This is a genomic window from Microcoleus sp. K5-D4, assembly GCF_036704575.1.
Taxonomy (GTDB): Bacteria; Cyanobacteriota; Cyanobacteriia; order Cyanobacteriales; family Microcoleaceae; genus Microcoleus.
Genome location: NZ_JAUBSD010000031.1, coordinates 1 through 57671, shown reverse-complemented (window position 1 = coordinate 57671; position 57671 = coordinate 1). Strand labels below are relative to the sequence as shown.

The following is a 57671-nucleotide window of genomic DNA, read 5'->3' as shown; positions in this document are numbered from 1 at the left end:
CTGCCGGTACTGCCAGCATCGCCGAAGGCAACAGTGGCAAAACTCCCGTTACTTTTACCGTGACTCGCAGCGGCGGGATTGATGCTGCCAGCAGTGTAAATTATGCAATTGGAGGAACTGCTACAAACAGCAGCGATTACAACAATATCGGCGGCACTTCCGGGGGAACTGGCGTTACTGGTACGGTGAATTTTGCTGCGGCCGAGACATCGAAAACAATTACTTTAGATGTATTGGGCGATGCGATAATTGAACCGGATGAAACTATTACTGTTACTCTGTCAAATCCGGTTGCACCAGGCCCGACTCCGACTATTACTACTGCTGCCGCTACAACTACTATTAGTAATGATGACACTGCCGGAATCACCGTCAATCCGATCGGCGGATTAGTGACAACAGAAGCAGGCGACAGCGCTACATTGACCGTTAAACTTAACAGTCAACCCAGTGCTAATGTTAGCATTGATTTGAGCAGTTCCAATCCCGCCGAAGCAACAGTTTCCAGCAACAGTTTAACTTTCACTCCCGCTAACTGGAATCAACCGCAAACGGTAACGGTGACAGGTGTTGACGACAGCGTTGCTGATGGCAGTCAAACTTACAATATTGTCACTGCTGCGACTGTCAGTACCGATACTAATTACAGCAATCTCAATCCCGATGATGTCAGCGCCAGCAACAGCGATAATGAAACTCCTGGCATTACGATTAATCCTGCGAGTACGACTGCAACTGAAGGCGGTGCAACAGGAAGTTACAGCGTTCAGTTAAATACTCAGCCGATCGCACCTGTTACGATTAACTTAGCTACAGGCAGTCAAATTCAACCAATTACCGCACTTACTTTTACCGCTACTAATTGGAATGTTGCTCAAACTGTTGCAGTTGCGGCGGTTGATGACAATTTAGTTGAAGGAAATCATGCAGGGGCGATCGACCATACTGCTACCAGTAGCGATGTTAATTATAACGGCATCACAATTTCACCTGTTAGCGTCGCCATTACTGATAACGACTCCCCAGGCGTTTCTATTAACCCTCCCAGTGCGAGTGCAACCGAAGGCGGTGCAACTGGAAGTTACAGCGTTCAGTTAAATACTCAACCGACAGCGCCTGTTACGATTAACTTGGCTACGGGCAGTGAAATTCAACCAATTACCGCACTTACTTTTAGCGCTACTAATTGGAATACCCCTCAAACTGTTGCAGTTGCTGCGGTTGATGACAATGTAGTGGAAGGAAATCATACCGGTGCGATCGCACATACTGCTACCAGTAGTGATGTTAATTATAACAGCATCACAATTTCACCTGTGAGTGTCGCCATTACTGATAACGACAATACGCCGACACCAACGCCAACCCCAACACCGATAACCCCAACACCAACCCCAACACCAATAACTCCCACCCCAACCCCAACACCAATAACTCCCACCCCAACCCCAACACCAATAACTCCCACCCCAACCCCAACCCCAACACCAATAACTCCCACCCCAACCCCAACACCAATAACTCCCACCCCAACCCCAACACCAATACCTCCCACGCCAACACCGATACCTCCAACCCCAACACCAATAACTCCCACCCCAACAGCGATACCTCCCACCCCAACACCGATATCTCCCACCCCAATACCGATACCTCCAACAGTCACACCTGCTGGAATTACGGTTAATCCTGCAAGTGGATTAACCACGACAGAAGCAGGCCAAACAGCCACATTTAATGTCACACTCAACAGCCAACCTAATGCTGATGTCAAAATAGATTTAGAAAGTTCCAATACAGCAGAAGGAACAGTTTCACCGGTATCGCTGACATTCAATTCTGGTAACTGGAACTCACCGCAGACTGTAACGGTGACAGGTGTTAACGACAGTGTTGTTGACGGGGATAAAACTTACACTATTGTTACAGCCCCTGCTGTCAGTACGGATAACACATACTCTGGGTTAAATGCACCCGATGTTGCAGTTAGCAATGCCGATGATGATACTAGCAATAGCACGTTTTCCATTGACCCTGTAACTGGCGCAAAATACAAATCAGGCGAGCTTTTAGTTAAGTTAAGAACTGACGCAACCGCAGCTACAATCCAGAGCGATTTATTTGCATCTAACGGGGTAATCGAAGTCGAAAACCTTCTACCTCCAAATCCTCCATCTAACGCAATTAGTTCGGCATTTCAAAGTGCTGTATCTTTCCCAAGCAGTGCGTTCGACTTCGTAAACTTGACGTTGTTGAACCAACAGTTGGAGTCAGCACAAGAGCAGTTGCCAAAATGGCGAGTGGTGAAAATAGCTGCCAATACAGACCTGCAACAGGTTAAAGCGAACTTAGCTCAAGATCCGCGAGTGGAAGCGGTTGAACTTAATTACGCAGTATCGCTCAACCAGTTTTCAAATATCTTTGATTTGAACCAGTTATTCAACGATGCCTCGATTCAGGAAACGCCAAGCGATCCGCGAATTAATGAACTTTGGGGTTTGAATAATATCGGACAAAGTGGTGGAACTTCTGATGCTGATATTGATGCACCAGAAGCCTGGGATCTGCAAAAAGGCAGCAAAAATGTGATAGTAGCAGTCATTGATACCGGTGTGGACTACAACCACCAAGACCTTGCTGCTAATATGTGGAGTAATACAGGGGAAATAGCAGGCGATGGAATTGACAACGACGGCAACGATTATAAAGATGACCTGCGCGGCTACGACTTCCAAAATAATGATAACGATCCAATGGATGACCACAGTCACGGAAGTCATGTTGCGGGTACTATTGGGGCAGTTGGCAATAACAACATTGGCGTTGTAGGTGTAAGTCAAAATGTTAGCCTCATGCCTTTAAAAGTTTTGGGATCGGATGGGTATGGTGTTGGATCTAGCCTCGCCAAAGCTATTAACTATGCTGTCAAAAAAGGTGCAAAAGTTATCAACGCTAGTCTGGGGAATTATCCCTTTTCCCAAGTTAGTAAAGATGCGATCGACGATGCTAATAAAAAGGGCGTTTTGTTCGTGGCAGCAGCAGGTAATGAGGGTAAATTGAACAATGATACTGACCCAAACTACCCCTCCAGCTACGATCTACCTAATATCATTGCGGTAGCAAACACAACTCGCAATGACGGGTTAAATTCGGACTCCCACTATGGAAAAACTTCAGTAGACTTAGGGGCTCCAGGAACCAGTATTCTTAGCACGATTCCAGGGAATCAGTACAGTTTCAAAAGTGGAACTTCTATGGCGGCTCCCCACGTGGCGGCAGCGGCAGCCCTACTTTTAGCTCAAAACCCCAACTTGAGTGTTACGCAGCTAAAAGATATCTTAATGAACACTACAGACCCGCTTACTTCTCTGAATGGAAAAACGGTTAGTGGAGGGCGTTTAAATATTCGCCGAGCTCTCAATCATCCACCAGTGCTAAACAGGGGTCAGACTACAACCCCCTGGCACTATAAATATCTAAATGTCAGCGATTCATCGACATTCAACTACACTTTTCCTTGGAACACTTTTAGTGACTCCGATCCGGGGGACACCCTTACCTATTCAGCAACCCTCAACAACGGTCAACCTTTACCTTATTGGTTGAGATTCAACCCCAATACCCGCACCTTTAATGGCACAATTCCTGGGCGGCAAGATTTGGAAATTAAATTAACAGCGACGGACACAGCAGGTGCAAGTGCGAGCGATGTGATTAAGCTGACACTTAGCGAGAAAGGTGTCGTGGTTGACGGATACATTGCGGATGCGACTTTGTTCTTCGATGCTAACAAGAACGGGGTACTGGATGGCAACGAACCATCAACTACTACGGACTCCAACGGTGAATATAAGCTCGATATCCCCTTCGAGACTTTCGACACCAATACAAACGGAGAACTCGACCCAGAAGAAGGGCATTTAGTTGCCACTGGAGGCACTGATACCGCTACTGGATTGCCTTTAGAAACACCCGTTACCGCACCTGCGGATGCTACTGTTGTCACGCTGTTAACCAGTTTGGTAGCAGATTTAATGGATGGGGGAATTGAACTCGATCGCGCGCAATCTCTGGTTAAATCTTCTCTTGCCATTCCCACTGAAGTTGACCTGATTAACTTAGACCCCATCAAGGCTACCAACAACAACCAACCGGGCGGAGTACAAGTCTTATCAGAAATGGTGAAAGTCCAAAACTTCATCACCCAAGCTGCCGCTTTGATTGATGGTGCTTCTAGTGCAGCTACGAAGGATCTTGTCAAAGCTGTTGTCAGTGCAATTACGACTCCAATTCAATCCGGCACTGTTTTAAACCTCAGCAATGCAGCCACTTTAGAACCGATAATTCAGCAAGCAGCCGCGAAAATCCAGCAAATAGACCCCAGTTTTGACAGTCAAAAATTCACCCAAATTATCTCGCAAGCTGGGACAGTAATGGCAACAGCAAATCAACGCATTGATGCCGCTGTCTCCAGCACAACAACGTCAATTCCTGAAGCGGTCGCCCGCGTCCAAACAGTAACTTTGGGCGCAACTACTCAAGACTTCAAAGCTATTGGTGCGGGAACTAAGACAATTTCTCAGGTAGTTGCTGAAAATACTGGTGCTGCTTTAGATGCCAAAATTCAAGCTGTGACATTACCTGCTGGGATTGCAACTCCTGTTATCAGCGGCGACGCAGATTTGGGCAGCAATTCCCCAGAGCGAATTCTCGGTACAAGCGGCGACGATATCCTCACGGGCGACAGCGGGAATAATGTTTTGATGGGCATGAGGGGCAATGATTCGGTTGACGGAACCGGAGGTAATGACACTCTTTTCGGAGGCAAAAATAGCGATAATTTGCTAGGAAGTAGCGGTGATGATGTTTTGTTTGGTAATCGCGGTGATGATTTGTTGGATGGCGGTTTGGGAAATGATAGTTTGACGGGAGGGAATGGAGTCGATCGCTTCTTGCTCTCTAGCAATTCGGGTATCGATATTATCTTGGATTTTGAAGACGGAAAAGATTTGCTTTATTTAGGCAACAATCTTACTTTCTCCCAACTTTCTTTTACTCAAGAAAACAGTGCAACTTTCATCCGTTTGTCAGCAACCGGAGAAATTTTAGCCACTCTGAATGGGGTGTCGTCCAGTCTAATTAATGCCGCCGATTTTGGCTAAATTTAATAGCAAGTAGTCGCACATAACTACGGTTTATGTGCGACTCTCAAAGATTGCGGCTAATACTTGAGATGCAGAAAGTATATCTACTTACGAGGAATCGTTATAAATTACACTCACTCTCCGGAAAAAGGCTAGACTTAGACGCAGACATATTCAGTAAAACTATCTCTATATTGCCACTGCGTGCACAAAGAAAAATGGCTATAGTTATACTTACTGATTTTGGCAATGAAGCGGGTATTCAATCCCGCTCTATTACTGTTCAATACCCTCTTGCTGCTAAAAGCGAAGCGCGTTATGGCGAAGGAGTCTCGGAGGAATTATGATGAACCTAAATTTAGATACTATTTTCTCATCGCTGATGAACCCGGCCCTGAACGAGTTTCAGGTTTGGGCTTTGCAAAACCCAGAAGAAAGTCTCAGCAAAACGATGCTGCCGCCGATCGCCCTGATTGAGGGTTTGATTGCCAACGAACCCACCTATTTGCAGATAAAACGGTTGGCTTTCGGAGCCAACTTTTGCTGCGCGGGGCAAGTCGTGATGGGAGAGTTTGACACCTTAGAAAAAGCACTCACATCGCCCCAGGCGCGCGGATGGCGGCTTGGTACTTCTGTACTCGAACCCGATAGCGCCCCCAACCAAGATGTCGGCGGCAGAAACCTTTTCCTGCTGTCTTTGTCTGATCGCGAAACTGATGGTAGCAGCAACCACGCAGCATTCCGAAGCTGTATGCAGAAATATCTCTTCAACAGTGCGACAGCGGATCGCCAGGGAGACGAAATCAGCAGGCGGTTGCTCGATCGGCTAGCTGCAGATTATGCCCAAATGCCACACGCTGCGGGGGGAGCGTTTTTTACCGATGTCAAGCGGGGTTGGATGGGATTTTTAGTCCGATACCTGCACTACGTCATCTTTGGGATTAATCCAGACGATTCAGAGTCGATCGAACTTCTCACCGAATTGCATTACACTCGCCAAAGCCCGCTGCACTACTTCGCCGTCATCGGCAACCTGCTGCAAAGCCTGAACCTCTTTGGACACGGGGATTTGTCAACTCTAATCGAGCGTGCAGCGACTATCTATGAGAATTCCCCAGCTTTAGCCGACTTCGAGGAGAGCTCGGAAAACAACGGCATGACTAAGCGGGAATTGGCAAAGCTGATGACATCAATTATGGGCATAGCAGGACTGCAAGGCCCCCTGCACCTAGGCTACACGGCAATGGGATACCGCCCTCTCCCCGCCTATAAAGGACAGCAGACGGCCGAAATTAACCCGACTGATTTTTGGGATCAGCTCGATTTGGACGATCGCCAGTCGATCGAGCTGTTCCTCCTGGAATGCGCCCGCCTCTGGGCCCCCGTCAGCGCCACGCACCGAGTCGCCACAGAGCCTTTCACCGCAACGGTAGCGGGCAAAGAGCGCACCTTCCCCGCAGGAACCAAGGTACTGATACCGATCAGCCTGGGGCTGCTAGACGGGAGTTTCTGGGGCTCTACGGTATACGAATTCAACCCTAAGCGGGAGAATCTGTGCCCTTTTCATATGGGATTTCATTCTGTGGGCGATCGTAGTGCGGGACGGATTTGCCCCGGTAAAGACATCGCACTCAAGATGCTGGTGGATGTCGTGAGTACGGTAGGCAAAGTGCGACGACCCTCTGAGCCTAATTTGCGGCGGTAATTAATCCAAAAGCTCGATCGGACAGCGGTTGAAACTGAGATATTGCACCATTCTCGCTTAACAGGCCCGACGGCCCACCCCACAAGACATCGAGTTTATTGTGGGGTGTCCCCCCCGCCCTTGAATAACTGATTGGCTATGATTCAAGATGTGAGTTGAAACCGCACGTCACATAAACTATCGAGCGAGCGATCAACTAAGAAATCAAGGGGGTATCTAATAGGAAACCAAAACACAACTATTTTGAGGGTAAATAATACCATGTTAATCGAAGAAAAGCAACTAAAAGACATCGCGAATTGGATGAAAGTAGAACATCCAGCCGAGTTACCCGAAGTCCTGCAAGGTATCTTTTTTATGGACGGGAATGTTTTACCAGACGATTGTCTGACGATGTACAGTTCAGACTGGAATGCTGCCGAACGGACGTTATTGCTGCGCGTTTTTGACCCTGTTATCTGGACATTTCATTCATCAATGGCAGGACGGATGTTAATTTATTTAGTCAAATTTTCTCGCTTCAGCTACTTGTTCCGATTCTCGGATGCAACTTTGCAGCACGGGCACATCACGCCGATAGTGTTTGGATGGTCTGTGCCGCAGTGGCTGGTAGATTTTTTGATCGATCGAGATCCGAACAGTCCGAATGGAGATATCTGGTATCGCACAAACTCGTTTTTCGGCAGACCTCCTGACAACGGATATATACTTCGCAGGATTGTAGACAAAGATGGGAACTACACATCAGCTTTTCCAGATATGCTGTCTAAAGTTGAGAGTGATTGTTTAATTATTGCCAAAAAGTGAAAATATTTAGGAAAACTACAAAACCCGCTTAATTAGGCGGGTTTTGTCGATCGAAGTGGCGGGAATAGTCGCCTTCATGGCATCATAGAAACTTGTCCCTCACATCATTGAAATCGATGACCCCTCAAAACTCCCCCGTTTCCCCCGTCACCTGGATGGAAGACCGAGTTCTGCTAATTGACCAAAACCGACTCCCGAAAGAATACGGTGTAGTCGAAATTAGCCGTTGCGAAGATATGGCTGAGGCGATTAAAACTATGATAGTCCGAGGTGCTCCGGCGATCGGGGTAGCAGCAGCTTACGGGATGTATTTGGGGGCGCGAGAAATCGAAACGGGCGATCGTACCGAGTTTTTTACTAAATTAGAACAAGTTGGTGAGTTATTGCGATCGACTCGTCCCACCGCAGTTAATTTGTTTTGGGCAATATCGCGAATGCTCAAAACAGCCGAGAAAACTAGCGGTTCTGTCGAACAAGTGCAAAAAACTTTGTTAGAAATGGCTAAAACCATTCAAGCAGAAGACTTGCAAACTTGTAAAGATATCGGCGACAAAGGTTTAGAAGTTCTGCCAGCTACACCCGAAAAATTGAACTTACTAACTCACTGCAATGCCGGTGCATTAGCAACTGCAGGCTACGGTACTGCTTTAGGTGTATTTCGTTCTGCTTGGCGAGAAGGAAGACTCGGAAGAGTTTTTGCAGACGAAACTCGGCCCCGTCTCCAAGGTGCAAAACTAACCACTTGGGAATGCGTGCAAGAAGGAATTCCCGTAACATTAATAGCCGACAATATGGCCGCTCACTGCATGAAACTCGGCATGATTCACGCAGTAGTTGTCGGTGCAGACAGAATCGCTGCTAACGGCGACGCCGCCAATAAAATTGGCACTTACAGTTTAGCAATTGTTGCCAAAGCTCACAACGTCCCGTTTTTTGTCGCCGCTCCTCTGTCAACAATTGATTTTGAACTTTCCGACGGCAGCCAAATTCCCATTGAAGAACGCGATCCAGTTGAAATGTATCAAGTTGGAACTACGCGAATTTGTCCTGTGGGAGTAGAATTTTACAATCCCGCTTTTGACGTAACTCCGGCGGAATTAATATCGGGAATAATCACAGAACACGGCACGGTTGCTCCTGGGGCGTTGAAACAGTTTCAGGCAAAACAATTAGTTTAATTATATGTTTATCAACTGCTCATTCCACATGGCTTATGTGAAATTAAGCAGGATTTATAGCAGCAACTGGCAGATTAAAGTTGCGATCGCAGTTCTAACTCTGCCAGTTGTTTTCAGTCCTGTCTCGGAAGCTCAAGTGTCACAAACGCTTAAAGCTAAGGAATCACAAGCGAAAAAATTTGTGGGTTCGATGAATAAAGCTCAGCAAGTTTACTATGCTGAAAAAGCAGGTTTTACAAGTTCTGTTTCCAATCTATTGGTTTATATGGGTCTCCAAATTAAACCTGCCGCAGCCAATTACAGCTACTCGATCGCCATGGTGAAAAAAGGTGCTGTATTTAACTACGGAGTATCGAAGCAAGCTAATCTCAAAAGTTTTGTGGGGGGAGTCTTTTTGGTGGGAAACAAGACTCAAACAATCTTGTGTCTAAATGTTGCTCCTGGCAAGACTAAACCAGCTCCTCCAACTAATACCAAAGGGATTTTAGCCTGCGGTGCTAATACAGCCAAAGTTACTCAATAAATCATGTCTAATTTACTGGGTAATCTAGCAAATAACTGGATAGTAAATGCAGATTTAGCTAAGCAATTGCTGGAACAAGAAGCTACTTTACTAGATGCTCGCGCACCTATTTTCAAGTGGTTTTGCCGTTTCTCACCAGCTATTCCCGTAACTTGGCAGGAATTTTCCCGTTCCGACTTTCCCCACAAGGGAAAAATTATGGAAAATAACACAGTTTTAACTCAAAAACTGCAAGCAATTGGTATTTGTCAAGACAAACCTGTGATAGTGGTTGCCGATTCGGTAAAAGGGTGGGGCGAAGACGGAAGGATTGTTTGGATGTTGCGGACTTTGGGACACGAAAAAGCTGTTTTTGTAGATGGAGGATATCGGGCTTTAATCAAAGCTGGAATTAATCGAGTAAAAGCTGCAAACAATCCATCGAAAACAGGAGATTTTGTAATATCTCGCCGCTCGAATTGGGAAATTCAGCGGGATGAATTTAAAGCTATTTTAGGAGATGCTAATTTAGCAGTTATTGACGCCAGAGAGCCGCGAGAATATGCAAGTAAAACGCCTTACGGAGAAAAGCGCGGCGGCCACATTCCCGGTGCGGTTCACCTCTATTACAAACAGTTAATGGACAAACAGGGAAAACTGCTGGATCGCGGGGAAATAGTTGCTATTTTGCAGCAAAAAGGAGTTTCGCAGTCAACTCAAATTGTGAGTTATTGCTCCGGGGGAATTCGTTCTGCATGGTTGACTTGTGTCTTGACAAATGTGGGATTTAATGCTAATAATTATGCAGGTTCAATGTGGGAATGGTCGGCGTCGCCTGCAGATAGTTATCCTGTTTCAATAAGCCTTTCAGGGGCGGGCTAGAAGCCCACCCCACAAGAACATTTAATGTTTGTGGAACAGGCCGGAAACCCTGTTAAGCGAGAATGGTATCTGAACTCAGATTCAACCTATTAACTACAAACGATCGAGGTTGAGATTCTCAACCGACTTGTTCGATATACTGAGCGAGATCGTCGCGCAGGCGGCTGAGTTCGGCTTCGGTGGTCACGCGCACGCGATCGTCCCTAACCGTAATCAGCACTTTCGCAGCAAAAGGAGTCGGCCAGATATTCGGGTTGCAGAAAACTTCCAAAAATATATCCCCGGCATACCGATATTCCATCGGTTTTTGGGGAGAAGCTTTAGCGCCAGCGGTTTTGGCTGCTACAGCTTTCAAGCTTTCCATCAAAGCTGCAATATCGCTTTGCAAATCCCGGGCGGCTTGCGCGGAAAAGCTAAAGGAGACAGAACCTTCGACTAAATTCAGAGTCAGCGGAGAAAGAGACATGGGCAATGAAATTTAACATACGATTGTTAATGATAAAAAATATAGTAACCCAAAAGAAGTACATTCCAGCTCAATTGGAAGGCAAAACTGGTATTAATTAAAAATTGTCTCAAGAAGCTAGGCTAAATTAATGAATATAAATCTACTCGCCACCGAGATTCTGCAAGAGTTTTAACCTGTTAAGCTGTTTAGCATTTAAACTGGGTGTTTCAGAGGCTGAAACCCTTTACTGCCTTAGATAGCCTCTAAAATTTAAATGATGAACAGCTTATGACTTGATAAGCTTTAAACTAGAAGCCAGAAAACTTGACGGCAGATCGAGGAGATTTTATGGTTGCCGATAACCGTTCCGAAGTCCGCAAGGTTTTAATAATTACTTTATTGCTAAATTTGCTGGTGATGGCAATTAAAGCAGCCGTGGGATGGCTGACTGGTTCCCTCAGTTTGCTGGCAGATGCTTTGCACAGCGTCACGGACAGCGCTAATAATATTTTAGGATTGGTAACTAATCATTATGCCAATCCGCAGCCCGATCGCGATCATCCCTACGGACACCAAAAATTTGATGCTCTCGGAGCTCTGGGAATTGCTGCTTTTCTGGGAATTGCCTGTTTTGAAATTCTCAGCGGTGCTGTCGAAAGGCTGATTAACGGGGGTAAAGTTGTCAAAATATCCCCAAATGAACTGTGGATTTTGCTGATTGTACTGGGGATTAATATTTTTGTCACTTTTTACGAGCGCAGGGTTGGGAAACGCCTTGGAAGCGCGATTTTGGTGGCTGATGCTCAGCACACGATGAGCGATGTTTGGGTGACAATTATGGTCATCGCCGGGTTGATTGGTGTTTGGCAAGGGCAGGTTTGGAATATACCTCAATTACAATCCCTGGATGTGTTTTTGTCTTTTCCTGTGGCTGTTTTGGTATTTAGCAGCGGTTGGAAGGTTTTAAGGGAAAATCTGCCTTGGTTGGTGGATGAAATGGCGATCGCACCGGAAGTTATTCACGCGATCGCGATCGATGTACCGGGGGTGGTCAACTGTCACTCGATCGCCTCCCGTGGCGTTGTAGGGCGTCAAGTATTTATTGATATGCACATGATTGTGGATGCTGTCGATGTAGAAACAGCTCACCGGATTACAGAAGAAGTAGAAGCCCGTTTGGAACAACGTTTCAGCCCTGTACGCATCTTAATTCACGTTGAGCCGCCGGCTTACCATTCCGACCAAATTAGCTACGATTCTGAAAAATGAAGGCACAACCAGTGATTTTGACACGGATACACGGATTAATTGAAGAATCGGGAAAGTATTTTTACTTACCGCAATTCCTCCAATTTTTTAAATCCTATCAATCGGGTTAGAGTGATCGCACTTAATTTAGTAGCAGTTTTCCACAGGAAAAAGGGGTTTTTCCACAGAAAAGGGCAAGTTTTCCACAATAGATCGATCGGCTGTCGTCGATTTCTGTCTTTCTATTTGTATAAATTCCAAGTATTTTGAATTTCTGTAGCCATTTCCCCCCGCAAATGCCAAGGTAGCAAAATCTCCACTTTTGAACCGAGAGCTCGCAGCCATCTCAACGGGTAGTGCGGATGGAATTTTTACTTTATTTTATCTGGTGCTAGCCTATCTACTCTCGATCGTAGCGGAAATTCTCCTACTCTGTTTTAGCGGACGATTCTCTTAATTCAGAGAAAGATGAAGAAATGTTTCGATCGAGTTGGATTTGGGGGAGTGAGTGCGATCGCACTCTTACCACCGAACCAGATAACGCAGATATATCTCAACCTTCAATCTTAATCATTTTCAGTTTAAAAACTGAAACTTTAGTTTATAGGGGCATCATATAGTGATGACAAGTGTTCGATCCAGGATTTTCTAATGGATCTACAATCAGCACAATAAAGTAATCTTTTGGATTATACATTTCCAAAAACATTAGAATTGAATCCCACATTTCACTTGGAGCATTTTGGGACAAGTTTATACAATTATTTTGTGTTACATAAGCCCTAGTCAGTTCCTCATACGATTTTTGTACTTCAATTAAGACAATTCCTTTCCCCAATTGCTGATAACCGCTAATAGCTTGCTGTTTAATTAACTCACTAAAGTGCGAGAATATTTTTTGAGCTACTGGAACTAAATTGTACAACTCGGGAGTTTGAAAAATATCCTTACTACTAATACCCTCAATGATTGAAGTATGAGGTTGTCTGTTTTTTCCAAATCCTTGAGCTTTACGCTTTTCCTTTGAAATTTTTTTCAGCTTTGATTCTAGATCTACTAACGCAAATCTTCCGGGAAAAGCATTCATTAGCTTTTGTTGAGATTCATCAGGGATTGTGCGAAGATAAGGCATATGAGCCAGTGATATTTGATACATAATAGTATCAGGGTGATCCGGCCCGAAAGTCTTAAAAGCAATTTTGAAAGCTTTCTTCCATAACTCCTCTCCTTCGTCAAATTTCCCTTGTCGGCAGTACAAGTCTGCTAAATTATGAAAACTAGAAGCAACATCAGGATGCTCGTTTCCTAAAATTTCTCTTCTTACTTGTAAAGATTCTACATATAATAACTCGGCTTTTTTAAGTCGATTTTTGTAAAAGTATACAATCGCTAAATTATTCAAAGTACCAGCATAATCTAAATGCTTCTTTCCCACCGACTTCTCCTTTATTTCTAAAGATTTTAAAAGCAATTGTTCTGCGTCTGTATAACGGCATAGATCTGTGTAAAGTAGTCCTAAATCGTTGAGACTAACAGCATAGTCAGGATGATTATCGGATAAACAATTTTTCCTAATTTCTAAAGCTTGCTTAAAAAAAGATTCGGCTTGATTGTAATTTTCTTGCGCTCTATAGATATTTCCTAGATTGTTGAGAACAGAAGCTACATCAGGATGATGCTCTCCAAACAAATTTTTAAGAATATCTAGAGATTCCATAAATAGAACTTCAGCTTGTCTATATTTTCCCTGAACGTCGTAAAGAGATGCCAAATTATTTTTGTACGCAGCTATTGCGCGATGGTTATTATCTAATAAATTTCTAGCAATATTTAAGCTGTCTTTAAGTAGAGATTCAGCTTCATTATAACGACCCTGGTCTTTATACAATTTTCCTAAAGTATTTAAAACCGCAATCAGTATATCAATCCCTTTATCTTTGCAAAAGTGTTGACGTAAAATAGGTATAAAAACCTGTTCTTCATCTTCGCTAATCTTTTCGGTAGTTTTAAATTTTTCCTCTCCATCAAGACCATCTAAGTCGTAATTATTTAATAACTCTTTTTCGGAAAGTATTAATAATTTTTCTGCTTCGTTAAACCGATTTTGGAAAATGTAAATTAACGCAAGCTCATATTGGATCGTTATTCGCCATAAATGTTGGTCATCCAGATTTTCTTTGAAAGATGCTAAAACAGTTTTACAAAGTGTTTCTGCTTCTTTGTAAAAACCTTGCAACATATAAAGTTTTGCTAAAGTTCGTTTTACAACACTCACAAAAAGAAGATTTACATGAAAACGAGTTTGTAGCTTTTCTATAAAGAACTGACACGAATCAGCAGCTAAAGCGTACAGACCTTGATTTTCATAGAAAGAGATTAATACAGTAAAAGGATATCCAAAGTCTGAATCGCTAAGATATTGACTCATCTCTTCGACGATTTCTTGTATATGAGGAATAAGAGGAGAAATAAAGTTAATTTCATCGTGGTTTGGTGAATCTGGTATCTGTTTCGCCAAGGCTGCTATATATCCTACCAAGTAAAATTTCAGTTCTTCTGCCTCTGGTAGTGCTTCTAGCTTTTGCCGAAAGAACTCTCTGATAAGTTGATGAAACCGATAAATTCCCTCACCGCAAGGCTGAAGTAAATTCAATCGAACAAGCTTATTTTTAGCTTCTTCTGTCGCTTCTAGGGAGTTTTCCAATTCTTCCAGCATTTCCTGAGTAATTCCCTGAGATTCTAATGCTTTTTTTATGGCTTTTGCATCTTCTTCACTCATTGCAAGCTGTAATTCATTGGGTTTCCAAGGAATGGGCGCTGGAGCAAACAAACTCAGAAGACAGCCTAACCTCTGCTCAGCATCATTTAGGCGTTCCCAACTCAACTCAAAAGCATCGGCAACTCCTAGTTGAGCGGTCATTGTTGGTTCTGGATTCTTCAAGGCTGAATGTCTTAGACGTTTCTGCTTTAATCGTCGCAACATTTCTCCTAAAGATAAATCTTCATCTTGTGCCAAATATTGCCCTACTAATTCCAATCCTAGAGGCAAATAACCCAGCCACTTGCATAAATTTCTAGCAACCCAAGGCTCTCGCTTTAGCCTTTCTCGCTCAACTAAAGACTTCAGCAGAGCTAGAGCTGCTTTCGGTTTCAGCACATCTAAATCTAGACGAGCAATCGGTTTACCAAGCCTTTCCCGCGTTGTAATCAACACTTTGAAGCGAGATTCAGATGGTATATAAGACTTAATTTGCCTGTAATCTGCAACATCATCAATAACAATTAGTACCTGACCTTCATTCCAACGTTGCCAGCAGAATTGTACTTGACCAGCTAATGTCAATCCATTGGGTAAGGTGAAGTTTGGAAAATGCGCGATCGCAAACTCGACAATTTGAACTCCGATGTCTCCAAGTTTGGGATACAGCCAACAAATACCGCCTTTGTAGGTTTCTGCATGACTTTGAGCATACTGGATCGCGAGTTCAGTTTTGCCAACACCGCCCATACCAGCAATCGCCGCAATTACTACCTGATTGTTTTTTTCCAGAAGTTGGTGCAATTCTGAAAGTTGCTCTGTGCGACCGACAAACTCAACAGCACCACTGCGAGGAATATTATTGTGATGTTCCAGACGGCTCTGAGTTGCTAAGACTGTCTTTTCTAATCCTTCTGTATGCCCAAGCTTTGGTAATTTTGACTTTGAACAAACCTGGTTCCACGCCTCGATACCGACAATATCTGTCACTTTTAAGCCAAAACCCTTTTCAGCGATCGCCCACGCAGACTCCGGATCGACTCCACCACCGTATAAGAAGGTCTTGACTGTCTTTTGATCTACACCTGCTTTCTCTGCAATACGCTCAAACGTCAGACGCCGCCCTTCACTGTCACGATTAGCAGCTTTGGATTCTTTAAGTATTCTGATTCCTTCTTCAGTAGCTTGCACACTGCGGGATTTGCGTCTTCGAGTCATTGATGTAGTCAGTTTATTTGTATTGTTACTAGATTAACCGCTTCTAAACGCTGCTGACAGCCAAGATCGGGGAAGTTTGGGGAACTTTACGATCTTCACCAATCTGCTCTGGAGAAATCCAGTTGACTCCAATAGGCTTGAATCATCAACACTCAAAGGTTCAGCTTATGACAGCCTTTCAACTCAGCCTTTTCCCAGACGAGCCACCCACTCCCCTCGACTCCCTTAACAAAAAGAGAAGAGTACAACTCCCATCCCAACCAACTGTAATTGAGCAATCCTGCACAACCCATAGAGCCGCACAACTGTTGGAGGTATCCACCACAACTCTCTACCGCGCTCGGAAAGAAGGCAAACCTTACCAGAAGGGCGCTTGGACTGCTACCGCTCTTGGTGCAAACGCTTGGACAGTCGTCTACAACCCCTTTAATTCCCACTCACCCTAATCTGAAATAAAACTCATGCTATACGCCTTTGACTATGACAATTCTTTGTCTTCATTTCCCCAATTCCAAAGCGGAGAAATTATCAACGAGTTAGAAACGATCGCTATCGATATTCTAGAGATGATTTTAGGCGATCGCTTCCGTTACTGTCCCCAAGTTCCCCTAGAAATCATCTGTTCCCGTCCAGAAACTTTCACCCGTCTTCCCATTGAACTTTGGAAATTTTGGGTGAGTTCCAGAGTCGATATCGCCTTGATGGAACGCGGTTATTGTGCTAGTCGCAAAGCCAAACTGGTGATAGAATGTCAATCTCATTGGCACGATCGCCCAGAGGTGCAGGAGCGCGATCGCAAAAAAGCCCGACTCCTTGCATCAGTTGGCGTTCCCTTAGTATACCTGCGACAAATCGATCGCGATCGACGCTTCTATCGTTTCTACACTCCCAATGGACAAAAAGAAGTCTTCTACAACTCAATTACCCAACAAGGACGGACAGAACTGGAAGCATTTTTGCAACACTATTCAACACAGTTGACAGTTGACAGTTGACTCTTAGACTATAATTTTTCTGTGTAAGTCCTGTAATTAACACAGGACTTACAGACGGCATCTATCCAAATCGAAAATCAATAATCGACAATGGTATTACTCCCACTCGATCGTACCCGGCGGCTTAGAAGTAATATCGTATTTTTTGCTCTGATCTACTGAATACCTTGTACCACATATAGATGGGATATGCTGGATGATTAGAAAGACCGAGCGCAACTAGGACAACGGTACAACATGGGTGGGAATTTAGCAAACAAGCTTTCCTTTCTAAATTGTTAAAAAATGTCCGCAAGTGACTTTTTTAAATATAAGTTACTGGCACAATTATTTATCTTTAGCCATCAGTGCATTAATACCTTTATAACCGGGTTTTTTACCTTGAGTAAAGGCTAATTATGCAGTTTGTTTGTCCCTCAAACCCCGCTTCTGGAAACCCGTGCATCCAGGATTATATTTTCCTTTACAAGGGTGACTTGATTCCGATTTGTGGTATGTTTTGGTGGCGAGGGGATTTTTTAGGACATCGATATGAAATGTTTAAAATTAAAATCAATGCTGGTGGCGGCGATCGCGATCGCCCTTTGTTTAATTGCGATCGCCAGTTACGCCCAAGCCAACAAGACTTTAACACTGGCGACTTCCCCAGACTACCCGCCCTATGAATTTAAAGATACGGCTGTTAGCGGCAACGAAATCATCGGTTTTGACATCGATATTGCCAAATATATTACTAAAAAATTGGGCTACGAACTGAAAGTAGTTGGCATGGATTTTAACGGCTTAATTCCCGCTTTGCAGGCGGGAAGAGCCGATTTTGTGATGGCTGGAATGACTCCCACCGCAGAAAGGAAAAAAAATGTTGATTTTTCTGACCTTTACTACGAAGCTCAAAATACAATTGTCGCCAATAAAGGCAGCAATTTGACCAAAGCTGAAGATTTAGCCGGGAAAAAAGTAGGCGTTCAACTCGGAAGCATTCAGCAGGAAGCTGTGAAAAAAATGGCCGGGGTGCAACTGGCTCCTCTCAATAGGATTCCTGACATTATTCAAGAAATTAAATCGAACCGCCTCGCGGCGGGAGTGATCGAGGATACTGTCGCTACGGGTTATGCTGCAGCGAACCCAGACTTGGAATTTAACACAATCCCGAATACTGAAGAAAGCGGTTCGGCGATCGCCTTTGCGAAAGGTTCGAGATTAGTTCCAGAATTCAACCGAGTCCTCCAGCAAATGAAAGCCAGCGGTCAAATTAAGGAACTAGCTACTAAGTGGTTTTCTCGACCAATTCCGCAAGAACCTGCTCAAGCAAATCAGCCTGCGGTAGCGCCCAAGTTCGGGTTAGATTTTGGGAAAATCGAGCCGAGTTTGCCTTATATTTTGTCCGGGATTGGGGTAACGCTAACTTTTACCTTGCTGTCGGCATTTCTCGGATTTATCTGGGGAATTGTCCTGTCTCTGTTTAAGATTTCTAGCATTAAACCGCTGTTTTGGTTTGGCACTGCTTACACCTCAATTTTTCGCGGAACACCGCTAATTTTGCAGTTGACTTTAGTTTATTTTGCAACGCCGCAGCTTACGGGCTATAATATATCTGCGCTGCAAGCTGGCGTGATTACTTTTTTCCTCAATTCTGGGGCTTATATTTCCGAAACAATCCGCGCGGGAATTCAAGCCGTAGATAAAGGTCAAAAAGAAGCCGCAGAATCCCTTGGTGTTCCCTACAAACTGATGATGGGCGATATTATCTTGCCGCAAGCGTTGAAAAATATTTTGCCTGCATTGGTGAATGAAAGTATTGCTTTACTCAAGGATTCAGCTTTAGTTTCAGTAATTGGCGTAGAAGACTTGCTGCGCCGCGCTACAATTGTCGGAGCAGAAAAGTATATTTACTTTGAACCTTTGATATTTGTCGGCGCAATTTATTATTTGATGGTGCTTAGTTTAACTTGGGGGGCAAATGTACTCGAACGCAGACTCCAAAGTAGCAGTTAAGGTCGATCGCCTGTATAAATCTTTTGGCAATCTTAAGGTTTTGCGCGAGATAACTACTGAGATTCATAAAGGAGAAGTGATTGCCATTATCGGTCCTTCGGGGTGCGGCAAGTCTACTTTTTTGCGGTGTTTGAATTTACTGGAAATTCCCACTTCGGGACACATATACATTGACGGGGTGGATATTACTTTGCCCAAGGCAGATATTATGAAAATCCGCCAGAAAGTAGGGATGGTTTTTCAGCATTTCCACTTGTTCCCGCACATGACTGTGCTGCAAAATGTGATGTATGCGCCTGTAAAGGTGAAGCAGGTTGAATCGGATCAGGCGCGTCTGAAGGGGTTAGAATTGCTGGAAAAAGTGGGTTTGTCAGATAAGGCCCAGGTTTATCCTTCTAAGCTTTCGGGGGGGCAAAAACAGCGGGTGGCGATCGCCCGCTGTTTGGCTATGGAACCGGAAATTTTGTTGATGGACGAACCGACTTCTGCACTCGATCCAGAAATGGTTAAAGAAGTGTTAGATGTGATGAAAGCTTTGACGAAAACGGGAATTACAATGGCAATTGTAACTCACGAAATGGGTTTTGCGCGGGAAGTCGCCCACCGGATTTTGTTTCTCGATGGCGGAAAGGTGGCGGAAGATGTGCCGCCGCAGGAGTTTTTTAGCAACCCAAAGTGCGATCGCGCCAAGCAATTTCTGGAAAAAATGCTTTAATTCATATAATAATTAGAGTTTTTAACCGCAGAGGACACAGAGGACACAGAGAGAGTTAGATGAGAAAGAGAAAGTTGCGGTAGGGTTCGTCAGTTTGAGATGCTCGATCGCCACGGACAGCATAATAATGTTGATTCGATGATTAACTTGGTAATTCTGTTAGAAAAAAGAGAGAATTCTTTGAATCACTTGGGTATTAAAATTTTTCGGAAAGCGGTGTCTTTCCTGAGCGTGATCGAGAAAGAAAGTCTTGGGATAATAAGCAAGACCGGCTTCCATCTCGCTAATCTTTTCTAATAAGGGTTCGATCAGATCGATTTTTTCGGGATGGCGATGTTGGATGAGAGTCGCAGCATTCCTAAAATGCCGCCCCTCATCCTGCGTGACCAAATGTCCTACGCGAGCAAAGCCGTTCCCATAGTGTTGGTAGAATTCCTTAATATCCCGGTGATAAGACCACACGGAACCCATTTCGTCAAACATTAAACCAACTAGAATGGTGAATTCGTTCTCAATCAAAAACGAGATCGGTTCAAGTTCATGCACCCGACTCTGGTTTTTTTGGTCGATCGCCTCTGGGGACAAACCTGATACCATGTGATAGACCTTACGTAGAGCAACGTAGTGCCGTAATTCGTCTTGCAGCCAAAGTTCGATCGCACTCATGAATTCTAACGAGAACTCCGAACTGCGAGATAGCAGATGCTCGTAGAGTGGCTGACTGTCTCCCTCAGAGAACACATCTCGGCTGAGGAGATCCATAAATCCAGCCTGAATTGTAGGCGCGACTTCGGGAATTTTCAACTCATCGGCAATAAATTCATCTACACTCCACTCACTGCTAAGAATCGGAATTCCCCGGACATCATGAGTTTGTAATTTCATAGTTTTTCTGATTAGAAGTTAAGTATTCACCAGACGATCGCTCACAATATGCGGAACGATTAAGCAATGTCGTCCGGTGATCGGATTGGTATCTCCGCGCAATACGATGCCGGAGGGAGTATCGCCGACAATCCAGGAACCTACGACGAAGTGGTAGCCAAAATATTCGGGCAAGGGTTGATAGGACTGAATAATGAATCCTTCGCGATCGTAGCCCATCGCCTCGCGGGCGTGAACGGCTCCGGCAACAAAATCGCCTGTCTCAATAGAAACCCCAATACCTTCTAGACCGACGAGAGGCTTTTTGACGTGCATTTGGGTCAGTAATGCTGTGGATTCGATCGAGATAGTATCTGTGAAGAAAGTGGGTAGCAAGAATTGAGCGTACACTGGGTGGTTGCCAAATAATTCCCACATCCACACCATCGCTCCTTTATTGCTTAAAATCTGTTTCCACAGCGGTTCAATGATTTTCACGTCCCCTGCTATCAGGCGTGATGCTAGGGCTTCATCTGCGTTAAAGGATTGGCTGGCGAGTTGCAAATCCAGCCAATCGACGATTTTCCACAGCCGCAAAATCCGATTATTAAATTGATCGACAAAAAATCCTTCTTCATCCACGCCCAGATGGTTACGCAATCCTACAAGTTGGGTAAAAAAGCGATCGTTTCCCAATTCTTGATTAATAATTTCCACCAGTTGTCCTGCCATCTCGGTATCTTCTGACAGATGCTCGTCAATTAACAAGCTCAGGCCGAATTGCTTTAAATCATAATGACGACTTAGAGTGCGGAATCGACCCGCAACTTCGTCCCAAAAGTTGTTGAACTGATCGGCATCGTTGGGGAGCGATCGCAAATCTCGGCTGTTTTTTTTCATGTCATCTAACCACAGCCATTGATAGACTGTTTCTGCACCCAAGAGAGGAGTTTCGCCGTTGATTTCTAGAAGGCTAATTTTTCCATCTTCAGTGACGGCAAGATCGAAACGGGTATAAAGAGACATATCTTCTGCTTCGTCAACCCGATCCCACGAAACCTGAATTGCTTCCCAGAAAGCAGGGGGAATAGCGAGTTTTTTCATCCGATTTTCTAGGCCATCAGCGGTAAAAAACCAGTCCAAAAACTCCCGGCACATATCCCAAAGAGCCTCAGTAGCATCCCAGATCCTCGCCTCTTCCTGGCGCGAAAACATCACCCCAAAGGGACGGTCTAAGGCTTCTGCCCAGTAGCGTTGGTTGATGTCTGCAAGAGGCTGACATTGGTAGGCGTTCTCTAATACGTGCTGCTGCCAGTTGCGTCGTCGCTGAAACAAAAAGGGATACATGGATGAAGCACCTTGCTAGTGACACTGGAGAATATGGAAAAATAGAGAAAAATCGGTCTTGGTTACTTTCCTCCGGTTCCCAAAGGAGCCGTGGAACGGACTGCGCTACCAAACCTCCCTCGTCCTTTGATGGTTCCCTGAGCTGCGTGGCCTGGGGGACGATTTGGGGTGTCGCTACTGGAGGAAAAGTAGGGAGAATCTAGCGGTATGCCCTGTAGGGGACGAGTAATCTGGGTTCTATCTGGAGTTACAATTCCGATGTTGGAGCGGTAAACGGGTTGCACTGGATAAACCGTGTAGGAGCCGCCGTTGACGCCGTTGACCACTGTTGGAGGGGCATCATCATCGACATCATCGGTGAAATAGAAGCCGCCGAACTCTGGTCGCCATCCGGGGGTAGCAGCGCTGGAATTCGATACCTGCGAGCAAATGCTTGCTGTGTCTTCTTGACATTCTGGCTGCGTGCGATACACGGGCGTAATGCGTTCGTATTCCTGCATTGCGTACCGGAACTGGGCCTGACACTGCTCTTTGGTGAACCCGTTGCTTTGGTTCATCGCATCTACAATACATTGCTGTTCGGATTCGTAGTAGCGTACTTCGTTGCGTTGGTGCAACATGGTATAAGCAAGATAGCCTAATCCACCGATCGCCAGTACACCTGATGTAATTAGAAGGTAACGAATTGTTGTCGTTCGATTGTTGTTATGAGTCATGGCTAACCAGAGGTTAGAGTCATTATTTCAAAGAACCTGTAATGTGATGAATTTGCTGCCACTGAGATGATTGGATTTACACGGTCAGCCACAGTTCAAGTAATTTACCTCAGTCTGTGAGTTGGAACTCAGGACTTTGATTATAGCTTTTACTACATGGCCCGATTCAGGGTTTCCTCGATCGCAGCAAATTATCTTCCTCAAATATTTGATTTCAAATTCGCCTTTTTTGACTGCGCTGATTTCGCTGGCGATCGAGCTTTGCTAAAAATGCACCCGAAACATCGGCCAGAATGCTAATTATCCGATACAAAGCCACCGCACTCAGAATTATACCCGTAGAAAAGCGATCGGACAGCAGGGCGATCGCCGTTGCTTCAAATACTCCCATTCCCCCCGGTGCACCCGGTACGACTAAACCGACAACAAACGCAAAACAAAAAGCACCGAACAAGTTGGGAATATTGCTAAAGTTCACCGGAGTTAAAGCAGTTACAGTTAGCAAAAAACCGCAGCCTCGCAATCCGATAAAACACATTTGTCCAATTAACGGCACTAAAGGATAGCGTTTAATTGGCAAATTAATTTTGTGGCGCGACTTGACATTCGATGTTTTTTTAGCTAGATTGGAGGTAGACTCTGCACGAAAATTCAGTTCCTCGCTCGCATCCTCCCCAGCCTGGGAATTTTCCCCATTGTTCTTGGATAACTTCAACCGCTCTACAAAAAGAACGATCGGATTTAAAATTCGGGGATGAATCGCCGTTAAAATAGCAGCCCAACCGACAATCCGCAAAAACCAATTGATTTTGTCAAAACAAATCAACCCAATCAAAACGCCCGCCGAAGCCATCAGCAGCGGTTCCAGCAACACGCTGAGAGTAGCAGCTTTGGGGAAAATTCCTGCCTTTTTTGCGTCCAATATTCGACCCCAAAAATGCCAAATATTCCCCGGCAAATACTTGGCAATATTAGTTTTGAGAAAAACTTGAATCGCCCAGGCGGCAGTTACAGGTTGGCGGAATTCTCGCAAAATCAACATCCACACCCAACCGACAAAAATTAGAGATAATAAAGTGACGCCGAGGGCGATCGCCAGCAACGGAAAACTTTCGGCTCGAATTTGGATATTCGCGACTTCTCGCCAGTGAGTTAAAAAAGCTTTGGCAATAAATAAAAACGTCCCGCCCAAAATTAAATAGCGCAAATAAGGCTGGAGACGCGATTTCGCGAGATTTAAAAAATTCTGAATTCGATGCAAGTGTTGTTTTCCCATTTTCTGACCCCGATTGTGAATTTGGGATTAAGTTATGCTGTTTTAGATTTTATATTTGAGATGGGCAAAGGCGGAATTGTGGTTAATTTACACGACATGATATGACGGAATAAATCTATTTAACCTAACCTATGCAGACCTCTACAGACTGTGCGTAATGCGCGCCTTACAGACTATTTAGGGCGTTTTTAACCACAAACTTAAATTTAAAATCTAAAATTTAGATCGATATACCTCGCTAGGAGTACATTTCTATGCCCGGCCCGAGCCCTGACGGTCTTTCCTATCTTTTAGATGATAGCCCCAATAGTTTCGCCTTGACTCCGGGCTTTTTGACTCCTTATCCTAACGGATTTTTTGCCCTTGGCGGCAACGATTTTATTATCGGTTCGTCGGATGCCGATCGCATCAGCGGCGATAATGGTAACGATCGCATTCTCGGCGGCAGCAATTCCGATACCCTGTTGGGGGGTGCAGACAACGATGTGCTTAACGGCGGTGTCAGCAGCGACATCTTGTTTGGCGATGCCGGCAGCGATACCTTGCAGGGAGGTAAGGGAGATGACGCCCTCAACGGTGACTTTGGCAGCGACGTTTTAGTGGGCGATGGCGGCAAAGATATGCTGACAGGGGGTTTGAGTCCAGATACCTTTGTCCTCCGCAGCGACTCTGCAGTCACCGATCCGGCTGCTGCCGACGTTATTACTGACTTTAACAGTTTTGTGGATTCGATCGGTCTGACTGACAATCTTACCGAAGCTGACTTGATTCTCGAAGAAATATCGATCGCCCCCGGTATTTCCAATACATTAATTAAAATTCGCCAATCCAATGCTATTTTAGGCTTGGTAGCCAACGCATCTCCACAAGACCTCGCCGATACATTCATCTCTGCAACTACCGTATTGGGCAACCAACTCAGCGAAGCTCGCGATTTAGGCATTTTGGGCGACACTCAAACGATCGCAGACTCGGTTAGCAACGCCCGGCCAGACGGCCTTTACCGCTTTACTTTGCCTGCCACTAGCGACTTTAAATTAACTGTCAGCGGTTTGACGGCTGATGTTGACGTGGCATTAATTAAAGATCTTAACGGCGACAATTCTATTGACTTCACCGATATTATTGCTTCTTCTCAACAACCGGATTTATCGCCGGAGTCGATCGACATCAACGGTTTAGCTGCAGGAACTTACTTTATCCGAATTTATCAATACCAAGGCAGTACAAATTTCTCCCTCAATCTGTCTGCAACCCCTGCAACTGTTTTTACTAACAATGCGAGCAACTTGCAGGGTTTTGACTCTCGTTTTGGGTTCGGTTTGGTGAATGCAGCGGCGGCAGTTGCTAAAGCTCGAGGTACTGCACCTTTTCCTGACGTTCCCGACTTGGGCGGCGACGAGTGGGGCAGAGATTTAATTAAAGCTCCAGAGGTTTGGGCCCAGGGCTTGACTGGAGACGGAATTGTGGTGGCAGTTATCGACAGCGGAGTTGACTACAATCACCCGGATTTGACGGGGAATATTTGGAGTAATGCGGGGGAAACGGGTGTTGATGCCATCGGTCGCAATAAAGCTAGCAACGGGGCTGATGATGACAACAATGGCTTTGTTGACGATTTCCGGGGATGGGATTTTGTCAACAACGATAATGACCCGATGGATGATAACAATCACGGCACTCATATATCGGGTTTAGTTGCTGCGAAAAAAGATGGGGTTGGGATTACTGGAACGGCTCCGACTGCGAAGATTATGCCTGTGAAAATACTTGATGGGGCAGGGGTAGGTAAAATTCGAGATGAAATTAATGCGATTAATTATGCGGTGGCAAATGGAGCAAAGATAATAAATGTGAGTTTGGGCGGCCTACAGTTGAATGCTCAAGAATTGGATGCGATTCGAGCGGCTGAAGCTCAAGGCGCGATCGTGATTTCGGCGGCGGGAAATGATGCTCGCCCACAAGTAGATTATCCGGCTCGGTTTGCCAATGAGGTAGGGATTGCTGTCGGTGGTGTTACCCGAAATGGCTTGTTTGGGAATTATTCTAACCGGGCAGGTGCGGAGACAATTAATTATTTTGTTGCTCCGGGCGGCGACGGTGGCACGACGGATTCTGGTGACGTTTATTCAACTGTGCCGCTTTCTCAACCGGGGATTCCCTATCGATATTTTGCGGGTACTTCAATGGGAGTGCCACAAGTATCCGGGGTGATAGCTTTGATGTTGCAAGCTAATCCGAGTCTGACTCCTGCTGATATTAAGAGGATTCTTGCGGAAACTGCGAATCGATCGGTTTGAATTTGATGCAAGTGCGATCGATCTACAATCCTCAATCTTCTACCAATTATTAAAAGCAAACCGTGGGGACACCGCAATGCCGTGTCCTACTCCCCGCGCCGGACACGCAATTTCGTGTCCCTACTTTTCATAATTGGTATTAAAAATTGGCGGCGTAAGTTAAGTCAAATTGGCGGCACAGGGTGATGCAGCAGTAGCTTGGTCGATCGAATACTAACTCGTAATTCATCTGCCCATCTATTTTGGTGATCGGCTGCTTTAAAGGGATGCCCTGAATATCGTATTGGCGGCGTTCTAAGGCACTCCAGTCGATAATTTTGAAGTCGATTTGGTTCTGCAACTCAGTTGCGATCAGATATAGGTGCATCTTGTCTTCAACTTTCCCAGTCAGGGGAACTTTTATTAACACTGACTGGGTGACGAGGGGTTTTTGGTCGTTGGGATGCTTCTGGGTGTGGCAGCTTTTGAGTTCTATATCGTAAGGTTCTACCTTGAATTTCTCTCCACTTGCGATCGCAGATGAGTGCAAATCTTTCAGGCACTTTTCTAGGTGAGGAATCAGCCCTAAGTCTGGATCGCACAGCAGTTTACGAATGTTGGAGGTTTCAGTGACTGTCATTTGAGATTTTTGATGTTATTTTTTTATTGTTAACTTTTAGCTTACCACGAAAAGCAAACCTATCGAACTCTCCTTGCGACATACTTCCAAAAATGGCGTTTATCGTCAGTATGTCGCAGTGAATAAGACATTTATTTTTTGGCAGCCCACCCGTGTTTTTTGCCTTAATGTTTGAGATTATTTCTTGGTAATTTTCCACAGACTAAGCTCAACATTAGCGTCAGCCCGCTCTATTTGATAGTTTTGTTGCTGAATTGCCGATCGCAAAGTAGGGGACGGTCTGTATAAAAACAACTCACTGAAACCGCCGGGAATTTGCGGGGGTTGGGGTTTTTTCTTTGCCAATTCTCGATTTTTGTAGCAAGAAGTGTAACAGCGAGGTTCTATTAGCAGTTGGACTTTTGGTTGCAGGTGATAACTTAAAGGCATGATGTATGCAATGTTGGTATCGCTGATTATCAGGGGATTGCTGGCAGCATTGACAGTCGCGGCTACTTCCAAGGCACGTAACCAACCGCTACCTTTATTCCACCAAATATCTGCTTGAGAACTAACTCCCCCGGATACAATACCTGCGAAAAAAACTCCAACTATAACTATTTTCCACAGTTTTTGCTGTTTGAAGTTCTCCAAATTGTTACTAATTTTCGCAGACAGCAGGTAAGCCACTGCTAGCTGAATTCCCACATAACAAGGAACTAAATATCGCGGATTTGCTGAGCGCCTTCCACCCTTGATTAGATCAGGTACTACTAAAAACAAAGCAGTTGTTGCAATTAATAACAATACAATCAACCACACTCGCTTTGGTGTTTGTCGGCATAGATAATAAAGGGCATAGCTGACTAAACCTAGAACCATGATTCCAACTGGAATTACTAAGGCTAGTTGTGTAGCGTTGGCAGTTCCATCAATGCCAATATCAAAAAATGCTATGGTGATAGAACCAACCCACCTGCTGACTAATCTTAAGAAATTTGTTTGTTCTGCCCATACAGTTGTGCTTCTAACTTGATTGAAGTTTTCTACAGTATTTACGAGGGAAGGCATGAAGCAGATCAAAGCGATTAAAGCTGCTACATAATAGGAAATGAATGTTTTCACATCGCGCCAGTTGGCAATAACTGCGACGTAGATTGCGTGGGCGGCAGCGACGCAGACAAATAACAAGTGGGTGTACAATCCCAGTGTTGCTGTGCCTGCATAAAGCGCCCAGGAAAGAACGAGGGCGACAGCATTTTGAGTTTCCTCAGAGCGCATTGCTCGCAGCAAGGCCGCACTAGATAAAATAGTAGTTAATGTCCACAAACTGTACTGTCTTGCTTCTTGGGCAAATATGATGTGGTAGGGAGAAATGGCGAAAATTGCGATCGCCATCCACGCTACGGCTGAAGATTCAAATAACTCCCAAGCCAGCCAATAAATTGCGGGAAATACTAGCAGGCTAATCACGGCGGCCAAACTTCTCATTACGGCAATGGAACTGCCGAACCATTGCGCCCAATATCGCGCTAGTACATAATACAGAGGCGGGTGTTGGGGGTCTTCTGTTACTAAAGAATTCAGGGTATCCCTTAAAGTTTTTTCGGAATTTATCTGCTGATATTTTTGTAAATCCGCAGGCGAGGTTATTTTCTGGTAGGAAATTTGTTTGATTATTTCGGCTTCAGTGTAGCCAGAAACTCTCAAAGAAGTATATGTTTCGTCGATCCAGTAAAATTTGCGATCGAGATTGGCGAAGCGAAATAAAATACCTATGACTAATACGGCGATAATAAAAAATCGCAGCCACTTGTCAAGTGAAGGGTTATGAGAATTTAGTCGATCGCAATTTTTCGGAAATTCCATTTTAAACAAGCTCACCTGCTTTTGCTATATAAAACATCATTTGTTGACTATTTTGCCTAGGATAATTTCGTCATTTTCCGCATAGATTGTTTGTATTTTATATTGATTACTTTTGGCAATTTTTGTCTTTAATTCGCGAGAAATACTGTACAAAAAAATCTCGTTAAAATTCTCCGGGATTTCAACATTATTTTTAGGTGGCATTAGTAATAATTTAGCTTTGGGATCGAGTTGGTGACTCATACCGAGTAAATTGCCGATATCCCATACAATATACTCTGAAAAGTCTGTTATGATTAATGGCTTAGAAGCTGAGTTGACTGTACGGGCGATCGAAACGTTAAGAAGAGAGCCAGATTTATTCCACCAATTATCTGCTGACACATAGAGGCAGCAAGACGCAATTCCCATTGAGAGCAGAACAACGAGAGCTAATCTCCACAGCTTTTGTAATTGAGCTGTAACTTGAACTTGAGTAAAAAAATAAGCCACAGATATCTGGATTCCTAAATAACAGGGAATCATGTAACGAGTGTTGACAGATCGAATCCCTCCCCTAATTAAGTCCGCTGGTAATAAAAATCCTACTATCACGAACGTTAATGTCACAACAAACAACCAAACTCGCATTTTCGTTTTACATACAAGTAAATAAAAAGAATACCCTACCATTATTAAAATCATTAAAATAACTGGCAGAGTAGATATCAAATATGGTCGTGACAAATTCCAGTAAAATCCCACATCAAAAAATTGATTGGTAATGTTCAATACCCAACTTTTTATCAATTCTGAAATAGGTCTTCTCAGAGACAGCCAGGATGTTTTATCAGTGGCATTGCCCGAGTTTTTTATAAAAGCTATAATCCAAGGAGACAGAGCAATCAATCCTGTTATTGATGCTAGCAAATAGCCAATTACCGTCTTGTTAAACCGGAATTTTTCGATAACTAATACATAGATTCCATGTCCTATTGCAACTATTCCAAATAAGAGGTGAGAATAAAATCCAACTACTAATGTTACACCATAAATTGCCCAACTACTATTAGTTTTTAGGCGCATTGCTCGTAGCAAGACCGCGCTTGACATTAAAATTAACATGACAAACAAACTGTAAGGTCGAGCTTCCTGAGCATAAACTACCTGAAAAGGCGATACAGCTATTATGGCAACTGCTAACCAAGCTGTCACCGATGACTCAAATAATTCTAAGCATAGCCAATACATACAAGGTAATGCCAGCACGCTAAAAACCGCCGACAAACTTCTAGTTACTGCAATTGAATCTCCAAACAGTTGCACCCAGAATCTCACTGCTACAAAGTACAGGGGAGTAAGTTGAGACTCTTCTAATGCCAATCCTTTTACGGTGTCAAAAACGCTTTTCTCTGTATTTATTCGCTGGTACTTTTGTAGAGTTTTTATTTCCTTGATTTTACCGTCACCAAACTCTTGAATAAATTCAGATTCTGTATAACCCGAAATCCGCAGTGAAGTGTAACCTTCGTCTAGCCAGTAAACTTTTTTTTCGAGATTGGCGAAACGAAAAAATATACCCAGGACTAATATAACTATCATTAAAACTCTCATCCACTTGCCAAGTGAAGGATGGTGATAATTTAGCCTAGCACCATTTTTTGTATATTCCATTTTAAATAAATTCAATTATAACAACAGAATAGCCCAGCCCCGACTTCTTTGAACCAAGATAGCATATACCCGACTTCTTTAAGAAGTCGGGTATCAAATCTTAATCAAACGAATTTAAGATTAATCATCTACTCCTTCAATCGGCGCAAAACCTTGCCTCTGAATATTTTCGGTTATGGTGCGGGGTTCGAGGAATTGCAGCAAATAATCCGGGCCACCCGCTTTAGAACCAACCCCCGAAAGTTTGAATCCTCCGAAAGGTTGTCGCGATACCACAGCGCCGGTAATTCCGCGATTGATGTACAGGTTTCCAACTTCAAAATCCGATGCTGCTCGATCGATATGCGAAGGCGTGCGAGAATACAATCCGCCGGTTAAAGCAAAATTCGTGCCGTTAGCAATCGCAATCGCTTCGCTGAAATTTTTTGCCCGCATCACCGACAAAACTGGGCCGAAAATTTCTTCTTGGGCAATAGTTACTGTGGGCGATACTTCCGTAACAATGACTGGGCCGACAAAATAGCCGGTTTCCGGTGCCGGCATTTCTAAAGCTATTTTAGCTTCGGCGCGACCTTTTTCGATGTATTCGCGGATGCGCGATTGGGCATTTGCATCAATCACAGGGCCCACTTGAGTGCCTGGATTTTCTGCTGGGCCGACATTGAGCGATCGCGTCGCTTCTACCAATCTTGCCACAAAATTATCGTACACTGATTCGACCACAATTACTCGCGAACAAGCGGAACATTTTTGGCCGCTGTAGCCAAATGCCGAATAAACTACGCCTGCAACTGCTTGGTCTAAATCTGCACTTTCATCGACAATAATTGCATTCTTGCCGCCCATTTCCGCAATTACTCGTTTCAGGTGTTTTTGTCCAGGCTGCAAAATCGCAGCATCGGCATAAATCTGACAGCCCACTTCCTGAGAACCGGTGAAAGTAATCATGTGAACGTCGGGATGTTTCACCATGTAAGCGCCGACGGTTGAACCTTTGCAAGGCACGTATTGAAATACGCCTTTGGGAATGCCAGCTTCTAGCAAAATTTCTGTGATTTTTGCGGCAATTACTGAGGAAACTTCCGCAGGTTTGAGCAAAGTACAATTACCTGCCACCAGCGATGCAACTGTCATGCCAACGGGAATTGCGAGAGGGAAATTCCAAGGCGAAATGATTAAAGAAATGCCGCGCGGCTGATAGGTGTAGCGGTTAGTTTCTCCGGGAATGTCGTAATTTTTCCCTTGTTCTAACCGTTCCATTTCGTCGGCGTAGTAGCGGCAAAAATCTATAGCTTCAGAAACTTCGGCATCGCATTCTCTGACGGGTTTGCCGACTTCAAACACCATCCAAGCTGACAGTTCGTGCCGCCGCTGTTCCATCAACTCAGCGGCTTTGCGGAGGACGCCGGCGCGCTGGCGAACGGGGGTTTTCCGCCAACTGGTGGAGGCTGCTTTTGCTGCTTCCAGGGCTTGTTTGGCCTGTTCTTCGGAAAGCAATCCGATTTTGCCAACTACTTCTGTGGGATTGGAAGGGTTGAGAGAGTTAACTGTTGCTTCAGTATTTTGGTACTCGCCATTAATTAGCGGTAAATAGGTTTTACCTAAGTTAGCCCGCACTGATTTGATGGCTGTTTCTGCTTGTTGCCGCAATTTGGTATTGGCGTAGTCTGTATCGGCAACGTTGGGAAATACTTTGCTGTAAACTAGCTGGTCATTTCCATTAGCAACGGGCGCGGCTAACAATTGTTCGATCGGCATTTCTTCGGAACTTTGCCGGATGAAAGAACTGTTGGCGGTATTTTCCAGCAAACGGCGGATCAAATAAGCCATTCCCGGCAGTAAATCGCCGTAGGGGCAGTAGACTCGAACGCGATAACCCCGATCGACTAAAAGCTTAGCCAATTTGTCGCCCATGCCGTACAGCACTTGCATTTCAAAGCGGCGGCGCGGTATATTGAGAGTTTCGGCAATGGCGATCGCCCTCGCTTGCGATCGCACATTATGACTGCCAATAGCTGCATACAAATATTCGTGATTTTCTAGCAGCAACTGCGTCATCTGCTCGAAATTAGCATCGGTAGCAACTTTGTCATTGTAGACCGGCTGTGGCCAATCTTTCTGCATCGCTTTGATAGTTTCCTGATCCCAGTAAGCGCCTTTTACCAGACGCACTGTTACCGGATTTCCGCGTTTTTTTGCCCAGGAAATCAGGTTTCGCAAATCTTGAGCACTGTCGCGCAAATATGCTTGCAATGTAATTCCAATATCCGTGCGACTGCGAAACTCTTCCTCTAACAATAAGTCTTTGAGAATGCTCAGAGTTAAACTCTTGTAAGCATACTGTTCCATATCAAAATGAACAGCCGCTCCCAACTCCTTCGCGCGGCGCAGTAAAATGCGAATTCTCTCGCTTACTTTCTCCTCGCTACCTTTAGCATCCAAAGGGTCAAACTGAGAATAAAAAGCCGTTAACTTTACCGATACTTGCACTCGCGGCAGAGTTTCGCCGTCAGCTTTGTCAATTGCATCTACTTGCGGCCAATTCTTCGCTGCATTCGCGAGTTCCTCCATCAATTCCAAATAGCGGTTAAGATAAATTTGCGCCTCAGTTTCAGTAATGACAGCTTCCCCCAAAAGGTCAACTGTAAAACCCATTTTATCTTTGCGAAGTCGCTCTAAAGTTTTAACTACCTGCTTGATATTTTCCCCAGAAATATACTTGTGCGCCAAAGTTTCCACCGCAGGCGCAACCGTCGTCGCAGCCAATTGTCCAGGAATCGAATCAGCGTTAGTAAAATTGAGCAATTTTTTCAAAGCTTCGGGCAATTCTACCTCTTCAGCAGTCAGGTATTCTTGCAAGTGGCGGGCAATTTCCGGCTTGCTGCGGAGGGCCGGCAAACAGTCGATGAATCGAAACAACTGCACCCGCAGTCCGGGGCTAGCCATCGCCCAATCCATCAGTTTGTCGTCCCAGCGCATTTGGTCTTGCAGTTGACCGAAAAAAGATCGCTTTTTGTCTTGAGTTGCCTTCAGGATTTCTTTGGCAATTTCCTGAGTTTTTGCTTCGTAGATGTTTTCAGATACTTGTGCGATCATTGGTAATAAGTAATTGGTAATTTGTAATTAACAACAGGGGGGGCTTATATATTTTGTAACTACCCCCTGATACAATTATAGTTGCTATTTGACTTCAATTTTAACTTGGTAGTTTGCTTGGCGATCGCCTGAAATTTCAATAGTATAATCGCCGCTACTGGCTAGTTGACCTTGCCACTGACCTGTGCTGTCAGCAGTACCTAAATTTTCACCGTTAGGAGCAATAATTGCGGCGCTAACTTGACCTTCTTGAACATTTATTGTCATGCTTTGGCCGCTATTGCACTCCAGTAAGTAGCGCCTGGATATGTTGGCTCGCAAACTATTGCTCAGAGTAGTTCCCGTAGCACCGGCTTGAAAGTAAACTCGCTCGGTTACAGGGGTTTCAACCGCAGCGGGAGTTGGAGTTGGAGTTGGAGAAGGCAACGGCGACGCCGAGGGTGACGGCGAAGCAAGTTGGGGAACGCCAGACACAGAGGGTATTTGAGTGGGACGGGGCGACGGATAGATTGTGGCGGGCAGTCGAGTTCCAGGTGCTGGGGGAAGTCCGGGCCGGCGGCTGGCGGGCGCTGTTGCGACAGGCGGAGGGCTTTCGGGGAGGGGTACGTCAGCGGGTAGTTTGATTTGCAGGTTCGCTCTTTCCTGATACATTCTCCACGCTAGCAAACTGCCGAGACTAAGGACGGAACCGACTAACATTCCGCTGAGAAAAACTGCTAAGATTTGCCAGGATCGAGCTGGTTTTGGTTCGGGGTTGGCAGTTGGAATTGTTGGAGGCGGATAACTTGCAAGTTGAGTTGTTGCCGGCGCGCTATCGGCGGCAATTGGAATTGTTTCGGCCACGTCGATTGGCGCTGAAATATCTTTGGACGCGACAATTTCTGCGGGAGTTTCTAGGGGTGCGGAAGTTGAATCGCCACTGGCAATTTCACTGCGCTCGAACTCATCACTGGCAGTGGAAATTGTTTCCGGTTGCTGAGTCAAAAGTTGTTTTTTTTCCTGTTCGTCGCTCATGGGGCTAAATTTATTTTACAAAGACCGCTTTTAGACATTTTACGTTACTGGTGCGATCGCCTGCACTGAACAACTACGGCAATGCTCTTGACAAATTGCCGTCCGTGTCTATCGAGAAATCTATCTGCTGGGGCGATCGCAATTTACCAATTTTCTGTAAATATTGAGTTCAAATTGCGATCGCAAATTACTACTGGGCTCCAGTATTAGGCAAAGACTGCCAAAAAGGCCGCTCTTCTGGCTTCCTCACAGTATTAGTCGCCGACTGCACGTTTCCTTTCAATTCTTGATAATACCTGTCATCCAGAAAACTAACGCTGACGCCAGCAGGAAGCAGCAGTTGCCGCAATCTTTCCTGAGTGTAATCTACACCCTCAATCATTGGCCCGCGCGGATTTGAAACTAACAATTTGCCGTTAACTGGCACCGAATTGACCATATTGGGCCACCAAGCATAACCGCTGTAGCCAAACATCACCGGAACTTGAATAATTTGGTCGTCTCGGAGTAAAAATTCTCTTTTCAACTTCTCTATAATCGGATTAAGTTTCTGATTTTGCAAATAGAGATTGTGTTGAATTAAAGCACGGTTTTGCAAAGCGGCGCTGACAGTTGTTTGAGTGCTCAAACCGCGATTGATCGTCACATCGCCGTAACCTCTTCCCTCCAATTCTTCCAACAGCTTAACTCCAGCTTCGGGACTGGCGATCGCCATTACATATTGTCCGGGAGTTTGAGTGGGAATAAAATTGATAATTTCATCGACTTGGCGAGTCAAAAGCCAAGAAGTATCAATATCCACTGGCGGCCCTTGAATTCGCTGAGCTTGAATAAAATCCAGTACCTCTGGATTAAAACTAGCATTTCCCGAATTCCCGTAATAAACTCGACCCATTGGGTGTCCGGGAATCGGCGGTGTTACCTGCAAATTGCCGTATCCGTCAGACCACTGACTTACAGGGTCTAAAGAACGAGGATTGCCAATTTTAACTACTTTCAAATCCCGGTCTTGAGTTAATTTAACAGGCGGGTTTTTCTCTGGTTCGCTATTGCTTTTTAGGGCGACATTAAACAGGCGTAAATCCGATTTTTCTGGCAATTGAACGTAGCCGTTTTTCTGGGTATCTTGCATCCAAGTGCGATCGCCCTGGAGAATTTTTACTTTAGCGCCCGTGGGTTCTACTGCTTGTTTTAGTTGGGAGATAAATTCGCTGTTTACCGAGCCTCTGTCGCTGACCTGAACTTCGGTTACTGGTGCTGTATTTGGCGCTATCATCCAAGGACTAACGCCCATTTGGATTGTGGTGGAGGCGATTTCTTGACCGTTGTTTTGGGCAGTTGCTTTGAGATTAACAGTACCGTTCCAATTGCGATCGGCAAATTGTTTGGCTTCGACACCTAAAACAATATTCGTGCTGAAAACTAGAGGTTTAGCACCGGATATATCTACAGGTTGCCAGCCGTCGCCCGTCTTCTGAAAAACGCTGATGTGAGGGCTAGCAATGCTGTCAGCAGTGATAAATAACTGAGAGGTTTTGAAGTTTTCAGACAGTGTTAAGTTAACTTGAGAAAGCATTGCTGCACGGCGGGGAGCGCTAACTTTGGTTTGTTTCCAAGTCGGTATCTTGCCGCGATCGTTATTGCGATCGTTAAATAAAATGAGCGCGCCCTTGGACAAAGACCATTGTTCTTTTCCGGCTTCGTCTTGCTCGTTAATTTGGCCATCTCTGTTGGTATCTCCAGCAAAGAAAAAGTTCGGCGGTGACGCACCAGGCGTAACTGGGGCGGGAGTTGGTGTTGCAGTTGATTCAGGAGTTGGTTGAGGAGTTGCTTGCTGATTTCTCTCTAACTCTTGTCTTTCAAGTTCTTGTCTGGCTAGCTCTTGCCTTTCAAGTTCTTGTCTGGCTAACTCTTGCCTTTCAAGTTCTTGTCTTTCCAGTTCTTGTCGGGCTAACTCTTGCTTTTCAAGTTCTTGCCTTTCCAGTTCTTTTCTGGCTGCTTCTTGCCTTTCAAGTTCTTTACGGGCTAATTCTTGCTTTTCAAACTCTTGCCTTTCAAGTTCTTTACGGGCTAATTCTTGCTTTTCAAACTCTTGTCTTTCAAGTTCTTTACGGGCTAATTCTTGCCTTTCAAGTTCTTTACGGGCTAATTCTTGCCTTTGGAATTCTTGCCTTTCTAGTTCTTTTCTAGCCCGATCTTTTTTCTCTTGCTCTTTTCTCTCTATTTCTCGACGAGCAAATTCTTTTTTCTCTTGCTCTTTGCGGGCTCGCTCTCTTATCTCTTCTTCCTCGGCTCTAACTTTCTCAACAGAACGTGCAACTTGCATTTCATAGGTAGCGACACTGAGGTTTCCTTGGTATTCGATGGTTTTGTCGATCGCCCGATCGGCCAAAAAAGATTCGTGAGGAATGAGTCGCAGCTTATTGATAGCCAACTGCCACAGCCGCTGGGACTCTTCCCAAGTAGCAGAAGAAGGATTAGAAGTGCGTCCAATTAAGACTGCTTGGGCGGCTAATTTAGCAGCATCGTCCCAATTATATTTGGCTCTTTCTTCTATTTGAATCTGACTTTGAACGTTTTGGAGTTGCTGCGTCAGAGTTTGAGATTGCTGACGCTGGATTGCTGATTTCCAAAGTTCTGCAGGAAACGGGCTGCTGTCGGGGGTTTTGGCAAGGTTATCTAATTGTACTTTGAGCCGATCGCGCAATTTGTAGAGTTCGGAAAGGGATTGCGGAGTTTCGCCGTCTTGCTGTCGCGCAGAGATTGCGAGTTGGTAGTTTAGGGAAGGTTGAGCCACTGTTGTGGGGACTGCAACCCAAATAATACCGATGACGACACCGAAACCATTGATAATGGCGATCGCAATATATTTAACCAAGCGCATATAGTTTATCCTCTGACACGCCAATAATTTTACCTAATCTGGGGAGCAATGGGGGATTTATTTATAAGGACTTACGCATGGCGGCCCAGAAACCGGGTTTTTTACGAAAATACTTTGTTGCTGCAGGCTGATTCGGTAAAAACCCGGTTTCTTTGTCGGAGTCCGTAAGTCGGGTTATGGCAAATTCTCGCCATATTTTAAGCAGCCTCATTTTCTTTGATTGCTTGTTCAATTTCTTCTGGATAAGCATCAGCATAAGCCCAAGCATTGACTAAATCAGCCGCAGTCAAATGAGGATAGCACTTCAAAAGTTCAGCATCGCTAGATCCGAGACGGCGATAACCCACAAGTACCCAAACTGGTATGCGAGTATTGCCGATACAAGCATCGCCGCCGCACACACCGGGAGTTTTTTTAATGCCTAGAGAACCGTTGGTTAAAGTTTGAGTTAGGATGCTGATTAGTTTAGCTTTATCAACCGCATTTAAGGTTAAGACTTGAGTTTCTAATTCTTGTATAGTCATAAGTGCGATCGCTCGGATTTGATATTAGTTAAATTATAGCAAATTCGCGCCATGTTTTAGGCTTCCTCATTTCTAGCGATCGCTGCTTCAATTTCCTCTGGGTGTGCCTCAGCATAAGCCCAAGCATTCGCCAAATCGGCTGCACTCAAATAAGGAAATTCTTGCAAAATTTGCACATCATTTGCACCCAAAAGGCGATAATTTACCAGCGACCAAATAGGTATGCGAGTTTTGGCAATTCTAGCATCGCCACCGCACACGCCCGGAGTTTTTTTTCTATTCCTTGCCAAGTATTGCTTAAACTTTGAACTAATAGCTGTATTGCCTGAGTTTTTTCACGGGGAGTTAAGGCAAGGAGTTGTTTTTCTAATTCTTTCAGTGTCATTGTTTGCTATCTAATTAAGATTGAATAACATCCAGGTTAGAGTACACCGCAGTGCGCTGTCCCTACAAACAATTCGGGTTGGGATACGGCAGTGCCGTATCCTGACAAATATCTGCAATTAACCAACAGAATTTGAATGCAATCTATTAGCTAGATTATAGCGCTTGAATCAGCGCGCTCGCCCGTTTTGTTACCACATCTCGGCAATACTGATTCCTTACCCGTAGCTGCGAATTAAAAAAAATGGTACGATCGTATTAATGTGCGATCGAGAAAATCATACACCGCTATTGTAGAAATTATTCGCAGGAATTACGCACTCAGACCAAAGAAACCGCGTTTTTTAGAGAATCGGTCGCTGTGTACGAAGTATTTCGCAAAAAACCCGGTTTCTGACCGCGCACTCAGACCAAAGAAACCGGGTTTTTCAGGGAATTTGTGGCTGTATACGAAGTATTTTCGCAAAAAACCCGGTTTCTGCCTTCCCACGAGTCAGTCTTATATTCATTTAGTCGCTTTCTCCATAAATGGAAGTAAAAATCGTGAAATCGCCCTGTTATTTCCTAATTTTTATCCTTATGGGATTATCCTTAACAAGCTGCGAACAGGCGAAGTCATTTCAAAAAATAGATCGAAAATTTAAAAATAGTAATGCGATTGAACAACACAATTTTAACTTGCAAGAGGGCGATCGAACGGTCGAGCGAACTAACAACATCCAAGCAAGTCCGAAGAGTGGGAAGTTCGCTCCAACTACCAACTCACCGGAAGAAAGTGCGATCGTGTTAGGAATCTTCGGGTTTTGTTTAATGTGTTATTTATTAGTTTGGAAGTTTCGCGGGAGGGAAGAAGCTAACAAGATGCTGAGAAGAATCAGAAGAAGAGTGAAGTGAGGATAGATACTTGCTAAACCTCATTTTTTCTTAGTGCGGTTGCGTTTTCTCGATTCAGCCGCCGTATTTTTTGCTTTTTTTTGTTTTTCTTTACTTGCTTTAGATCCATTGACAGCACTACCACTTATCGGGTTGCTGGAAAATCCCGATGTATCGGAGTTTTTAGCTGCAATTATAGGAGCAATGCTAGCATTATATATCTCCTGAAATTGTGTTAGACCTTCCCCCGTACTCATATCAAACCCTGCTTGATGACCGAGCGTTACAAAGGATTTGGCAAATCCAAATTTAGAGGAATCTTCCATAATCTCCTTAAATTCCGGCTCGATATCCCGCAGGTATTTGATAATTGAAGTGGCATTTCGCAGTTTAAATTCTCGCTTCAAAAATTGCCAGAACGCCAATAATTCCGGGATAGCATTTTCACCTTCTTCCGGCGAAAGCAAACTCACTTTCCTGGGAAACAACTCTTCGACTACAGTTGCCACATCTTCCACTTTCATGCGAGGCAGCGTAAAACCTTCATAGCCGAAACCGTAATAAATGAACTGCGAGATCCAAAATCCAACGTCTGGATAAGTTTTACAGTATTCTTCTCCTTCGGGAGAATTGACAAATAGCTCGATTAGCGTTTCCTGATAATCTTCCAGGAGTGGTTCTGCTTCGTCATAATCTAGGTCATTTAGTTGGCGGATATTAAAAGGTTGATCTGACATAGTTGAAAATTTTTTAATTTAATTGACGTTAGCTCTAAGGTTAGTACAATTTTTGCAGTTATATTAATTCTTTAGGATTTCCTTATATTTAAAAAATCTCCGATCGCAGGTATATTTGACTAGCACCGATCGCCCGTGACTATTTAAACCAAGCTAGCATTGTATAGGGCGATCGCCCCTCTCCACCGAACAGCGAAAGATGTGATATAATCTCCAGTAAAACTATAATTGTTTGCTTGGCAGTCCGCCACTTCAAAGTATGAAGTCAACACAACAGTTTACAGCAATTATTGAACGAGAAGGCGACGGCTATATATCCCTTTGCCCAGAACTTGATATTGCCAGCCAAGGTGATAATATAGAAGCAGCGCGACGAAATATGATCGAAGCGTTGGAACTATTTTTTGAAACAGCACATCCTTCTGAAGTAAAGAATCGGTTGATACTCGGCGATTGAAATCGCGACTATACAAACGAAGTCAGCCTCCGCCGACTGAAGAATATTAACATCAAAACTAAATCCAAACAAAAACCCGGTTTCTCGAAGAAACCGGGTTTAATCATCTGCGTTAATCCGCGTTAATCCGCCTTCATCAGCGGTTGCAAAATCCTACAACTGCTTCACCTCAGCAACCAACTTCGCAACCACATCCTTAGCACTACCAAACAACATCATCGTCTTATCCTTGTAAAACAACTCGTTATCTACACCCGAAAAACCAGCACTCATCCCGCGCTTAATCACGATCGTATGTTTGGCCTTATCAACCTCCAAAATCGGCATCCCGTAAATCGGGCTCGCCGTATCGTGACGCGCCGCCGGATTCACTACATCGTTAGCCCCGATTACCAAAGCAACATCAGTTTCGTCAAACTGCGGATTGATATCGTCCATATCGTACAACTGCGGATAAGGCACGTTTGCTTCCGCCAACAGCACATTCATGTGCCCCGGCATCCGCCCAGCCACCGGGTGAATTGCGTATTTCACGTCAACACCCATTTTTTCCAAACCGTCGGCTAACTCGCGCACCGCGTGCTGTGCTTGCGCTACAGCCATTCCGTAACCGGGAATAATTACAACCGATCGCGCATAACCCAACATCATCGCACTTTCTTCGAGATTGATGCTGCGAACAGTTTTGTCAGTAGCACCAGCAGCCCCAGCAGCAGCCCCAGCACTACCGCCACCGCTACCAAACGCGCTAAACAGCACACTACCAAGTGATCGATTCATCGCCTTACACATGATTTGCGTCAAAATAATCCCCGACGCGCCCACCAATGCACCAGCGATAATCAGCATATTGTTCATCAAAATGAACCCAGCCACACTCGCCGCAATCCCCGAATAAGAGTTAAGCAGCGACACCACTACCGGCATATCGCCACCGCCAATCGGGAGTACAAACATGATTCCCAGGATATTGGAAATCGCCACCAAAGCCAGGAATACCGGCACATTTTCGGGATTCGTCAGCATATAACCGCTGCCGGCTAAAAGTGCGATCGCCAGCATGGCATTAAACGGCTGTTGCAGCGGAAACGTCATGGGCGCACCAGGTAGCAATTCTTGCAGTTTCGCAAACGCCACAAGGCTACCAGTGAAAGTGATTCCGCCAATCAACACACCCAAAAGGATCGTGATTGTCGCGTCTGGAGTTGGCGATTCCGGGATGCTGAGATAGCGCCAGAATTCGCCCACAGCAACGAGTGCAGAAGCCGCGCCCCCGAAACCGTTAAGCAAACCCACCATCTGCGGCATATCCGTCATCGCCACGGTATTCGCCATAATCGTTCCCAAAATGGAACCGACGATAATTCCGACAGCAATCAATTCGTAACTGACTACTTGCTTTTCCAGCAACGTACCGACGATCGCAATTAACATCCCGATCGCAGCTAACACATTTCCTTGACGGGCGGTTGCAGGGGAACCCAACTGTTTCAAACCGATAATAAACAAAGATGCGGCAACTAAATAACCTAGTTGAATGCCACTGGGCAGAAAATCGCTCACGCTTTAACCTCTTTTTTCTTGAACATTTGCAGCATTCGATCGGTTACTAAGAAACCGCCGACAACGTTAATTGTGGCCAGGGCGATCGCGATCGTCCCCAAAATCGAAGTAACAGTCACATTGCCTTGGCCTGAAATCAGAATTGCACCTAAAACCGCAATTCCCGAAATCGCATTGGAACCCGACATCAAAGGTGTGTGCAGCGTCGGCGGGACTTTATTAATTACTTCAAATCCCACAAACGACGCTAGAGTAAACACAACTAAACCTGCAATCAATCCTTCTGCCATAACAATTGGTAATTGGTAATTGGAAATTGGTGTGAAATTAACGCTAAAGTCCTTTATATCTCTCGTTTGTTGCCGAGTCTCGATCCCCCTAAATCCCCCTTAAGAAGGGGGACTTTGAATACTTCTTGTTCCCCCCTTCTTAAGGGGGGCTAGGGGGGATCTGGCCCTAGTCACCAAACAAAAAAAGCCTTTTCTGGAGATATTTAATCAGTTCTTCAGTCCTCTTAAGAGGACTTTAGCTTTGAGGCAGGGGTTTCAACCCTTGCCGGACTGTGCCTCATAACGACAGAATCTAACTGACGGCTGAAGCCTGAGTGGCCAAAGCATCCCGAACTCGCTGGTTGCTAATTTCACCGTCGCGGGCGACGCAAGCACCAGCAATGATATCGTCTTCAAAATTCAAATTGAGTTCCTTATCTTTCACCATCAACTGAAGTAAAGAGGAGATATTCTTCGAGTAAGTTTCGCTAGCGTGGACAGGCATCGACGAGGGCACATTAATCGGGCCGATCACATTAACGCCGTTCCATTCAACATCTTTCCCCGCTTCAGAACATTCGCAATTGCCGCCTTGTTCGGCCGCGAGGTCAACAATTACCGATCCGGGCTTCATTTGAGAAACCATTTCTCTAGTAACTAAAATAGGTGCTTTTCTGCCAGGAACCTGAGCCGTTGTAATCACTGCATCGGAAGCGCTGACGTGTTGGGTGAGCACTTGGCGGGTGTATTCTTTGGCGGCTTCTGATAATTCTTTAGCGTAACCTCCGGCGGCGACGGTTTCTTCCTTGAGTTCAACATCAAGGAATTTAGCGCCCAAACTTTGCACTTGTTCTTTTGTTTCTGGGCGGATGTCGAAGGCTTCGACTACCGCACCCAAACGGCGCGCCGTGGCGATCGCCTGCAAGCCAGCAACGCCCACACCCATTACCAATACTTTCGCGGGGCGAATCGTACCCGCCGCCGTTGTCAGCATCGGAAAATACTTTGGCAAAGCTGCGGCTGCGATCAGTACCGCTTTGTAACCGGCGACGTTACCCTGAGATGACAGCGCATCCATGCTTTGAGCGCGGCTGGTGCGCGGGATCATTTCCATGCTGAATGCCGTTACTTTGCGATCGGCTAAACGCTGCACTAAAGCTGGATCTCCCAGAGGATTCAAAAATCCGATGAAAACGCCTCCTTCCCGGAGTTGATGAACTTCTGATTCTTGCAGGGCTCCGATTTTCACGACGACATCGGCTTCGCCCCACAGCCTAGCGGTATCGGCGACAACCTGAGCTCCCGCTTCTTCGTAAGCTAGATCCGAGAAAAAGGATTGTGCGCCGGCACCGGCCTCAACCCAAACTTCGACGCCCTGTTTGACTAATCGGGCTACAGCGTCGGGTACTAAAGCCACCCGGCGTTCCCCTGCTGCTATTTCTTTTGCGATCGCTAATTTCATACACTCTCCTTATTTAAGCCTTCCTAGGACGGTTGAAACCGCGCCTACACAGCAGACAAAACCTGCCTCCGCAGGTTTCTTGAAGTGCGATTTTTAATCGCCCGATGCCTTGCTTTACATTGAAGCAGCCGTTCCCCTAAACTTCTCTCGTTGATACTAAAGCCGATCGCCCAAATTCGACCCGTATCTTTAACTTATCTTATACATTCAAATTCGCTAAATGGTTAAGTTTGCCACCGATTATGATATAATTTTATGTCGCCTAATTCTGTAGTCTGAATGTCAGTTATCAGTATTACGCAAAAATTACGCAAAAAAAAGTGACCTCAGCCGGCGGTCGCTCGCCCTCATCAAATTGCTGAGAGATTCGATATATTGTAGGCACGATCGCAAATTTCGGGCGAGCAATATTTAAGGTTCACCAAGAGTTTAATTAGAGGAGTTGTTATGCGACGATTATTTTCAGCACTAGCGGTTACAGGTTGCTTGGTGGCTGGATTACCCGCCATCAGTTTAGCCCAGTCGATGCCAGGATTCACGATTTTCGGCGGTCCCGAGCGCGCCAACCAATTAAGCTATCGCTTGGATTACGGTACAGCCGGGATGAGCGGCGATAGATATCGGCTGCGAATTCCTTCCAAAAAAGTAAGTTTGGCGATCGCCCAACTGAACATATCCTATCCAGACTACTACAAAGGCGAATTTGACCAAAAAGACATTAAAGTGCGCGTCAAAGACAAAACAATAGAATTGCAAGAAGTAATCTGGGACAAAGAAAATCGATTCATAGAAATTTATCCCAAAGAACCAATTGCTGCCGGCAACAATGTTGAGGTTGTACTCTCCAACGTCAGAAACCCATCTCCCGGCGGAATGTACCATTTCAACGTCCGCATCCGCACCCCCGGCGACGTTCCCTTGCTGCGTTACCTCGGTACTTGGCTGTTGAGCATTAATTGAGGGAAGGATTCGGAGAAGGAATTTCTCGTTAGTCAAGCGATCGCGACAGAAAAATTTAAATGTGGCGATCGTTTTGCTGCGGGCAAAAATTTAACAATACTCAAATCCGGGTTTTCGGGAGTTGTAAAATAGAACCTTCGGCTCATATCGCAATTCTCAATGATTCGTAATAATGAGTCTAGGGGCAGCCCCTCGATGGTTGCCCTTGGCTAATTAGGGGTAGGCCATTGGTAACAAGTTAAGCTAAGAAAGCATTTGTCAATCAGCAATTATGCTCAACATTTACTCGGATTTTGGGCATAAAACTGAGATTTGGGCGATCGTGCGATCGTGCCGAGGGTGATATTTATACCTACTTCCTCTCAAATCGTGAATTTTCCACTCCTAAAAAAGCTGTTTTTTTGAGTAATATTACTGATTGACAAATGCAATTAAGTTTTAACTTGTCACCAATGGGGGTAGGCCCAGGGGCGCTACCCCTACAAAATGTTTACCAATCAAATAGGATTGCTCTAGCCGTACTCTCGCATGAATCTACTAGCAAAAATCAAAACAATAAAACTTCCTCCAGCGCTGCGATCGAGAAATTATCGCCTGTTTTTTGCAGGACAAGGCATCTCGCTGATTGGTAGTTGGATGACGCAAGTCGCTACTGTTTGGCTTGTATACAATTTGAGCGATTCACCTTGGATGCTCGGCGTGGTGGGATTTACAAGTCAAATCCCCACATTAATTTTACTGCCTTTTGCAGGAGTTTTAATCGATCGCTGGAACCGCCACCGAGTCATAATTGCCACTCAAATATTAGCGATGGTTCAATCCTTAGCGCTAGCATTTTTAGCGCTAACAGGAGTCGTGAACATTTGGCAGATTGTGGTACTGAGTTTCTTTCAAGGTGCAATTAACGCCTTTGACGCGCCGGCACGGCAAGCTTTTGTACCCGAACTCGTGGAAAAGAAAGAAGATTTAGCAAATGCGATCGCCCTCAACGCTTCCATGTTCAACGGAGCCCGACTAATCGGCCCAGCAATTGCAGGTTTGCTAATAGCTACAGTCGGGCCAAGTTATTGCTTTCTCATTGATGGACTCAGCTACATCGCTGTAATTGCAGGCTTATTAGCGATGCAGATCAAAGCCTGTAAAATTGCAGCAACTAATACCAAACCCTTACAAAGATTAAAAGAAGGATTCGTTTATGCCTTCGGGTTTCCTCCGATTCGAGCAATTTTACTGCTATTAGCATTAGTCACTTTTGCCGGAATGTCGCACACAGTTTTAGTCCCGATTTTTGCCACCAAAATTCTGCAAGGCGACGCACAAACCCTCGGCTTTTTGATGGCATCTTCGGGAGTCGGAGCATTTGCGGGGGCGATTTATTTGATTTCTCGCAAAAGTATAGTTGGCCTCGGCAAATTGATTGCGATGTCACCGGCCATTATGGGATTCGGACTGATAGGTTTTGGTTTGTCCCGCGTCTTGTGGCTGTCATTAATCATGATGTTGTTTGTGGGGTTTGGTTTCATTATCCAATTTGCAGGAGGAAACACATTGTTGCAAACAATTGTGGAAGACGACAAACGCGGAAGAGTGATGAGCATATACACGATGGCATTTTTTGGAGTGACACCATTTGGGAATTTAGTTGCCGGCGGATTGGCAAATTATATCGGCGCTCCCAATACAGTCATCATTGGAGGTATAATTTGTATTTTAGGCTCCATAGTTTTTACCAAACAGTTGCCAGCTTTAAAAAACTTAGTCCGACCACTTTATCAAAAAATGGGTTTAATTCCCCAGTAGCGATTTAGCGTAAAAGCACAAATGCCAACATTAAGCAACATTCCCAAAGCTAATATCTCACTGTATCTCTAGCAATCCTCAACAATTTATAAACTTCTCTCTTTCCCTCTTATCTTCTCTTTCTCTGCGCCCTCTGCGCCCTCTGCGGTTAAAAAATCCAAATTAATTACGCAACCCGTCGCAGAAAGTGTTTTTGAACTTGTTCACCATTCTTGTTGGGCTTCTGCTTCTGCTTGGATTAAATTTTGCCGCAGTTGCACCCAATTTATTTGATGGGAGGGCAAATCTTCGATGAGCTTTCCGCGCTGTAAATGCAGAATTTGCGTGCTAAATTGCTCGGCTAATTCTAACTGATGGTTTACCATTACAATTGTGGTTTCGCCGTTTGTTAGCTGTGTCAATACTTGCAAAAGGTGGGCAGCTTTTCCGGCGTCTAGGGCGGATGTTGGCTCGTCTAAAAGCAAGATTTTTGGTTCCAGGATGATGCCGCGGGCGATCGCCACTAGCTGTTTTTGGCCTGTGGAAAGCTGGAATTCGCTGCGATTGAGCCATTCTTGGGGTATGTGCAGTTGTTCGATCGCCCCGCTAATTCTCTCAGCAATGTTTGATGAAGTCACGCCCCGCAGCTTTAAAGGATAAGCCAATGCTTCTCGCACCGACATTCCCAAAAGCTTGGATTCTTGCAGGATGAGGGTGATTTGTTTGCGGAGTTCGATCGCAGGTATTTGGCGATATTCTGTATTTTCCAGATAAATAGAGCCGCTGGTGGGAGTGGTGAGGCGATTTAGCAGTCGCAACAGCGTTGTTTTCCCCGCACCTGAAGGGCCAACAATTGCCACGCGAGATCCCTTGTGTACCTGAAACGATATATTTTCCAACAAATGACTTGAGGCGATCGGTGTTTTCAAGCTTACACCCTCAATTCGCAGTTGAGGATTTGTTTCTGTATTATTTTCCGAATAATTAGGCATTTAATTAATTAAAAATATGGCTTTCGTGGAACGGGCATCTTGCCCGTTCTTAAGGCAGGCAAGATGCCCACTCCCCAATCCAACTCACTCTTTGTGGAACGGGCATCTTGCCCGTTCTTAAGGCAGGCAAGATGCCCGCCCCACAATCCAACTCAAACTCAAACTTTTACAGCTTTTTCTAAAGGAAAACCCAGCTTTTCGCGCTGTTCCAAATAAAGCTGAGCAACTCGCCGCGCCAAATTGCGAATTTTTGTGATGTAGCGGGTTCTTTCCGTTACCGAAATCACACCTCTAGCGTCGAGCAAATTGAAAGTGTGAGAACATTTTAGCACATAATCAAGACTAGGCAAAACCAATCCTTTTTTTGTCAATTGTTCGGCTTCTTGCTCGTACAATCCAAATAGAGTAAACAGCAATTCGGGATTGGAAGCTTCAAAGTTATAAGTACACTGTTCTATTTCTCCTTGCAGGTGAACGTCGCCGTAAGTGATGCCATCTTTCCACTGAATTTTCGTCATGGCATCGACTTCTTGGAGATACATTGCTAGGCGTTCTAGTCCGTAGGTAATTTCAATGGAGACGGGGCGACAGTCTATGCTACCGCACTGTTGAAAGTAGGTAAATTGGGTGATTTCCATGCCGTCGAGCCAGACTTCCCAGCCGACGCCCCAAGCTCCGAGGGTGGGCGATTCCCAGTTGTCTTCTACGAAGCGAATGTCGTGGTCTTCTGGGCTAATTCCTAATGCTCTGAGGGAGTCTAGATAGATGTCTTGGATGTTGGGAGGAGAGGGTTTAATTAAAACTTGATATTGATAGTAATGTTGGAAGCGGTTGGGATTTTCGCCGTAGCGTCCGTCGGTGGGGCGGCGACAGGGTTCGATGTAGGCGACTGACCAAGGTTCGGGGCCGATTGCTCTGAGAAAGGTGTGGGGATTCATGGTTCCTGCACCTTTTTCTGTGTCGTAGGATTGGGCGATCAGGCAGCCTCGATCGCTCCAGAATTTGTTTAAGGTGGCAATGACTGATTGAAAATTCACTGGTTTAAATATGGCTAGTATGTGTCTCAACTTATTTAAGCATACTAAAGGCAGGGTCTATTGAAATAAACCCTGCCGAAATCAGATATGGGTGTGAAAAGTTAAGCCGTTTGGATCGAGTTATGATTTAGTCTGCGGGAGCGAGGGAAACTAACAGAGTGATGTTGTCAACGCCGATGACATAAACCGTGTCTCCCGGTGTTAGGGTGATTTGGCGATCGCAACGTGCGGGCCACCAGCTACCTTGGAAGCGGACGCGACCTGTTTGATTCGGGTAAATCGATTCATCAACCACTGCTTCTTCGTTGAAATAGTTAAAATTGGTGTTGACGTAATTTTTGATGAGCATATTGTTAGCGCCGCTGTATCCTTGGGTAGAGAAAATCGAGCCGAAAGCTTTTACTACGTTGAACATGATATTTACTCCTGTTGTGTTAAAATATGTGGATGTGTAATTGTCTGTTTATGCTATTTGAGAGGCTGCATTTCCTCGGTTAAGATTGATTGATGGCCTTGATATTTCATTGTTCTTGCCTTCCGTTGTTTTATCAGGATAAAAGGCAAAGAATTTTTCAAAGGTTGAGGGGATTTGAGAAGCGGTTGCGGGGAGTATAAATCCAGTAATTCCGAGGTATTGAATTAAGGATTTCATTGTTGAGCAGTTGGTAGGATTTACCTCAAGGGTAGATGTGGTTAGCTACATTAGAGATTGTCTGATTCCGCATTACTGCTGCTGTGAATATCTGGGATTTTTGGGTTTAGCTTTTGGGTTGAATTCTTTGATTGGGTTGTGACTCACTTGCTTTACATTTACTAATTTGCCAGGAGTCGAATATCTTTGGTGCGATCGCCTGTCCACTTTCCGAGTCTGGTACTGGCACAGGACACTTTCAAACCTGCAAACAACGATTTTGCAAAGGTTTCTTCCTACCTATCAGGCTGGTAGCTGTGCCAATTTAGCCAAGTGGACTACCGCAAACAGTGAATTATGAACTTACGCCGTCTCGATCGCCCAATCCGGAATATCCATACATATCTAGTCGGTGACTTACGCACCAAACCCCTAAAAACCCGGTTTCTGACACCCTGTGCGCCACTAGCGGCCCGTAAGCGGATCTATGATATGAGGCACTTTACCAGGGCACTCACCCGCCCTCCCCATGCGATGTTGATTTGTACCTACCTCTTTAGACATAGAAAATAGGCGATCGAGATTGACGCAGATATCAGGAGGCGGTAGGAGTATTTGATCGATGCAGGTCGATCGCACCCTGTTATCCAATTATTGAACCGGTCGAACTTAAAATCCATTCATAAATTCAGAATATTAAATTCATAAAAGTCATAATTATAGACAACCTGCTTGATACTGCATAATTGTTACAGGAATTCTGAATAAAGTTTTAGCTAATTGAGACAAACCAAACTTAAATTTAAGCGACTGCGGCAATTCTTGTACGGAAACTTCTACGAACCCAAAGCGAGTATAAAATGATGCGAGTCGCTTTCCCAAACATTCTAAATATAGCGGTTCTGTAGCTTGTTGAATTAAATATTTTGTGAGGTAGCTTCCCAAACCTCGATCGCGCCAATCTTTCGCCACCACCAAACTGCCCAATTCTTGCGCGCCCGCAAAGTTCCGCAACTGCCCGCAAGCTGCCAATTTTCCCTCGCATTCGATGACCCAGAATTGCTCCCAGCGCAACTGAGTTGGATCGAGTCGGGCGCTCCACACTAATATTCTAATTGATTTGATGTCTTGAGCTGATGCTGGGCGGATGGCGCATTCAGACGGCAACGAAAAACAACTTTCATTCATTATGATTCCATAAAATTAGCTTTAAGTAGGTAGGCGCTGTAAAACACAATTATGTTAAGGATTGTAAAGTATCCAAATGCCCTAAGCGTGGCTAAGTTAGCCCTGTTGACATATTGTTACATAGCTCGGTTTAATCCCGCTTACCTACTTAACTACCCTCAGGCTTTTTTCAAGCTATACCGTAGGGTACAGAGTAATCTTTATGGGCTGGGACAACGCCGATGGCTCTTGGTCATTGCTCCCGCAGTCAGATGCCCGACACCAATGACAAATGACATTTCTAATACCCAGGCGGGCGTTGAAAAAAACCAGTTACTTGAGTTAACTTTTCCGCAATCTCTAGCAGTTTCAGATCGCTTCCACGCCGTCCCACCACTTGCACGCCGATGGGTAGTCCTTCTTTTGACTGGGTAAAGGGCAGCACTACGGCAGGGTTGCCAGTTAAATTGAAAATTGTTACGTAAGCACCTATTGTTGTCCAATAAGAGAACTCGCGACCATCCACCTCAATGGGTTCTCCTGGCTGACGGTGGGTGAAAGCAGGCACTGGCACCACTGGACACAGCCAAACATCCCAATTAGATAAGAAACTTTCGATATTAGCAATCAGAATATCGCGCTCAATGAGGGCGTTGACATATCGTTGTTGCCGTTGAATCTGCGTCAGGTGTGGCTGGGATAAACCCAATTCAAAATTATAAATATTGAAGTAAGTATCACGTACCGCATTGCTATCAAAATTTGGCGGCTCGTTGTGTTGCTCTACACAGCATCCTATATCTGTCAGGGATGATGCTAATTTCTCTAGAGCAGCTTTGGTTTGAGCTGTGGCTGGAATCTCACCAAAACCTTCTGTCCAAGCGTAGCGGTACGATTGTAGCGTGGTTGCTGGGTTAACTTGTTTGGATATCGGTATTACTTCTGGCTGGCGGGGGTCTGGATCTTGAATCAGTGACAGGCACAATCGCAAGTCTTCTACAGAGCGGGCAAGAGGTCCTATTGTTTGTAAGTGGTGGATAGTTTTAGGTGTTCCTGGTAATTCTGGAATATGTCCAAATGTTGAGACGCGATTCTGGCTTGGTTTCAAGCCGAAAATGCCACAGAAGTGAGAGGGAACGCGGATTGACCCACCAATATCACTACCAAGTTCAAGAGGGGATAACCCCGCAGCTATAGCACTCGCTCCACCTCCTGTGCTGCCGCCTGGCGTATATTCATGGTTCCAGGGGTTGTTTGTTCTACCAAACAGAGGACTGTTGGTCTGAAAGTTACCAGCTAGTTGTGGTGTATTCGTCTTGCCCAAAATAATTGCTCCTGCAGCACGCAGTCGAGCGACGACGGTAGCATCTTGCTTTGGGACATAATTAGCTAAGGGTTGATAACTGCTGGTTGTGCCTAATCCTTTGGTTTCGAGGGTGTCTTTGATAGTTACGGGTACTCCATGTAAGGGCCCCCAATTTTCTCCTTGAGCTAATGCTCGATCTGCCACTTTCGACTGCGCGATCGCATTTTCCGCATCCAGAGTCACAATCGCATTTAGTCCTGGGTTGTATTGAGCAATCTGACTCAAATAAGCTTCTATTACTTCTGTTGAAGAGACTTGACGAACGCGGATTGCTTTTGCTAATTGATGAGCAGTTAAATAAACTAAATCATTCATTATAATTAACTCTTGTTATCAATACCTAAGTAGGTAGGCGCTGTAAAACACCATTCTGTTAAGGATTGTAAAGTATCCAAATTCGCTAAGCGTGGCTAAGTTAGCCCTGTTGACATATTGTTACATAGCTCGGTTTAATCCCGCTTACCTACTTAGTAAATTTATTCTTATTTTCCGGGTCGAGTTCCAGAGGGTGCATTTAAGTATAACTTCAATCACTAGAAATTATACCACCTAGCCGCTTCAAAATGCGAAAAACTTCGTAAGGTTCATTTCCGGGATTCGCAATATCGAAAAGTTTAGAGACGGCATACTGCGGTGTGTCTCGTTTGGTCATTTTGATAAATCGAAAGCTGCTACCATTCGTCAGAAGCCCAAATGTTACTGGTTCGGGGCTGGGGTCATTTAGCATATAAAATAGTAACTGAGGAAGCCCAGCTTCAACGGAATATTGAGAGCGTTTTGCTTCGATCGCAACTACCCAAAAAGATTTAAGCAATAGCAGGACATCGATGCTACCCTTGACAATTGTATCTTCATCTTCAATAGTCAGTTATACTGATTTTTCTGCCTCTATGTGAAAGGGAGTCAAGTAGAAATCTGCTAAAAATAGCAAGGGAGCCAGTACCACCCTTTTTACGGTATCTTCCAGCATCGCGTACTTGACACTGTTGATATAACCTGCTTTTACGTTGTCGAGCGCTCGCTTTTTGTCATCGCTAATTTCCGGTAAATCGTCAATCCACTCCCGGAAGAATTGCTCGTCTTCACAAAGTTGAAAATTAAATTTTGTTTCGACATCTAGCAGAGTCAGTGTTTTTGCTTGAATGCTTTGTGTCATAGTTTTATTTAGTTATTTATTAGCTGTAATTTATTGTAGCATATCAACTGTCGATCGCCTCCAACAACACCTCCGCGCCAAACCTTACCGCATCGGTACAAGGCAATCCCGTTTCTGCTTGAACTTCAGCTATTGCTAACAGCGCATCTTCCTGATTTAAGTGATGAGTGTTGAGGGCAATCGCGCTCACTTTTCCCCCTGCAAAAGCACCCGCAGCAGCAGCAACCATTTCGTACAATTCGACCACTTTTGATAACTTAGGAATCGATACGTGCGGGTGATTGCGAATGCTAGTTTGTCCGGCTCTGTGGGCTAAAATTAAGTGAGTTGGCTGCGAACCCCGCAACAGCGGCAGAGTCGCCGTCGAACCTGGATGCAATAACGAACCTTGCCCTTCTACGTGCAGAATATCGCATTCAGAACCCAATTTAATCACCATTTGTTCGACAGCACCAGCGGCAAAATCAACTCGCACTGCATCCAAAGGAATACCTTCATTTCCGATCATTAAACCCGTTTGTCCGGTTGCCAAAAATTTGGAACGCAAACCCCGCTGTAAGCAAATGCGGTTGAGTTCTAAACTGGTTGACATTTTGCCAACGCTCATATCTGTGCCAACAGTTAACACGCGGCGGCAGCTTAATTTAGCGGCGGCGGCAGAGGCGATCGCACCGACAGATTTCGGTTCCTGACGCACGTCCCAAATCCATTGATTTTCGGTTAAGGGAACTGTTATCAAAGGTGCAAGTTTTGCGTGCAAACCGTTGACAATTGACAAACCTGCTGCTACCGCTTGATTAATTTCTGGCAGCCATTCCGCAGGCAAAATACCGCCGGAAGGAGCGATACCAATTAGCAGAATATCCGGCGCAAATTGCAGTGCTTCTGCAACGGAAGCAACTATCGGTACTTGTTGAGGAATACCCGTTAATTCAGGTAAAGATTGTCCTGCACATTGGCGGTCTATTACTGCTACAATTTGTGCTTCGCTGTAGCGCAAAAATGCTAAGCCTGTTTTGCCGGAAGGGCCAATAATTCCCTCATGCAGTAAGATAGCAACTTTGCCATTTTTGATGGGATAGTTTTTAGTCATTGGTTCACTGTAAGTAGATGAAGCTTGAAAATACATCAGGCCTGGGCGCAGTGAGTGAAACTTTAGTTTTCGCGAGCCGAAGGAAAGCAATCGCAAAGTTTATGATAGCTTGATATTCTGTTACATGGTAAAGTTTATTAGCGCCGACCTACTTACTTCTATTCTCCAATCTCAACTCGCCGCACTCCCAATCCCGATCGCCCGTTTGGCAGCAAACACCCATTTTCGACGATCGCACCTGTGAAAGGATCGTCTAATAAATTTAAGTGACTGTCCAAATCCAAATAGTCAGCTAGCGGTGAAAGTTGTGCTGCTGCTGTATTTGCAATCGCGCTATCTGAATAGCAGCCGAACATTACTTGCAAATCGCAGGCTTTTGCTGTGTGAATCATCCGCATTGCTTCAGTCAATCCGCCTGACTTCATCATTTTGATATTGATGCCGTGGACGCAGTGCGCTAACTTGGATATATCGGAACTATTAAAGCAACTTTCATCAGCAAAAATTGGCAGGCGCGATTGACGGTACAGTTCTGAGAATTCCTCCATATCGGCGACGGGTGAAAGCGGCTGTTCGACATAATTTATATTGTATTTTTCCAGCCACTGACACATCTCGGCAGCATCTTTTAAACTCCAACCGCCGTTAGCATCAACACTGATTTTAAGGTTAGGTGGCGCTTCGTCAAGCACTGCTATTAACATAGCTTTGTCGGCTTCGATTCCTGCGGGATTTCCTAATTTGACCTTGACGGCGCGGTATTTGATACCTGCTGGATCTTTGCCAAACCAATCGCGCACTCTTTCTCTTGCACCAGAGGGCGAATTAATGCCGATTGTGACGGAGGTGGGGACGATGCGCGATCGATCTAATCCCCACATTTTCCACAGCGGCAAGCCTGCTTTTTTGCCCAGCCAGTCGTGCATTGCCATGTCGATGCCGGCGCGGGCGGCTGAGGGTAAGTTGACCTCTGTTAATACTTGTTCGATTTTTTGCCGATCGAACGGAGTAAACTTTTCTAGCAGCGGTGCAACCTCCTGCAATGCGGCTAGCAGAATTTCGGTAGTTTGGGGCCGAGAACCTGTGGAAAACGGCGAAGCTTCTCCCCAGCCTTCGATTCCTTCGTGTGCTAATTTTACCCATAAATTGGTACTTTGGGCTGTTGTACCGCGGCTGATGGTAAGGGCAAACCGCTTGCGGACAGTGAAAGTTTCAATTTGAACGTGCATTGTCAGTGATTGGTTATTTTTTGTAGATAAAAATCCGAGGTGGCGGATTGCGCCGCTATTGCCATTTTTTACTTTTTACTTTATAGTTTGATTTTCCTTGTTCTAGTTTATCAAAAACTTGATGAAATTCCTGATTTCTGTTTCGCCGAAGAGAGTTGCTTTCTCTCTCAGCATTTGGGTGCTCTTCTTTGCTGTTGCTGGTTGCATCGTACAAGTTCTCCGCTACGGTTTTAACTATCAACAACGCTGGATTAGTTTGTTTAACTTAGACAGAGAAATAAATTATCCTTCCTGGTACTCGTCATTTACTTTGCTGTTTTGCGCGATTTTGCTAGGTATTATTGCTAGTGCTAAGAAGAAGCAGGGCGATCGCTATTTTGGACACTGGAAAGCGCTGGGGTTCATCTTTGTATTTTTTTCGTTAGATGAAATCTTGAGTTTGCACGAAATATTAATTATTAACGACTTGCGAAAGGCACTAGATTTAGGGGGACTTTTTTACTTCATTTGGGTAATTCCGGGGACGATTTTTGTTGTGGTTACTGGGCTGGCTTATCTCAAGTTTCTCCGGCACCTACCCCGGAAAACAAGGGATTTATTTTTACTGGCAGGCAGTATATATGTCGGTGGAGCACTTGGCATGGAAATGGTTTGTGGCTATTATGCAGATGCGGTAGGTCAGCGAAACTTGAGCTACGGTTTGATGGCTTCTGTTGAAGAAATTTTGGAAATGGTAGGGGTGATCGTATTTATCTATGCCCTGCTGTCTTACATCGGTTCCCATCTTGAAACTATTGATTTGCGGTTGAAGATAGTCGATAATCCAGAGAGGTAAAACTGACGATAAACCAACATTCTTAACGAAATTAAAATCGCAGACTTTATGCCTATCTACTTCTACACTACTGGCAGTGAATACGGCTGTTTTTCTAATTTTTCCAGTCATGGATTCGAGTTAGACGGAGAATATTGGTCAACTACTGAGCATTATTTTCAAGCACAAAAGTTTCCCAAAACGGCTCATTGCGACCAAATTCGCCAAGCAAAAACGCCGAAAGATGCCGCAAAAATGGGGCGCGATCGCTCTCGTCCCCTCCGCAAAGATTGGGAAGAAGTCAAAGATGATATCATGAGAAAAGCCGTACTCCGCAAATTTGAAACTCATCCCGAAATTAGAGAAATTTTACTCGCTACTGGTGATGAGGAAATAGTCGAAAATTCTCCTAGTGATTACTATTGGGGTTGCGGCAAAGATGGCAGCGGCAAAAATATGTTGGGACAGATTTTAATGGAAGTAAGGGAAATATTGCGAAAAGGCACGTCAGAGTAAAAAATAATTTAAATTTCCCATCATAAAGCAGGACTTGTTTAATCGTAAGTCCTGCAAGGCTCTAGGCGAGCATTTTCCCAATTTTATTAAACACGCTGACTCAAAAATCCGCCTGACCAACTGTCGAATTTTGTGCCAATCTCCTCAGGCTGTTCTGGTAGAGGGTTTAGCCTCTCCGAGAAGACGGCAAAGCAGGGGAAACGGTAAAAACCCTGCACCACCTTTTGATTTCAACAACTACTGTCAACCCGAATTAACTTTTTTCGTCGCAAGTACAGCATTTGTGCGCCAGTCGCCTCCCGGACACCGTTCTCCTTAGGTTGGCGATTCACAGGTCAAACAGCAAAAGTCCTGTTCTGGTTAAAGTTTGTTTTTTATTGATGCTGTATCTTTCTATTGTGTTGGATTTATGTCAAGTTTTAGCTGTTGTACAGAATTCTTTACATTGGTGATTTATTTGGATACAATTGCGCCCCTCTGTCGCAGTTGCTGTTGAATTCGGTTGAATTCTTTCTGTTCTGCGCTTAGCAAAGTATTGTCGATCGGCGATCGCATATCCCACTGCAATTCGGACAATAACAACAAACAGCCAGCCATAATTATTCCTGTGGTTAGATATTGCCAAGGTGCAACAAAACTTAATAGAGGAATGCTAAATAAATGAGTTAGTCCGATCAGGAGAAAAGTGCGCGATCGCAAACCGAGTCCCGTACAAAAATAGCCGATCGCGCTCAACCCCAACCACAAATCACAAAGATGCAGCAACAAACCTCCCCAACCGACAAAAATACTGCAATCAGTTAGAACCAAACCAGTTATCATCAGCATCGCCCAAGAGTAAAGAATCCAGCTAACTCGCTCGACTCTTACCCAAAACAAAGTCAAAACGGCCATTGCCGCAGTGCCAATTAGAGTCAAAGTTGACCACAGAATCGCCTGAAAGCTCCAACTGATAGGGACAAACTGAGCCGTAAAAAAAATCCCTCCTGTCACCAAACCCCAAAGCAGAAAAGTTTGGTCGATGCGGGTATAAAATCCTGAGAAAAGAGTAATATTTCCAATTTGCCAGCGGAGTTGCAACAGGCCTTCGAGGTCTTGTACGTCGAGATGTTCCTGTTTGCAGCGGATTAGGGGTTCGGAGGCGTTGAAAAAGGTCATCCAGTGTTGGGGAAAGTATGAAGTTTTGTGTATTGTAACAAGTCTTAAGGAATAGTTTTCAGATTTTTTCTTGTTCCCCGGCTTTGCCTGGGGACGTAGATGGGGAGGCTCTGCTTCCCGCCAGTCTCAAAGCCTCCCGCGAGTCTGAGACAAGCGAGGCAGAGCCTCTGGATATCGATTTCCAGGCACAGCCAGGGAAGCAGTTAACAGTGGATCATTTGTGACAAGTTAAGAAAAAGTGCAAATTGTCAAGGGGGTAGACCAAAAAAGGTAAAATAGGATGAAACCTTTA

The 57671-nt window shown here is 44.9% G+C and carries 47 protein-coding genes and 1 pseudogene (1 of these 48 running past the window's edge); 19 read left to right on the top strand and 29 right to left on the bottom strand.

From position 1 onward, the window contains the following. From QUA77_RS12485 to QUA77_RS12455, 7 genes are all read left to right on the top strand, one after another. On the top strand, positions 1-5162 hold the 3' portion of the coding sequence (locus QUA77_RS12485) for a S8 family serine peptidase (RefSeq protein ID WP_333450329.1). It extends 1411 nt beyond the left edge of the window; 5162 of the gene's 6573 nt are visible here — the last part of the coding sequence; its start codon lies off the left edge, out of view; its stop codon occupies positions 5160-5162. A 200-nt stretch (positions 5163-5362) separates the two neighbouring features. Then, positions 5363-5491 (top strand): hypothetical protein, encoded by a 129-nt coding sequence (locus QUA77_RS12480; RefSeq protein ID WP_333450328.1) that lies wholly within the window; start codon positions 5363-5365, stop codon positions 5489-5491. Further along, positions 5488-6849 carry a cytochrome 450 gene (locus QUA77_RS12475; protein ID WP_333450326.1) on the top strand — a complete coding sequence of 454 codons (1362 nt, stop codon included), beginning with the start codon at positions 5488-5490 and terminating at the stop codon, positions 6847-6849. Before QUA77_RS12480 ends, QUA77_RS12475 begins: the two co-directional genes overlap by 4 nt. A 261-nt stretch (positions 6850-7110) precedes the next feature. Continuing rightward, positions 7111-7656, top strand: a complete 546-nt coding sequence (locus QUA77_RS12470) for a hypothetical protein (protein WP_333450325.1) — start codon at positions 7111-7113, stop codon at positions 7654-7656. A 116-nt stretch (positions 7657-7772) separates the two neighbouring features. Then, entirely contained in the window at positions 7773-8834 is a 1062-nt protein-coding gene (gene mtnA, locus QUA77_RS12465; RefSeq protein WP_333035227.1) for an S-methyl-5-thioribose-1-phosphate isomerase, read from the top strand. A gap of 28 nt (positions 8835-8862) precedes the next feature. After that, positions 8863-9357 carry a type IV pilin-like G/H family protein gene (locus tag QUA77_RS12460; RefSeq protein ID WP_333450324.1) on the top strand — a complete coding sequence of 165 codons (495 nt, stop codon included), beginning with the start codon at positions 8863-8865 and terminating at the stop codon, positions 9355-9357. 3 nt (positions 9358-9360) lie between these two features. Beyond that, the gene (locus QUA77_RS12455) at positions 9361-10218 is read left to right on the top strand and encodes a rhodanese-like domain-containing protein (protein ID WP_333450323.1); all 858 of its coding nucleotides are present in this window, start codon (positions 9361-9363) and stop codon (positions 10216-10218) included. 118 nt (positions 10219-10336) lie between these two features. On the opposite strand, the gene QUA77_RS12450 is transcribed toward QUA77_RS12455, so the two are convergent. Further along, positions 10337-10684 (bottom strand): hypothetical protein, encoded by a 348-nt coding sequence (locus tag QUA77_RS12450; protein ID WP_333450322.1) that lies wholly within the window; start codon positions 10682-10684, stop codon positions 10337-10339. 330 nt (positions 10685-11014) lie between these two features. Here QUA77_RS12450 and QUA77_RS12445 point away from each other — a divergent pair, with 330 nt between their 5' ends. Further along, entirely contained in the window at positions 11015-11935 is a 921-nt protein-coding gene (locus QUA77_RS12445; protein WP_333450321.1) for a cation diffusion facilitator family transporter, read from the top strand. A gap of 580 nt (positions 11936-12515) precedes the next feature. Here the strand turns inward: QUA77_RS12445 and QUA77_RS12440 are convergent. Further along, positions 12516-15863 (bottom strand): tetratricopeptide repeat protein, encoded by a 3348-nt coding sequence (locus QUA77_RS12440; protein ID WP_333450320.1) that lies wholly within the window; start codon positions 15861-15863, stop codon positions 12516-12518. 194 nt (positions 15864-16057) lie between these two features. On the opposite strand from QUA77_RS12440, the gene QUA77_RS12435 reads away from it, so the two are divergent. The 4 genes from QUA77_RS12435 to QUA77_RS12420 all read left to right on the top strand — a co-directional run bounded on the left by QUA77_RS12435 (position 16058) and on the right by QUA77_RS12420 (position 19595). Beyond that, positions 16058-16336 (top strand): hypothetical protein, encoded by a 279-nt coding sequence (locus QUA77_RS12435; RefSeq protein WP_333450319.1) that lies wholly within the window; start codon positions 16058-16060, stop codon positions 16334-16336. A gap of 15 nt (positions 16337-16351) precedes the next feature. Then, positions 16352-16885 (top strand): DUF2726 domain-containing protein, encoded by a 534-nt coding sequence (locus QUA77_RS12430; RefSeq protein WP_333310207.1) that lies wholly within the window; start codon positions 16352-16354, stop codon positions 16883-16885. A gap of 531 nt (positions 16886-17416) precedes the next feature. Continuing rightward, complete coding sequence (locus tag QUA77_RS12425; RefSeq protein ID WP_333450318.1) at positions 17417-18880, top strand: ABC transporter substrate-binding protein/permease; 1464 nt, start codon at positions 17417-17419, stop codon at positions 18878-18880. Next, complete coding sequence (locus tag QUA77_RS12420) at positions 18846-19595, top strand: amino acid ABC transporter ATP-binding protein (RefSeq protein ID WP_333450317.1); 750 nt, start codon at positions 18846-18848, stop codon at positions 19593-19595. The genes QUA77_RS12425 and QUA77_RS12420 overlap by 35 nt, the downstream gene beginning before the upstream one ends. 159 nt (positions 19596-19754) lie before the next feature. Here QUA77_RS12420 and QUA77_RS12415 read toward each other — a convergent pair whose 3' ends face one another. The 4 genes from QUA77_RS12415 to QUA77_RS12400 form a co-directional block, all read right to left on the bottom strand. Beyond that, on the bottom strand, positions 19755-20480 hold the full coding sequence (locus tag QUA77_RS12415) for a hypothetical protein (protein WP_333450316.1): 726 nt from the start codon (positions 20478-20480) through the stop codon (positions 19755-19757). 18 nt (positions 20481-20498) lie between these two features. Then, complete coding sequence (locus QUA77_RS12410) at positions 20499-21806, bottom strand: glutathionylspermidine synthase family protein (RefSeq protein WP_333450315.1); 1308 nt, start codon at positions 21804-21806, stop codon at positions 20499-20501. Positions 21807-21868: 62 nt separating this feature from the next. Next, a complete protein-coding gene (locus QUA77_RS12405; protein ID WP_333450314.1) occupies positions 21869-22522 on the bottom strand; it encodes a DUF1190 domain-containing protein in 654 nt (217 codons plus the stop codon). A 214-nt stretch (positions 22523-22736) separates the two neighbouring features. Beyond that, positions 22737-23798 (bottom strand): UPF0104 family protein, encoded by a 1062-nt coding sequence (locus QUA77_RS12400; protein WP_333450313.1) that lies wholly within the window; start codon positions 23796-23798, stop codon positions 22737-22739. Positions 23799-24052: 254 nt separating this feature from the next. Between QUA77_RS12400 and QUA77_RS12395 the strand changes: the two genes are divergently transcribed. After that, a complete protein-coding gene (locus QUA77_RS12395; RefSeq protein WP_333450312.1) occupies positions 24053-26098 on the top strand; it encodes a S8 family serine peptidase in 2046 nt (681 codons plus the stop codon). 139 nt (positions 26099-26237) lie between these two features. On the opposite strand, the gene QUA77_RS12390 is transcribed toward QUA77_RS12395, so the two are convergent. The 8 genes and pseudogenes from QUA77_RS12390 to QUA77_RS12355 form a co-directional block, all read right to left on the bottom strand. Further along, a complete protein-coding gene (locus QUA77_RS12390; protein WP_333035252.1) occupies positions 26238-26717 on the bottom strand; it encodes a hypothetical protein in 480 nt (159 codons plus the stop codon). Between the two features lie 177 nt (positions 26718-26894). Next, on the bottom strand, positions 26895-28565 hold the full coding sequence (locus QUA77_RS12385; protein ID WP_333450311.1) for a glycosyltransferase family 39 protein: 1671 nt from the start codon (positions 28563-28565) through the stop codon (positions 26895-26897). A gap of 36 nt (positions 28566-28601) precedes the next feature. Then, complete coding sequence (locus tag QUA77_RS12380; RefSeq protein WP_333035254.1) at positions 28602-30218, bottom strand: glycosyltransferase family 39 protein; 1617 nt, start codon at positions 30216-30218, stop codon at positions 28602-28604. A 120-nt stretch (positions 30219-30338) separates the two neighbouring features. Next, positions 30339-33314, bottom strand: a complete 2976-nt coding sequence (pruA, locus tag QUA77_RS12375; protein ID WP_333450310.1) for an L-glutamate gamma-semialdehyde dehydrogenase — start codon at positions 33312-33314, stop codon at positions 30339-30341. A gap of 84 nt (positions 33315-33398) precedes the next feature. After that, complete coding sequence (locus QUA77_RS12370) at positions 33399-34328, bottom strand: hypothetical protein (protein ID WP_333450309.1); 930 nt, start codon at positions 34326-34328, stop codon at positions 33399-33401. Positions 34329-34518: 190 nt separating this feature from the next. Beyond that, positions 34519-37212 carry a protein-arginine deiminase family protein gene (locus tag QUA77_RS12365; RefSeq protein ID WP_333450308.1) on the bottom strand — a complete coding sequence of 898 codons (2694 nt, stop codon included), beginning with the start codon at positions 37210-37212 and terminating at the stop codon, positions 34519-34521. 197 nt (positions 37213-37409) lie between these two features. Beyond that, positions 37410-37736, bottom strand: coding sequence for a DUF433 domain-containing protein (locus tag QUA77_RS12360; protein ID WP_333450307.1), 327 nt, complete (start codon positions 37734-37736; stop codon positions 37410-37412). A gap of 56 nt (positions 37737-37792) precedes the next feature. Further along, positions 37793-38121 (bottom strand): annotated as a pseudogene (locus QUA77_RS12355) (DUF433 domain-containing protein). Positions 38122-38699: 578 nt separating this feature from the next. On the opposite strand from QUA77_RS12355, the gene QUA77_RS12350 reads away from it, so the two are divergent. Beyond that, complete coding sequence (locus QUA77_RS12350; RefSeq protein WP_333035261.1) at positions 38700-39014, top strand: hypothetical protein; 315 nt, start codon at positions 38700-38702, stop codon at positions 39012-39014. Positions 39015-39034: 20 nt separating this feature from the next. Here QUA77_RS12350 and QUA77_RS12345 read toward each other — a convergent pair whose 3' ends face one another. Beyond that, positions 39035-39730, bottom strand: a complete 696-nt coding sequence (locus tag QUA77_RS12345; RefSeq protein WP_333035264.1) for a hypothetical protein — start codon at positions 39728-39730, stop codon at positions 39035-39037. Between the two features lie 259 nt (positions 39731-39989). Between QUA77_RS12345 and QUA77_RS12340 the strand changes: the two genes are divergently transcribed. Further along, positions 39990-40187, top strand: a complete 198-nt coding sequence (locus tag QUA77_RS12340) for a type II toxin-antitoxin system HicB family antitoxin (protein WP_333450306.1) — start codon at positions 39990-39992, stop codon at positions 40185-40187. Positions 40188-40340: 153 nt separating this feature from the next. Here the strand turns inward: QUA77_RS12340 and QUA77_RS12335 are convergent, their stop codons facing one another. From QUA77_RS12335 to QUA77_RS12325, 3 genes are all read right to left on the bottom strand, one after another. Beyond that, positions 40341-41750, bottom strand: a complete 1410-nt coding sequence (locus QUA77_RS12335; RefSeq protein ID WP_333450305.1) for an NAD(P)(+) transhydrogenase (Re/Si-specific) subunit beta — start codon at positions 41748-41750, stop codon at positions 40341-40343. Then, positions 41747-42040 (bottom strand): NAD(P) transhydrogenase subunit alpha, encoded by a 294-nt coding sequence (locus tag QUA77_RS12330; protein ID WP_006633295.1) that lies wholly within the window; start codon positions 42038-42040, stop codon positions 41747-41749. The genes QUA77_RS12335 and QUA77_RS12330 overlap by 4 nt, the downstream gene beginning before the upstream one ends. A gap of 292 nt (positions 42041-42332) precedes the next feature. Next, positions 42333-43481: a Re/Si-specific NAD(P)(+) transhydrogenase subunit alpha gene (locus tag QUA77_RS12325; RefSeq protein WP_333450304.1), complete on the bottom strand. Its 1149-nt coding sequence runs from the start codon at positions 43479-43481 to the stop codon at positions 42333-42335. 447 nt (positions 43482-43928) lie between these two features. Between QUA77_RS12325 and QUA77_RS12320 the strand changes: the two genes are divergently transcribed. Both QUA77_RS12320 and QUA77_RS12315 read left to right on the top strand, forming a co-directional pair. After that, positions 43929-44441: a DUF2808 domain-containing protein gene (locus QUA77_RS12320; protein ID WP_333035270.1), complete on the top strand. Its 513-nt coding sequence runs from the start codon at positions 43929-43931 to the stop codon at positions 44439-44441. 528 nt (positions 44442-44969) lie between these two features. Then, on the top strand, positions 44970-46241 hold the full coding sequence (locus QUA77_RS12315; protein ID WP_333450303.1) for an MFS transporter: 1272 nt from the start codon (positions 44970-44972) through the stop codon (positions 46239-46241). Between the two features lie 203 nt (positions 46242-46444). On the opposite strand, the gene QUA77_RS12310 is transcribed toward QUA77_RS12315, so the two are convergent. From QUA77_RS12310 to QUA77_RS12265, 10 genes are all read right to left on the bottom strand, one after another. Then, complete coding sequence (locus tag QUA77_RS12310; RefSeq protein ID WP_333450302.1) at positions 46445-47212, bottom strand: ATP-binding cassette domain-containing protein; 768 nt, start codon at positions 47210-47212, stop codon at positions 46445-46447. A 158-nt stretch (positions 47213-47370) separates the two neighbouring features. After that, entirely contained in the window at positions 47371-48249 is an 879-nt protein-coding gene (gene glyQ / locus QUA77_RS12305; protein ID WP_190660228.1) for a glycine--tRNA ligase subunit alpha, read from the bottom strand. Between the two features lie 127 nt (positions 48250-48376). After that, positions 48377-48664 (bottom strand): NfeD family protein, encoded by a 288-nt coding sequence (locus QUA77_RS12300; protein WP_333035279.1) that lies wholly within the window; start codon positions 48662-48664, stop codon positions 48377-48379. Between the two features lie 48 nt (positions 48665-48712). After that, positions 48713-48901 (bottom strand): hypothetical protein, encoded by a 189-nt coding sequence (locus tag QUA77_RS12295; RefSeq protein ID WP_333061508.1) that lies wholly within the window; start codon positions 48899-48901, stop codon positions 48713-48715. A 696-nt stretch (positions 48902-49597) separates the two neighbouring features. Further along, positions 49598-50068 carry a GNAT family N-acetyltransferase gene (locus QUA77_RS12290; RefSeq protein ID WP_333035283.1) on the bottom strand — a complete coding sequence of 157 codons (471 nt, stop codon included), beginning with the start codon at positions 50066-50068 and terminating at the stop codon, positions 49598-49600. Positions 50069-50348: 280 nt separating this feature from the next. Continuing rightward, the gene (locus QUA77_RS12285) at positions 50349-51728 is read right to left on the bottom strand and encodes an amidase (RefSeq protein WP_333450301.1); all 1380 of its coding nucleotides are present in this window, start codon (positions 51726-51728) and stop codon (positions 50349-50351) included. 211 nt (positions 51729-51939) lie between these two features. Next, on the bottom strand, positions 51940-52242 hold the full coding sequence (locus tag QUA77_RS12280; RefSeq protein WP_333450335.1) for a type I restriction endonuclease: 303 nt from the start codon (positions 52240-52242) through the stop codon (positions 51940-51942). A gap of 39 nt (positions 52243-52281) precedes the next feature. Continuing rightward, positions 52282-52569, bottom strand: coding sequence for a hypothetical protein (locus QUA77_RS12275; RefSeq protein ID WP_333450300.1), 288 nt, complete (start codon positions 52567-52569; stop codon positions 52282-52284). 43 nt (positions 52570-52612) lie between these two features. Beyond that, on the bottom strand, positions 52613-53662 hold the full coding sequence (locus tag QUA77_RS12270; RefSeq protein WP_333450299.1) for a DUF1611 domain-containing protein: 1050 nt from the start codon (positions 53660-53662) through the stop codon (positions 52613-52615). A gap of 158 nt (positions 53663-53820) precedes the next feature. Next, a complete protein-coding gene (locus QUA77_RS12265) occupies positions 53821-54891 on the bottom strand; it encodes a dipeptide epimerase (protein ID WP_333450298.1) in 1071 nt (356 codons plus the stop codon). 121 nt (positions 54892-55012) lie between these two features. Here QUA77_RS12265 and QUA77_RS12260 point away from each other — a divergent pair, with 121 nt between their 5' ends. Both QUA77_RS12260 and QUA77_RS12255 read left to right on the top strand, forming a co-directional pair. Beyond that, positions 55013-55726: a hypothetical protein gene (locus QUA77_RS12260; RefSeq protein WP_333450297.1), complete on the top strand. Its 714-nt coding sequence runs from the start codon at positions 55013-55015 to the stop codon at positions 55724-55726. A gap of 48 nt (positions 55727-55774) precedes the next feature. Then, entirely contained in the window at positions 55775-56221 is a 447-nt protein-coding gene (locus QUA77_RS12255; RefSeq protein WP_333450296.1) for an NADAR family protein, read from the top strand. 453 nt (positions 56222-56674) lie between these two features. Here QUA77_RS12255 and QUA77_RS12250 read toward each other — a convergent pair whose 3' ends face one another. Continuing rightward, positions 56675-57379, bottom strand: coding sequence for a hypothetical protein (locus tag QUA77_RS12250; RefSeq protein WP_333450295.1), 705 nt, complete (start codon positions 57377-57379; stop codon positions 56675-56677). Between the last annotated feature and the right edge of the window lie 292 nt (positions 57380-57671).

Bases quoted from the DNA above. Each gene is read 5' to 3' on its own strand.
- QUA77_RS12270 (WP_333450299.1), bottom strand. From the start codon at position 53,662: ATGACTAAAAACTATCCCATCAAAAATGGCAAAGTTGCTATCTTACTG.
- QUA77_RS12345 (WP_333035264.1), bottom strand. From the start codon at position 39,730: ATGTCAGATCAACCTTTTAATATCCGCCAACTAAATGACCTAGATTAT.
- QUA77_RS12365 (WP_333450308.1), bottom strand. From the start codon at position 37,212: ATGCGCTTGGTTAAATATATTGCGATCGCCATTATCAATGGTTTCGGT.
- QUA77_RS12410 (WP_333450315.1), bottom strand. From the start codon at position 21,806: ATGTATCCCTTTTTGTTTCAGCGACGACGCAACTGGCAGCAGCACGTA.
- QUA77_RS12265 (WP_333450298.1), bottom strand. From the start codon at position 54,891: ATGCACGTTCAAATTGAAACTTTCACTGTCCGCAAGCGGTTTGCCCTT.
- QUA77_RS12350 (WP_333035261.1), top strand. From the start codon at position 38,700: ATGGGATTATCCTTAACAAGCTGCGAACAGGCGAAGTCATTTCAAAAA.
- pruA (WP_333450310.1), bottom strand. From the start codon at position 33,314: ATGATCGCACAAGTATCTGAAAACATCTACGAAGCAAAAACTCAGGAA.
- QUA77_RS12255 (WP_333450296.1), top strand. From the start codon at position 55,775: ATGCCTATCTACTTCTACACTACTGGCAGTGAATACGGCTGTTTTTCT.
- QUA77_RS12360 (WP_333450307.1), bottom strand. From the start codon at position 37,736: ATGACTATACAAGAATTAGAAACTCAAGTCTTAACCTTAAATGCGGTT.
- QUA77_RS12325 (WP_333450304.1), bottom strand. From the start codon at position 43,481: ATGAAATTAGCGATCGCAAAAGAAATAGCAGCAGGGGAACGCCGGGTG.
- QUA77_RS12435 (WP_333450319.1), top strand. From the start codon at position 16,058: ATGACAGCCTTTCAACTCAGCCTTTTCCCAGACGAGCCACCCACTCCC.
- QUA77_RS12310 (WP_333450302.1), bottom strand. From the start codon at position 47,212: ATGCCTAATTATTCGGAAAATAATACAGAAACAAATCCTCAACTGCGA.
- QUA77_RS12330 (WP_006633295.1), bottom strand. From the start codon at position 42,040: ATGGCAGAAGGATTGATTGCAGGTTTAGTTGTGTTTACTCTAGCGTCG.
- QUA77_RS12395 (WP_333450312.1), top strand. From the start codon at position 24,053: ATGCCCGGCCCGAGCCCTGACGGTCTTTCCTATCTTTTAGATGATAGC.
- QUA77_RS12295 (WP_333061508.1), bottom strand. From the start codon at position 48,901: ATGAAATCCTTAATTCAATACCTCGGAATTACTGGATTTATACTCCCC.
- QUA77_RS12405 (WP_333450314.1), bottom strand. From the start codon at position 22,522: ATGACTCATAACAACAATCGAACGACAACAATTCGTTACCTTCTAATT.
- QUA77_RS12290 (WP_333035283.1), bottom strand. From the start codon at position 50,068: ATGAATGAAAGTTGTTTTTCGTTGCCGTCTGAATGCGCCATCCGCCCA.
- QUA77_RS12425 (WP_333450318.1), top strand. From the start codon at position 17,417: ATGAAATGTTTAAAATTAAAATCAATGCTGGTGGCGGCGATCGCGATC.
- QUA77_RS12340 (WP_333450306.1), top strand. From the start codon at position 39,990: ATGAAGTCAACACAACAGTTTACAGCAATTATTGAACGAGAAGGCGAC.
- QUA77_RS12315 (WP_333450303.1), top strand. From the start codon at position 44,970: ATGAATCTACTAGCAAAAATCAAAACAATAAAACTTCCTCCAGCGCTG.
- QUA77_RS12460 (WP_333450324.1), top strand. From the start codon at position 8,863: ATGGCTTATGTGAAATTAAGCAGGATTTATAGCAGCAACTGGCAGATT.
- QUA77_RS12445 (WP_333450321.1), top strand. From the start codon at position 11,015: ATGGTTGCCGATAACCGTTCCGAAGTCCGCAAGGTTTTAATAATTACT.
- QUA77_RS12285 (WP_333450301.1), bottom strand. From the start codon at position 51,728: ATGAATGATTTAGTTTATTTAACTGCTCATCAATTAGCAAAAGCAATC.
- QUA77_RS12370 (WP_333450309.1), bottom strand. From the start codon at position 34,328: ATGAGCGACGAACAGGAAAAAAAACAACTTTTGACTCAGCAACCGGAA.
- mtnA (WP_333035227.1), top strand. From the start codon at position 7,773: ATGACCCCTCAAAACTCCCCCGTTTCCCCCGTCACCTGGATGGAAGAC.
- QUA77_RS12480 (WP_333450328.1), top strand. From the start codon at position 5,363: ATGGCTATAGTTATACTTACTGATTTTGGCAATGAAGCGGGTATTCAA.
- QUA77_RS12380 (WP_333035254.1), bottom strand. From the start codon at position 30,218: ATGGAATATACAAAAAATGGTGCTAGGCTAAATTATCACCATCCTTCA.
- QUA77_RS12260 (WP_333450297.1), top strand. From the start codon at position 55,013: ATGAAATTCCTGATTTCTGTTTCGCCGAAGAGAGTTGCTTTCTCTCTC.
- QUA77_RS12300 (WP_333035279.1), bottom strand. From the start codon at position 48,664: ATGTTCAACGTAGTAAAAGCTTTCGGCTCGATTTTCTCTACCCAAGGA.
- QUA77_RS12430 (WP_333310207.1), top strand. From the start codon at position 16,352: ATGCTATACGCCTTTGACTATGACAATTCTTTGTCTTCATTTCCCCAA.
- QUA77_RS12455 (WP_333450323.1), top strand. From the start codon at position 9,361: ATGTCTAATTTACTGGGTAATCTAGCAAATAACTGGATAGTAAATGCA.
- QUA77_RS12475 (WP_333450326.1), top strand. From the start codon at position 5,488: ATGATGAACCTAAATTTAGATACTATTTTCTCATCGCTGATGAACCCG.
- QUA77_RS12385 (WP_333450311.1), bottom strand. From the start codon at position 28,565: ATGGAATTTCCGAAAAATTGCGATCGACTAAATTCTCATAACCCTTCA.
- QUA77_RS12420 (WP_333450317.1), top strand. From the start codon at position 18,846: ATGTACTCGAACGCAGACTCCAAAGTAGCAGTTAAGGTCGATCGCCTG.
- QUA77_RS12275 (WP_333450300.1), bottom strand. From the start codon at position 52,569: ATGACACAAAGCATTCAAGCAAAAACACTGACTCTGCTAGATGTCGAA.
- QUA77_RS12390 (WP_333035252.1), bottom strand. From the start codon at position 26,717: ATGACAGTCACTGAAACCTCCAACATTCGTAAACTGCTGTGCGATCCA.
- QUA77_RS12320 (WP_333035270.1), top strand. From the start codon at position 43,929: ATGCGACGATTATTTTCAGCACTAGCGGTTACAGGTTGCTTGGTGGCT.
- QUA77_RS12400 (WP_333450313.1), bottom strand. From the start codon at position 23,798: ATGGGAAAACAACACTTGCATCGAATTCAGAATTTTTTAAATCTCGCG.
- QUA77_RS12450 (WP_333450322.1), bottom strand. From the start codon at position 10,684: ATGTCTCTTTCTCCGCTGACTCTGAATTTAGTCGAAGGTTCTGTCTCC.
- QUA77_RS12415 (WP_333450316.1), bottom strand. From the start codon at position 20,480: ATGAAATTACAAACTCATGATGTCCGGGGAATTCCGATTCTTAGCAGT.
- QUA77_RS12250 (WP_333450295.1), bottom strand. From the start codon at position 57,379: ATGACCTTTTTCAACGCCTCCGAACCCCTAATCCGCTGCAAACAGGAA.
- QUA77_RS12470 (WP_333450325.1), top strand. From the start codon at position 7,111: ATGTTAATCGAAGAAAAGCAACTAAAAGACATCGCGAATTGGATGAAA.